Raw genomic sequence first — 57,671 nt, 5'->3', positions numbered from 1 at the left:
GCCTTGTCCACGGTATCTGCATTGGGTGCCGACTCGAGGGCAAACTCGGTAGCCTGCTGGTATTGCTGTGCCTGGAGCATCAAGCGGGCAATTTTCAGCTGGGTACTGGCGGTTGGTGCTTGCTCGTAGACGCCACGGTATGCCGTAATGGCCTGGTCGAGCTCTTTGGCCTGCTGCCAGAAGCTTGCCAGTTTCTCCAAATGCTTGACGCTAGCGCTTACATTGCCGTTTTCGATTTCCTGCTCAAGGGTTTTGGCTGCCCGGTAAGGGATCCCGCGATAGGCTTGGAAATTGGCAAGCCGCAAGAACTCTTTCTCCTCGTCAAACAACCCTAGCTTATAGGCACTCTCCAGTGCTGCCAGCGAGTTGCGCTCCTGGTTCCTTTCCATGTAGATGCCTGATAACTGCATCCAGTACTGCTTTTTCTGCGGGTACTTAGTGGTCAGGATCTTCAGGACGCCGGCGACACTCTTGAGCTGTTTCAGCTCATAGTGCGAAGCCATCAGCAGCAAATACCACGACTCGCTTGGATCCTTACTCATGGCTATCGCCTGCTTGACCGGCGGGATAGCACTCTTGTAGTCCTCCATTTGGACATAGCCGCTGGCCAGGGTGATATAAGCATGGGCCGTCGGTTTTTCCTCGGTAGTCTTGGCGATGTCAAACCATTGCTTCATGGTCTGGACCGACTCCTGGTATTTTTCCTCGGCCAAGTAAAGCTGGGCCAGGCTATAGCGAACCTGCTGGGCGACAGGGACCGGCAGGGCATCTTCAGCCAGTGACTTGGCAAAAAACTGCGAGGCTTTGCTGTAGTCATCCTGGATGGAATACAAAAAACCCATTTGCTGCAATAACACGGCGCGGTCGTACTTTTTCGACTTGGTACGGTCGAGGGCGTTGTCTAGCCTGTCGATTGCCTGGTTGTACTTCTCGGTCGCGATCAACTCTTGGACTTTGTTGACAACCCTAAAGGTCCGGTCGCTGAGCTCCGGGGCTTCCTTGGCCATAGCCGGTGCCGAGACGGCACCGGTTAGGATAAATAGAGAAGCCAGCAAATGTTTGTGAAATTTCTGCATGGGTTACTCCCTTAGTTGACTGAAAACTCAATTTCCTGCGATAGGCGGGAACTGACTGGCTGGCCATCAACCTGTTTTGGCTTGAAGGTCCACTTAGACACGGTTTTCTTGGCTGCCTTGCCTAACCCCATTTTCCTTGGCGTTTCCTTGAGTACCTTGACATCCTCGACAGCGCCGCGGGCATTGACGGTGAACTCGAGCAGGACAATCCCTTGCTCAAGCCCGGCTCGCGCAGCCTTTCGTGGCATTTGAGGCTGGAAGGTTGCCAGCGGTACGGGACCGCCATTGCCGGTCATCTGCGCCCCGCCGCCTTGGGCATAATGCCCCAAGACCGAGCCCCCAGTGACATTGACGGGCAGGTCAAGCTTGGGCATATCCATCGGGATCTGCTCCATCACGGGCTTGACCGTTGACGTCACCTTAAGCTCTGGTGGCGGTGGCGGCCGCTTCGGCGGTGGCGGTTTTGGGAGTTCGCGTTTTTTCTCCTGTACTTTTTCTTCCGATTTGACGCGGATGAAGTCGACCATACGAAGGTCGTCATCCGACACCAGTTCGTGGCGCTCTTTGTTTACCAGCTTGTCCATCCCCCAGAACAGGCCTAGGGAGACAACGAGCGCCAGTGCTAATGAGGCCAGATACCGCATAGGCTTAATCCTTATTGGTTGCGGCAATGGAGATGCTCTGGACACCTGCCATTCTTATCTGATCCATCACTTTGACGACGACACCTGACTTGGCTTCTTCGTCAGCCTGGATCACCACGGCACCATCAGGGCTTTCTGCCCGCAGGCGCTCGATGTTGGCGCGGACAGCGTCCACTTCGACACGGCGCTTATCGACCCAGACATCCCCGGCAGCACCCACTGCAACCATGATGTTGCCTTTCTTGACGGTCTGCGCCGTGTTGGCGCTCGGGCGATTGACGTCGATACCGGCTTCCTTGACAAAGGAAGTGGTAACGATAAAGAAGATCAACATGATAAATACGATGTCGAGCATCGGGGTCATATCGATAGCGGCTTCGTCGCCGCTCTCGCTGCTATAACGTCTTTTCATGACCTATACCTCTAAATTCCTTTTACTCAGGCAATGTGCTTCAACTTGTCTTCCAGTTTCTGGGTAGACACTTTGGCCAGGTGGTCGAGCCGGGAACTGAAAAATAGCCCGGATAATGAGGCGACCATGCCTGCCAAGGTTGGGATTGTTGCCTTAGAGATCCCCGACGCCATGGCGCGGGGGCTTCCTGTTCCGATCACAGCCAGGATATCGAAGACCTGGATCATTCCCACTACGGTACCTAGCAGGCCGAGCAGGGGACACAGGGCGATCAGCACCTTGACGATAGGCAGGCCGCGCTTGTTCTCGATATCTTGTTTGGAGATGATCTCTTGGCGGATCATCTTGGCATTCCAGCTTTGGTGCTCTGGCCGTGCAGACCATTGGGCCTCGGCTTTTTTCATCGCCCGTGGCAGGACAGCTGCAAAGTAGAACCAGCGTTCGAGCAGGACCGTCCATAACATCAGGCTGAGGACGAAGATGGCCATCAGGACATCCCCCCCCATGCCGAGGAAGCGCCGGATGGACTCCAGCTCTTCAATTAACCACCACATAGTGCCTCCTTACTTCTCGGCAGCGTGCAGTTTTTCCTGGTAGCGGGCAATGTAACCTGCACTTTGCTCTTCGAGGGTTTGCACCAGTCGGCGGCTCTTGCTGTGGACCAGGGTATAGAAGAACAGCAGCGGAATCGCGACAACCAGACCCAGCATCGTTGTGACGAGGGCTTCGGAAATACCGCCAGCCATCAGCTTCGGATCGCCAGTGCCGAACAGGGTGATTGCCTGGAAGGTGCCGATCATACCCATTACCGTACCCAGCAGGCCAAGCAGCGGCGCAACCGAGGCAAACAGTTTGATGGATCCGACAAAGCGCTCGATGCTAGGGGCATTGCGCAAGATGACTTCATCCAGCTTGGCTTCCAGGTCTTCTAGATTGCTGCCTTTGTGGCCAAGGTAGGCTTCGATGATTTCACCCAGAGGGTTGCCTTTGATAACGTCTTCGGTCTTGGCCTGGCGGCGCATCTTGCTGCCGATAACGGTCAGTCGCAGGTAGCAGAATAGGGCGATCAGCGCACCGATGGCACCCATCCCCAAAATGACATAGCCAACGATACCGCCTTGGTCAACACGCTCCTGAACGGTTGGGCTCTGGACCAATAGCGACAGGATCACACCGCGTGACGGGTCAATGAACAGTGGCTCGTAGCTGCCGTCGGCCGCTTCGAAGCCCGGGACATTGCGCATGATGTTTTTGCCTGGCTGGCGTGACAGCTCTTCGAACTTGCCGGTTTGCGGTACGTAAGTGACGTACTTGCCATCGGCAATGGCGTTGAACTCACCCACCAGGGTGACGTCGCGGACCGCTTCCTTGCCCTCGCCGTATACCACAGTGGCTGGCGCAGTAGTGGTTTCGCCAGAGACGATGATCTGTTGCAGTACGGTATGCCAGAAAGCTTCCAGCTCCTGGCTCGAAGGCAGCTCTTTGCTTTCGGCCAGCTTGGTGAGTACGGCATCGCGCTCAGGGAACTGGACTGCATTCTGTGAAGCGGCAAACAAGCCTTTGAACTCGCCAGCATATTGGCGGACTACGCCAAACATCTCACCGAGGGTACCGGTACGCTGGCGCAGGGTTTCGGTCAGGACGGTTAGCTCTTTGTCGTTGCTGTCAAAAGTGGCCTTTAGCTGGTCGCCACGGGCATTTTCTGCTTTGAGTTCGGCGCGCGCTTGCTTGAGCAGTGCTGCCTGCTGGTCGCGGTTGGCCTTGAACTCTGCTTCTCGTTGCTTGTTTTCTTTAGACTCGGCAATGCTGTCAGATTTGACTGACTGAAGCAGCTGCGCCAGTGAAGCGGGTGTTTCGGCTTGGGCAGGTGCTGCCAGCATCAGGCCGGTCAGCAGGGCCGCTGCCAGTGTTTTGAATCCTTTCATTATCCTTCCTCCCCGGCGTATACAGGTAACTTGATAAGGGCGGGTGGCGCTTGCTTCTTGGCAATACGCAGCCCTTGCTGGACAGCTATACGGTAGCTTTGCGGCAGCGTTTCCCACTGTCGGGTTTGCTGGTTCCACATACCGGTTTCGCCGCCGTCAGGAGATTGGTACAGCAAGGCGGTGCGGCCGATGCGCAGGAAGTCGTAGGTGACGGTTTCGCCATTACGCTCCAGGCTGGCCTTGTAGGATTCGATTGAACGCGAGAAGCCTTCTTCTATCTGGTAGGCTTCTATCACCTTGCGGAATTTTTCCGAGGTGGTGACGTCAGCACGGTCCATCAGTTCACGCAGCTCGGCAATACGAAGGTTACGTTCATCGGACTGGAACGGCAGGTCAAGGGCTACGAACTCATCGAGCGCGTCGATCATCTTGAGTGTCAGCGGCACCACTTCCATTGCCGTCTGGTCTATTTGCGTGATCTGGCGGTTGAGGGAGTCAAGCTCCCCCTGCTGGGAATCGACCATGCGGTTGATCTGGGCGTTGTAGATTTTCATGCTGTCAATCTGGCGCAGAAGGCCTTTGTACTCAGCCAGCATTGATTCTGTGCTGTCGGCGTACTTGTCGACTTTGACCTGCGAGGAGGCGGCAGATTTGTCGGCCTTGGCCTGCGAGGCCACGACCGAGCCGGAGTCGGCTGCATACGCCGCGGTGCTCAGGGTCAGTATGGCGGCAGTGATTGCACTAACGCCAAAGTCCTTGATAGTCATAGGTGCATCCTTGTCTTAGTGTTTGTCAGTCTGGAAAGAGGGCGCGAGCTGTACTCGCGCCAAATCTTATTAGAATTTGACGTTGATATTGGCGTAGTAGAAACGCCCTGCTACGTCATAGGTGGTTGAGTCGGTATTGGCAGAAATAGTATCTAGCAATAGCGGCGGCTCTTTATCGAATAGGTTGTTGATACCAGCAGATAACTTGATATTGTCGTTGATTAGGTATGAGCCACTGAGGTCGTGGTATACCACTGTTGGAACATTGAACTCGTACTTATCTTGATCATCCCCTGGTAGCTCGTAACTGACGCTGTCGATCAGGCGCGCAGTCCAATTGGCAGACCATACTTCTTGGGACAGGCCCAGGTTCAGCGTTGAACGATACTGGGCAAAATTACCGATCTGATCGCTGATAAACTTGCCGGCGTAATCAATCACCGTTCCGTCAGGCTGCTCGACTTCATACTTCAGCAGGTAGGTGTTCTCCCAGTTTGCCGATAGAGTTATGGCGTCGAAGTCATAGCGGTAGCGAACATTGAAGTCAATTCCGTCAGTTTTCAGCCCGCCTAGGTTGGTGTAACGGGCATCAATTGATTGAATATCACCGTTACTGAAGCGGGTAATGCTGTCACAATATTTGCCGTTGGCTTCACATTCATTGAGCATGAACTGCGGATCGACATTATCAATGAGATCCTCTAGCTCAACCTGCCAGTAGTCGACCGTCATGGATAGGTTGTCGACAAAAGATGGAGAGTAAACAAAACCTACCGAGGCAGTATGGCCCTGCTCGGGTTTTAGGTCTTCGTTTGAGCCGTACATAACAGGGAACTGCTCACGGCCAGATGTATCTTGGCCTGATGGGTCGGTAAGGCGATCGGCACTCTCTGTCTGGCCACCATATAGATCGCCAATTGAAGGGGCTCTGAATACTTCAGAATAAGTACCGCGTAACATCAGGTCATCAACAGGCTGGTACAGCATGCTGTAACCCATTGAAGTATTGCTGCCAAATGACGAGTAGTCATCGTATCGGGCGGAAATTTTGGCTTCCAGGTATTCAGCAAATTTCACGTCAGACAGCAGTGGGATAAGGAGTTCGGTGTACAGCGAATCCACAGAATACGAGCCGGATGTTGCGGTAATGGCGTTACCACTAGCATTACCCGATGCGACTAGAGCGTCAGGCGTCTCTTCACCTTTTTCAGTGCGTTGCTGGTAACCTGCTGCGAAGGCAATCGTGCCCATTTCGTAGTCAAAGATGTCACCGGTGATGTTGAAGTCAATGACTTGCTGCTGGTTGAAGCCTGTATCCTGGCGGGTGAAGGTGGCGTAATCCATTGCCTCTTGGCTAACGGTGCCGAACATGTCCATTGGTACACAGCCTGGAATGACATTACCCGATGCATCGAGACATTGTCCGTTTGATGATGCACCGATAGCATTGTTAACGCGATCCTTCATGAATACGTTGTTTTCTTGCTGGGTGGTTTTGGTTTTACCCCAGTTGAAACTGGTATCCCAAATCCAGCCATTGGAAAACTCACCATCCAAGGCTAAGACGATACGTGCTGTGTCTGATTCGAAGAAACGGTTTCGACCGCCGGTTTCGACCATTCTTCGGCGCCAGTCGACCACATCCGCTCCTGTCGGGTTATATTCATTGTCAGCAGAAATAGGAGAGTAGCCTGGTGTGAATGCACCAAAAATAGGTTCAGCTGCTAATAGGTAGTCTGACTTGGAGTTAGCGTATAACGCTTCGAACGAGGCTGTTACTGGGCCTAAATAGTCATTCTCAGCCACGAGGTAGTTACCATTGGCACTGAGGTAAAAACGCTCAGCTGGCCGTTTAAGGTAGTTATCCGGTGCAAAATTGTATAAATCTTTCTCTGGATCGAACGGGCGTAGGCTGCTGCTGCCTTCAGGCCCATACGTTAGACCGTCATAGTAACCCCAAGGTGTTGCCGAGCTTCCGCTAACAGTGCTATTGCCTAAACCGTCATGGCTCAGAGAATTTTTGGCAAAACCTCGGTCACCACCTTGGATCTTCTTCTCTTCGGTATAACCGGCAGAGAAAAGCAGGTTACCGCGATCGTTTGACACACCAGTTAACATCGAGACTTCAGTTACCTCCCCGTCCCCTTTGCTGGTTTGGCCAGATTTTACATTAACTTCGAAGCCTTCGTAATTCTGCTTGGTGATGATATTGACTACACCGGCGACTGCATCTGAGCCATAAACGGATGATGCCCCATCTTTTAATATTTCAATCCTCTCGACCATTGCGGTTGGGATCATATTGAGGTCAACCCGTGCATTAGCCCCCGTGCCGCCATTGACCATTCTGCGGCCATTGACTAGGACAAGGGTTCTTTCTGGACCCAGGCCACGTAGGTTTACGGTTGCGGCGCCATCACTGCCGTTATTAACCGATGAGCTTTGTACGGTACCCGCCATGGCAGGGATCTGGTTGAGAATGTCGCCGATAGAGACAAGCCCGGTGTTTTCAATATATTCAGATGATAGGACTTGAACAGGTTCGGCTCCTTCCATTTCCACGCGTGAAATACGCGATCCGGTAACTTTCATCTTTTGCAGTTTTTCAACCTGCTGCTCTTCAGCCTGGGCGGCTGTGCTGACAACGCCGGTTCCCAGTGCGAGGCTGATAGCAATAGATAAGGCTGTTGTTTTTTTATTCATCCTTGCTGCTCCGTTATTATTCTTCCTGCGATTTGGCCGGGATAGGGCCAATTAGCCATTAACTTTTTGTTAACGCCGCGGAGCAAGGTATACATGAAGCAAAAAGTTGAAGTCAAACCAGTCGCTTTTGTCCTTACTAAACAATAAAACAGGGTGATATACCATCATTGCTTGCAGTTTGGCTTTTTATTTTTATTTTTGTTGTTATGGTGAAGCTAAATTTTGTGTTGTGTGGGCTGTTGGCCATAATATCTATCGCGATGGATAATATCGGCTTAGGGAGCGAAGATGGTGGCTTTCTTTATATTTTTGTTAAATGGTGGCTGATTGTTTTGCTTTGGTTGAATTTGAATAGAAATTCATAAATCCCTGTTGGGAATGGATGTTTTGGGGGGGGATTTACCTCTGGTGTATAACTATTGCTAGGGGGAATTTCTTTTCGGTTTTTTCATTCAAATGGAGTAGGTAGAAATCCGAAATGGTTGCGAGTAATGTTTTGTTATCAATTCTAAATTTCACAAAATACACAGGATTTTATCTTTTTTTTGATGTTTTTATTACCCTTCGGTGAAATGTGACAAATTCGATTCAAAATCATCGGGCTTGGTTGAGGGGAAGTGTAATTAACTGTATTTATGGATAAATCAAAGAATAAATGATGCCGTCAAAACCCTTCCCTGTAGCAACTTTACTGAGGAAGAACTTATTTACGGGTAGATAACTGAAAGGTTTGCCTGTTTGACATGGAGTAGTTAAAGCATGCTGTCATATTTCTTGCGTCGATTGGCATTAGTTGTCCCGACGTTTTTGGGGATCACTATCCTTATCTTTGCCATTACCCGGTTTGTTCCTGGCGGGCCGGTGGAGCGGATGCTGGCCAATATGCAGGCCCAGGGAGATGGCGCTGCAGCCATGACCTCTGCCGGGGGCAACTCGGCGCTGTCCGAAGACCAAATCGCCGAGCTGAATGCTTTCTATGGGTTGGATAAACCTGTACTGGAGGCATATACCGAATGGCTGGGTAAACTGATGGTACTGGATTTTGGTGAGTCCACCCGCTACTACGAACCTGTCTCCGACATGATTGCCGAGCGGCTGCCGGTATCGCTGTTCTATGGCGGCATGACGTTCTTCATCAGTTATTTTATCTCTATCCCCCTTGGCTATTACAAGGCCCTCAAGCATGGTTCAGTGTTTGATTCCGGCTCTTCGATCCTGATTTTTGTCGGTTATGCCTTACCCGGGTACGTGGTCGGTGTCCTGCTTATTACCCTGTTTAGTTATCACTTGGAATGGTTCCCGATGGGGGGCTTCGTCGGTGATGACTTCGATGACTATGAAACCTTTTTCGAGCGGGCCAAAGACGTGATGTGGCATGCAGTGCTGCCGCTGATCTGTTACCTAATCGGTGACTTTGCCACCCTGACCATGACCATGAAAAACAACTTGATGGAGAACTTGTCTTCCGACTATATCCGCACGGCTATTGCCAAGGGGTTGCCGTTTAAGAAAGCGGTTCGCAAGCACGCCCTGCGCAACAGTTTGATCCCGATTGCCAGCCATTTTGGTAACTCGCTGCTGTTCTTCATGACCGGTTCGTTCCTGATCGAGGTTATTTTCAATATTGACGGCATAGGCCTGCTTGGCTATGAGTCGATAATCGAGCGTGATTATCCGGTAGTGATGGGCATTGTTGCCATCAATGCCGGCATGCTGTTGATGGGTAATATCATTTCCGATATCTGCGTTGCCCTGGTTGACCCTCGAGTGAAGTTTGGAGCCTGATCATGTTGAACTTAACCCCCCTGACACTGAAAAAGATCAAGCGCTTTAAGGAAATCAAGCGAGGGTACTGGTCTTTCCTGGTGCTTTCTTGCCTGCTGGTGCTGTCCCTGTTTGCCGAGCTGTTGATCAACAGCAAGGCGCTGGTTGTCAAATACAACGGGGAGTACAGCTTCCCGGTGCTGTCTGAAGTCCGCCTCGGCAGTGAGTTTGGTCAGCCGTCGTCGAGTGAGGCGAATTACCGTAAGCTACAGCACCTCTTTGCCGAGCAGGGCGAAGGCAATTTTGTCGTGATGCCATTGGTACCGTGGAACCCGTATGAGCAGGATTTTTCCGGCGATTACCCTCCGACAGCACCGAGTGCCGCCAATAAACATTACCTCGGTACCGATGTGATTGGGCGCGATATCCTTGCCCGCTTGGTCTATGGCTTCCGGACCGCTATGGGGTTTGCCTTGATCACGATGGCAGTCTCGTACGCCATTGGTACGGCAGTCGGCTGCGCCATGGGTTTTTTCGGTGGCAAATTTGACTTGTTTGTCCAGCGCTTGATCGAGGTATGGTCAATGGTGCCTTTCCTCTATGTCATTATGATTTTGGTGTCGATCACCCAGCCGACTTTTGCGTTGTTCGTCGGGATAAACGTGCTGTTCGGTTGGATGGGGATGACCTGGTACATGCGTACCATGACCTACAAGGAGTCGGCCCGGGAGTATGTCATGGCAGCCAAGGCTCTGGGGGCATCAACCCAGCGTATTATCTTCCGCCATATCTTGCCGAACACCATGGTGATGATTGTGACCTTGGCGCCTTTTACTATCGCGGCCAACATCACAGCCTTGACTGCGCTGGACTATTTGGGCCTCGGCCTGATGCCTCCGACCCCGAGCTGGGGGGAGCTGTTGCAGCAAGGTAAGTCCAACCTCGACTCGCCGTGGATTGTGACGTCGGTCGTCAGTGCTATTGTTTTGGTGCTGGTGATGGTGACCTTCATCGGCGAAGCGATACGGGCCGCCTTCGACCCTAAGAAATTTACCCGCTATGTTTAATCTTGGTTTGCAGCTGTTGTAATAAGGATATTAATAATGAAAAACATGCTCACATTTTCAGCTGTCGCGATTATGGCTGCACTTGGTAGTGCGGTACAAGCGGCAGAGTTACCCGTAGGTTTAACGTGGGAATCAAACATGGAGGAGCCTCTCTTTGCCTCTCCTGATGCCAAGTTTGGTGGTACCTTGCGTACCCATATGGCCAGCTTTCCACAGACTTTGCGCAGTGTGGGGCCGGATTCGAATTCGGGGCTTCGCCATCACTTCATGGACGGGGTGCCCAAACTCGCAGCCCGCCATCCTAATACCGATAAATGGATCCCTCAGCTGGCAAAGGAATGGGCCTTTGGTGATGACAACCAAACCGTATACTTCAAGTTGGATCCGAAAGCCCGTTGGTCGGATGGAGAGAAGGTGACGGCCGACGATTACCTCTTTATGCTCAAGTATTACCGCTCCAAAGATATTATCTCGCCGTGGTACAACGATTTCTTTACTAACAAGATTGAGGATGTCGTTAAGTTTGATGACTACACCATTGCAGTGAAGTCAGCTGTCAAGATGACTGATGATGAGCTGATGGTTCAAATCAATCTACCAAGTAATGGCTTGCAGCCGAGGCCAGAACATTTCTTCAAACCGAAGAAGGATGAAAACAACGATGGCATTGATGATAACTTTGTCCGTCGTTTCAATTTCAAGAGCGAGCCAACCACCGGACCTTATTACATGGATAAGGTCAAAAAAGGTAAGAGTGTTACATTCAAGCATGTAGGCGAAGACTGGTGGGGCTACAGCAACCGCTATTACCAAAACCGCTATAACGTAGAGAAAGTACGCTACACGGTGATTCGCGATAGCGACATTGCCCGCAAGCATTTTGAAAAAGGCAGCCTAGACACCTTTGGCTTGATTCTACCAAGCCTGTGGCATGAGAAAGCAAATACTAAGCCTTACCAAAATGGTTATATCCATAAATTCTGGGGCTTTAACCAGGCAGTCCAAGGGGCGGGGGGGCTTTGGATGAATACGGCCCAACCATTGCTTGATGATCGTAACATCCGGGCAGGGATCACTTATTCGACAGACTTTGATGGCATGATCGCAAACGTGCTGCGTGGCGATTACAGCCGTAAGCCCCATGGTATGGGCTTCGGCCATGGTGGCTATGACCGCAGTGATAATACCCCACCGGCTTTTGCACCAGAAATGGCGGCAGAGTATTTTGTCAAAGCCGGCTTCGACAAGATTGGACCGGATGGGATCAGGCTCAATGATAAAGGGCAGCGTTTGAGCTTTGCCATTACTTATGGTTATCAGCCGCACACACCACGCATTGCTTATCTCAAAGAGCAAGCAAAGCAAGCGGGTCTAGAATTTACCCTCAACCTTGTTGATGGGTCATCGGCCTTTAAGTACGTACTGGAAAAGAAACATGATCTGGCGTTTATCAATATGGGGGGAGGGGAGATCCCGGCCTATTGGGAGTACCTCCACTCGGTTAATGCCAAGCCCCAAACCAACAACCATACTAATTTCCGTTCAGCAGAGATGGACAAGTTGATTGACAGCTATACCAAAGAATTTGAACTGCAAAAGAAGCAAGCTATTTCCCACCAAATCCAAAAAATCGTCTCAGATGAGTACCTGATCATACCTGGCTACATGGTGCCGTATACCCGCGAGGGGTACTGGCGCTGGATGAAGTATCCGACCCCTGCGATGACGAAAAAAACCGAAGCTATGTTCTCTGTGGTTGATTTGGCTACCTTCTGGATTGATGAAGATGAAAAGAAAGCTACACAATCAGCGATGAAGAAAGGCGTAACCTTTGAGCCGGTCACAGTGATCGACGATACCTATAAGCTGTAAGGCCAGTCTATTATGCAAGATGATGTGATTTTAAGTGTTCGCGATCTGGAAACGGAATTTACTACTGATGATGGCGTAGTAAAGATCCTCCACGGGGTGAATTTCGATGTGCGTAAAGGCAGAACCCTCGGGCTGGTGGGCGAATCAGGTTGCGGCAAGAGCGTGACCTCTATGTCCATTATGGGGCTGTTGCCCAAACCTTATGGGCAAATTACCAAAGGGCAGATCCTCTACCGCGGGACAGACTTGGTGAGTCTGCCTCCGGAAGAAATGTATGCGATGCGCGGTAACAAGATCTCGGTGATCTTCCAGGATCCGATGACTGCATTGAATCCCGTTCACAGTATTGGCCGCCAGCTCAATGAGGTACTGGAGCTTCACCGTCCTGACCTGGATAAGGCGCAGCGTACCTCGTATTCGCTGGAGATGCTGAAGAAAGTCAAAATCCCGATGCCGGAAAAGCGACTCAATGAATACCCCCATAACCTTTCTGGCGGGATGCGCCAGCGGGTGATGATCGCCATGGCACTGGCTTGTAAACCTGACATACTTATTTGTGACGAGCCGACAACCGCGCTGGACGTAACGGTACAGGCGTCAATCCTTGAGTTGATGAACGAACTGCAGGAAGAGACGGGCATGGCAATGATCTTCATCACCCATGACTTGGGAGTGGTGGCAGAGGTCTGTGATGATGTGGCCGTGATGTATGCCGGAAAAGTTGTTGAATATGCAGATATCTTTGATTTATTTGATAACCCCCAGCACCCTTATACCGAGCGATTGATGGGGCTGATGCCAAGTCTGGATAATGAGCCGAAGCAGCCGATTGAAATCAAACCGATTGATGTCACCCAGTTTCCTGAGTTTAAAGGTTAGGACCACCGGGCGCGGTGATGTAAAAGAGGACGTTATGACAGAAGTATTACGGATAGAAAACCTCAAGCAGCATTTTGTCTCAGGAAAAGGGATTTTCAAAAAAGGTTATACCGTTAAAGCGGTAGACGGCGTTTCTTTTTCTGTTGCCCGTGGGGAAACCCTGGGCTTGGTAGGGGAGTCAGGGTGCGGAAAAAGTACCTTGGGCCGTACCATTTTGAAACTCTATGAGCCAACTGAAGGCAAAATTTTCTTCGAAGGTGAAGATATCACCGACTTGTCGGCCAAAGCTATGCGGCCGCTGCGCAAAGACATGCAGATTGTCTTTCAAGATCCGATCGAATCTTTGAATCAGCGCCATACCATCGGCATGATCCTGGAAGAGCCCTTCATCATCCACAACATTGGCACACCACAAGAGCGCAAGGTCTGGGTAAAAGAGCTGTTGGTCAAAGTGGGGTTGCCTGAAAGCGCTGCAAACCGCTACCCCCATGAATTCTCGGGAGGCCAGCGGCAGCGTATCGGTATTGCCCTAGCCATTGCATTAAAACCTAAATTATTGATTTGTGACGAGTCAGTATCGGCCCTGGATGTCTCGGTACAGGCACAGATCCTCAATTTGTTATTGCAGTTACAAAAAGAGATGAACTTGGCAATCATTTTCATTTCCCACGATTTGTCGGTCGTCAAACATGTTTCTGACAATGTGGTGGTGATGTATTTCGGTAAAGTCGTCGAGATGGGCCCTGCCACCGAGATTTATGCTAACCCCCAGGCGGATTACACCAAGAAGTTGTTATCGGCAATTCCGATCACCCATCCAAAAGACAGGAAGCGTAAGAGGCGGGCGGACAAAAGTCACCATGTCGCCTGATCACGACCAACCATAATGGCAATTGCCGGAAGAACTAAGCGGCAAAAAGGAAGAAACAGAATGAAAAGGACGCTACTCGCCACAGCTATGCTATTCCCTGCGATGTCATGGGCCGCGATGCCCGGCAACCTTGAGTGGATCACTAACAATAATGAGCCGCTGTTTGCCTCGCCCGAGGCTAAATTTGGCGGCACATTGCGTACATCTATGCCTAGCTTTCCACAAACGTTCCGTACCGTTGGCCCGGATGGCAATGGTGCTTTCAGGGTGTGGTTGCTTGATAAGCAGCCGCAGTTGCTGCAGCGTCATCCAGATACGCTGAAATATATTCCGGATATCGCCACCCACTGGGCTTTTGGTGATGATAACAAGACCATTTACCTCAAGTTGAACCCTGAAGCGAAATGGTCGGACGGTGAGCCCCTCAAGGCGTCGGACTTTAGCTATATGCTCCAGTTCTACCGTTCCAAGGATATTATCGACCCTTGGTACAACACGTATTACAGTACCCAAATCGACCGTATTGATGCACTGGATGAGCACACGCTCGAAGTAGTGTTCGCCAAGGAGCTGGACAATGATGCTCTGCTGTATTTTACCCACCGCCTGAAGCCGCGTGCAGAACACTTCCTGAAACCGAAAACAGACAAGAATAATGATGGCGTCGATGATAATTTCGTACGCCGCTTTAACTTCAAGCCTGAGCCTACACTGGGAGCGTACCATGTCGGGAAGGTTCGCAAAGGCAAATCCATCACCATGCAGCATGTCGGTGAGGATTGGTGGGGTTATACTAATCGCTATTACCAGAACCGATATAACGTAGAGAAAGTGCGGATCAAGATAATCCGTGATAATGATATTGCGTTTAAGCACTTTGAAAAGGGCGATCTGGATGTCTATGCCCTAGGGCGGCCTGAGCTCTGGTACGATAAAAGCCAGTCAAAGCCATTTAAAAATGGTTATATCCACCGTTTTTGGGGCTATAACCAAATGGAAATTGGAGCCGGGGGATTTTGGCTCAATACTGACAAACCGATGCTAGATGACATCAATGTCCGTAAAGGGGTAGCCCATGCATTGAACGTCGAAGGTTTGAACGAAAAAATCTTCCGGGGTGACTTTAGCCGTAAACCTAACGGGCTTGGTGTGGGGCTGGGAGCCTTTACCAATGATGAGTTATCACCGCTACCTTACGAGCCGGATGCTGCTATCAAGTATTTCGAACTAGCAGGGTTTGACCGCATTGCTGCTGACGGTATCCGTGTCAATAAGGATAACCAGCGTCTCAGCTTCGCAGTGACCTACAGCCACCAGGTGGTTACGAAGCAACTGGCTTACCTCAAAGAGCAAGCGAAAGCCGCCGGGTTAGAATTGACTATGAACCTGGTAGATGGTTCGTCAGCCTTTAAATTTGCACTCGAGAAAAAGCATGAAATCTCCTACCACTCGATGGGGACGGCACCTCGACCACAGTACTGGGAGTATTTCCACAGTGCTAATGCTGGCAAACCTCAGAACAACAACTTTACCAATTACAGTACGCCAGAGTTGGACGAGCTGATTATGCAATTCCGATCGGTGTTCTCAAGTAAGGAAAAGGAAAGGTTATCGCGTGAGATCCAGCGACAGGTCCATGATGCGACAGTAATTGTACCGGGGGTAATGTCGCCTTACATCCGTGCTGGCTACTGGCGCTGGATGAAATACCCTGCCAACCCGATGCAAAAGAAAACCGAGGCTTTGTTCACTATCGGCCGTATGGATGATTTTGGTACCTACTGGATTGACCAAGACGTGAAGAAAGCGACACAAAAGGCAGTGAAACAAGGGCAGAGCTTTGAGCCTGTCACGGTTACGGATACCAAGTACAAACCATAGCTATAAGCCTGAGCCGGCAAAGCGTATTGGATATATCGAGGCACCCGCGAGGGTGCCTTGTTTCTTTTGCGAACTGAATCGCATGTCATTGTGCAAAAAATGCACGGTTGGCTTATTTTGGCAATCTTTTCTGAATTTAGGGCTTGTCAGCTTCGCTCAACTCTCTATAATGCCGCCTCACTGACACGGAATACAGCAACTTAAGCTGTTGAACAATCAGTATTGTTCTTTAACAATTTGACCATGCAATCTGTGTGGGCACTCGTGAAATGATAGTCAACAAAAGAATTATCAATGAAACTGAGTGACCAATACAAATTTTAAGTTTACTTATGATTTGGCACAGTCAATTCAATCATTACTTCGGTAATGGTTTAACAGTATTTCATTGAGCCGCTATTTATTTAGTAGCAATCAAATTTTAATTGAAGAGTTTGATCATGGCTCAGATTGAACGCTGGCGGCAGGCCTAACACATGCAAGTCGAGCGGCAGCGACAACATTGAACCTTCGGGGGATTTGTTGGGCGGCGAGCGGCGGACGGGTGAGTAATGCCTGGGAATATGCCCTGATGTGGGGGATAACCATTGGAAACGATGGCTAATACCGCATAATCTCTTCGGAGCAAAGAGGGGGACCTTCGGGCCTCTCGCGTCAGGATTAGCCCAGGTGAGATTAGCTAGTTGGTGAGGTAAGAGCTCACCAAGGCGACGATCTCTAGCTGGTCTGAGAGGATGATCAGCCACACTGGAACTGAGACACGGTCCAGACTCCTACGGGAGGCAGCAGTGGGGAATATTGCACAATGGGGGAAACCCTGATGCAGCCATGCCGCGTGTGTGAAGAAGGCCTTCGGGTTGTAAAGCACTTTCAGTCGTGAGGAAGGCATATGCGTTAATAGCGTATGTGTTTGACGTTAGCGACAGAAGAAGCACCGGCTAACTCCGTGCCAGCAGCCGCGGTAATACGGAGGGTGCGAGCGTTAATCGGAATTACTGGGCGTAAAGCGCATGCAGGCGGCTTGTTAAGCCAGATGTGAAAGCCCGGGGCTCAACCTCGGAATAGCATTTGGAACTGGCAGGCTAGAGTCTTGTAGAGGGGGGTAGAATTTCAGGTGTAGCGGTGAAATGCGTAGAGATCTGAAGGAATACCGGTGGCGAAGGCGGCCCCCTGGACAAAGACTGACGCTCAGATGCGAAAGCGTGGGGAGCAAACAGGATTAGATACCCTGGTAGTCCACGCCGTAAACGATGTCTACTTGGAGGTTGGTGTCTTGAACACTGGCTTTCGGAGCTAACGCGTTAAGTAGACCGCCTGGGGAGTACGGTCGCAAGATTAAAACTCAAATGAATTGACGGGGGCCCGCACAAGCGGTGGAGCATGTGGTTTAATTCGATGCAACGCGAAGAACCTTACCTACTCTTGACATCCAGAGAACTTTCCAGAGATGGATTGGTGCCTTCGGGAACTCTGAGACAGGTGCTGCATGGCTGTCGTCAGCTCGTGTTGTGAAATGTTGGGTTAAGTCCCGCAACGAGCGCAACCCCTATCCTTGTTTGCCAGCGCGTAATGGCGGGAACTCCAGGGAGACTGCCGGTGATAAACCGGAGGAAGGTGGGGACGACGTCAAGTCATCATGGCCCTTACGAGTAGGGCTACACACGTGCTACAATGGCGTATACAGAGGGCGGCCAACTTGCGAGAGTGAGCGAATCCCAGAAAGTACGTCGTAGTCCGGATTGGAGTCTGCAACTCGACTCCATGAAGTCGGAATCGCTAGTAATCGTGGATCAGAATGCCACGGTGAATACGTTCCCGGGCCTTGTACACACCGCCCGTCACACCATGGGAGTGGGCTGCACCAGAAGTAGATAGCTTAACCTTCGGGAGGGCGTTTACCACGGTGTGGTTCATGACTGGGGTGAAGTCGTAACAAGGTAGCCCTAGGGGAACCTGGGGCTGGATCACCTCCTTAACGATATGACTGCGTTTTATGCAGTGTCCACACAGATTGCTTGGTGAAATGGTTTTAGAAATAGCAAAAGTGCTAATGAATAACGTCAGTTATTGATTAACGCTTTTGCGTTATGCTCTTTAACAATCTGGAAAGCTGACTAGTAAATTGAATTTTCGAATTCAATAACTAATAGTTTCTACTTGAATAAAGTAGGAACGAGTTCTCAAGCAACACACATTCAAGTGTCTTGTAACTTTTGTCTTCACTTTTTCGAAAAGTGAAAATAAGAGATGAGTCCGGCGAAACACAGTTCATCACATACTCAGATGAACAACCTTGGTTGTTGAGCCATACGAACAGACCCCTTGGGGTTGTATGGTTAAGTGACTAAGCGTACACGGTGGATGCCTGGGCAGTCAGAGGCGATGAAGGACGTGCTAACCTGCGATAAGCCAAGAGAAGATGGTAAGAATCACTATACTCTTGGATTTCCGAATGGGGAAACCCAGCTGCATAAGCAGTTATCAATGCGTGAATACATAGCGCATTGAGGCGAACCGGGGGAACTGAAACATCTAAGTACCCCGAGGAAGAGAAATCAACCGAGATTCCGGCAGTAGCGGCGAGCGAACCCGGATTAGCCCTTAAGCTAGTTTTGCGACAGGTGAATGAGCTGGAAAGCTCAGCGATACAGGGTGATAGCCCCGTAACCGGTAGCGCATTTCGAGTGAAATCGAGTAGGACGGGACACGTGATATCCTGTCTGAACATGGGGGGACCATCCTCCAAGGCTAAATACTCCTGACTGACCGATAGTGAACCAGTACCGTGAGGGAAAGGCGAAAAGAACCCCTGTGAGGGGAGTGAAATAGAACCTGAAACCGTGTACGTACAAGCAGTAGGAGCCCTTCGGGGTGACTGCGTACCTTTTGTATAATGGGTCAGCGACTTAATTTTAGTAGCAAGGTTAACCGTTTAGGGGAGCCGTAGGGAAACCGAGTCTTAACTGGGCGTTCAGTTGCTAGGATTAGACCCGAAACCAGGTGATCTAGCCATGGGCAGGTTGAAGGTGAGGTAACACTTACTGGAGGACCGAACCGACTAATGTTGAAAAATTAGCGGATGACTTGTGGCTAGGGGTGAAAGGCCAATCAAACCTGGAGATAGCTGGTTCTCCCCGAAAGCTATTTAGGTAGCGCCTCGGACGAATACTACTGGGGGTAGAGCACTGTTAAGGCTAGGGGGTCATCCCGACTTACCAACCCTTTGCAAACTCCGAATACCAGTAAGTACTATCCGGGAGACACACGGCGGGTGCTAACGTCCGTCGTGGAGAGGGAAACAACCCAGACCGCCAGCTAAGGTCCCAAAGTTATAGCTAAGTGGGAAACGATGTGGGAAGGCTCAGACAGCCAGGATGTTGGCTTAGAAGCAGCCATCATTTAAAGAAAGCGTAATAGCTCACTGGTCGAGTCGGCCTGCGCGGAAGATTTAACGGGGCTAAGCTATACACCGAAGCTGCGGCAATGCCTTTTAGGTATTGGGTAGGGGAGCGTTCTGTAAGCGGTTGAAGGTGCATCGTAAGGTGTGCTGGACGTATCAGAAGTGCGAATGCTGACATGAGTAACGATAAAGGGAGTGAAAAACTCCCTCGCCGGAAGACCAAGGGTTCCTGTCCAACGTTAATCGGGGCAGGGTGAGTCGACCCCTAAGGCGAGGCCGAAAGGCGTAGTCGATGGGAAACGGGTTAATATTCCCGTACTTCTTACTATTGCGATGGGGGGACGGAGAAGGCTAGGTGGGCCTGGCGACGGTTGTCCAGGTTCAAGGGTGTAGGCTGTAATCTTAGGCAAATCCGGGATTACACTAGGCTGAGACCCGATGTCGAGGTGCTACGGCACTGAAGTCATTGATGCCATGCTTCCGGGAAAAGCCTCTAAGCTTCAGATAGTAAGGAATCGTACCCCAAACCGACACAGGTGGTCGGGTAGAGAATACCAAGGCGCTTGAGAGAACTCGGGTGAAGGAACTAGGCAAAATGGTACCGTAACTTCGGGAGAAGGTACGCTGCCGGCGGTGACGAGACTTGCTCTTTAAGCTGCTGGCAGTCGCAGATACCAGGTGGCTGCAACTGTTTATTAAAAACACAGCACTGTGCAAAATCGAAAGATGACGTATACGGTGTGACGCCTGCCCGGTGCCGGAAGGTTAATTGATGGGGTTAGACTTCGGTCGAAGCTCTTGATCGAAGCCCCGGTAAACGGCGGCCGTAACTATAACGGTCCTAAGGTAGCGAAATTCCTTGTCGGGTAAGTTCCGACCTGCACGAATGGCGTAATGATGGCCACGCTGTCTCCACCCGAGACTCAGTGAAATTGAAATCGCAGTGAAGATGCTGCGTACCCGCGGCTAGACGGAAAGACCCCGTGAACCTTTACTACAGCTTGGCACTGAACATTGACCCTACATGTGTAGGATAGGTGGGAGGCTTTGAAACCGAGTCGCTAGATTCGGTGGAGCCGTCCTTGAAATACCACCCTTGTAGTGTTGATGTTCTAACGTCGCCCCGTTATCCGGGGTGCGGACAGTGCCTGGTGGGTAGTTTGACTGGGGCGGTCTCCTCCCAAAGCGTAACGGAGGAGCACGAAGGTGGGCTAATCACGGTCGGACATCGTGAGGTTAGTGCAATGGCATAAGCCCGCTTGACTGCGAGACTGACAAGTCGAGCAGGTGCGAAAGCAGGTCATAGTGATCCGGTGGTTCTGTATGGAAGGGCCATCGCTCAACGGATAAAAGGTACTCCGGGGATAACAGGCTGATACCGCCCAAGAGTTCATATCGACGGCGGTGTTTGGCACCTCGATGTCGGCTCATCACATCCTGGGGCTGAAGTCGGTCCCAAGGGTATGGCTGTTCGCCATTTAAAGTGGTACGCGAGCTGGGTTTAGAACGTCGTGAGACAGTTCGGTCCCTATCTGCCGTGGGCGTTGGATGATTGAGAGGGGCTGCTCCTAGTACGAGAGGACCGGAGTGGACGAACCTCTGGTGTTCGGGTTGTGTCGCCAGACGCATTGCCCGGTAGCTAAGTTCGGAATCGATAACCGCTGAAAGCATCTAAGCGGGAAGCGAGCCTCAAGATGAGTCATCCCTGAACCTATAAGGTTCCTGAAGGGTTGTTGGAGACTACGACGTAGATAGGCAGGGTGTGTAAGCGTTGTGAGGCGTTGAGCTAACCTGTACTAATTGCCCGTGAGGCTTAACCATACAACACCCAAGGGGTTTTACGGACTCCACAAACACTTGAATGAGTGTCGAGAACATCAGCTTTTTAGATTGTAAGAATTTTGCTTGGCGACCATAGCATTATGGACCCACCTGATCCCATGCCGAACTCAGTAGTGAAACGTAATAGCGCCGATGGTAGTGTGGGGCCTCCCCATGTGAGAGTAGGACATCGCCAGGCTTTAAATTTGTCTACTTGTTATCGTATCTTTCGATACCTGTGTTGCTCATGTACTAGCGTACACTCCGCTACTCGGTTCGAAACCTACTTCAACAAGCGACAACTTCACCAAGGCGCAAAATTGGTGAATAATAGATACCGTGTGGAGCGGTAGTTCAGTTGGTTAGAATACCGGCCTGTCACGCCGGGGGTCGCGGGTTCGAGTCCCGTCCGCTCCGCCACTTATTCAGACAAAGTTAAGTCTTTAAAACAACTACAGGGGTGTAGCTCCAATTGGCAGAGCAGCGGATTCCAAATCCGCGTGTTGGGAGTTCGAATCTCTCCACCCCTGCCACATTACAAGGCCTAGTCGAAAGACTAGGCCTTTTTCGTATATGCCAAATTTAAGTTTGTGTTACTGCGTAATAGCCTCAGACTAGGCGTCCCAGTCTAAAGACTGGGGCTTTTTACGTCTGTTGTATATTCAAAAAAACACCCTCAGTTGAGGGCGTTTTTTATCAGTAACTGTTGCAGCGTACCGCTTCTGGGCGGCAGAACATCTCATCATGATCGCTGGTGCACTGATTGACCACCTTGGTGATCGCTTTACCTCGGCTTGCTGAGCGACCTTTATATGTTTCGCCAAAGATATTCATTTGGCATTGGTACATTTGGTCGTGGCGATCGTAATCGTGTTTTCTATCCAGCTCCCTTTCCAGGCTATCCACTCTTTGGGTCAGTAAACGGATCTGGTATTCCAGCTCTTTGATCCGCTGGTCATTATTGCTGCTTGCCGCATGGGCTTGTGTAGTAAGAGTAAGGCCAAGCACCAGCAGGGGAAGTATTTTCTTGAACATAGTTTTACTGTCTGTAAATAATTGAACGCTGTTTTATACGTGCAGTATGGTAGCAAATTATTTCTCGCAATGAAATGTGAAACACTTTGAATGGGGAGGGCTGGGGGTAGGGTTTGACCCTAAATTGACAAAAATAGGTGCGAAAAAGATGTGTTAGGTGGTATCTTGTGGCTTTTTCAGGTTAAGCAAAATTGGAGCTACTATGCCGCACCTGCGTTTCAGAGCCGTTGAATTTGATCATGTGAAGGCGTTGTCGACCAAGCTGGTTGACGATCTGCAGCCGCTAATGGCTTGTCCTCGTGAGGATTTTACCCTTGAGCATATCTCAACCACTTTCATTTTCGATGGCGAGGTATCCGATGCCTACCCATTTGTGGAAGTGCTGTGGTTTGATCGTGGCCAGGAGGTTCAGGATCAGGTTGCCGAGCTGATCACCGAGGCTGTGCGTGCTGAACTTGAAGAGCCGGAGCAGGATGTTGCGGTGATATTCTCTGCGCTGACACCGTCAGCGTATTATGACAACGGTAGTCATTACTAATGCTCAAAGCGGCCAACAGGCCGCTTTCCCTTTCTATGGTCGCTTGTTAAGTTAGTTGTTGGTTGGGTAGGTGAGATGTCGCGTTATACCAAGGTTGTAGCAGGATTGGGGGTAGTCGCAGGAGCGTTGGGGATCAGCACGGGCTTGTCGTTTGATGTGTCCGAAGTGCCTGAGGTCAGTGCCAATGTGTTGGCACCGCAGTTCTCGTTCAACTGTATAAAAAGCGATGTAGCCATGCCGTTGGATAATGATGGTTCATTCTCGGTATCGGTGTGGAATATCTACAAGCAGCAGAAGGATAATTGGCGCAGCGAACTGGAAAGGTTCAGCCAAAATAGCGGCTTGGTATTGCTCCAAGAGGCGAGCTTGACGACCGAGCTGAAAGACTATCTCGACGATACCCAGTGGAAAGTCAGGATGGCCAATGCCTTCAAGTTTCTCAATACCCCGGCAGGGGTGATGAACTTGTCCTCGGTCAATGCCAAGACGACCTGTGCTTACCTAGCCATGGAGCCTTGGTTGCGATTGCCGAAATCTGCCTTGCTGTCCGAGTTTGTGCTTTCAAATGGCCAGACTCTGGCGGTGGTTAACCTGCATGGCGTTAACTTTGCTTTGGGCTTGGAAGAGTATAAGGAGCAATTTAGAACGCTAAAGCGGGTACTGGACAAGCATATTGGCCCGGTGATCTTAGCCGGTGATTTCAATACCTGGCGGCAGGCTAGATTGGATGTGGTTGATGAGTTTGCCCGTAGCTTGGGCTTGGAAGATGTGGTGTTGCGTCGTGACCAAAGAGTGAAGGTGTTTGGTAAACCGCTCGATCACCTGTATTACCGTGGGTTAGATTTGGTAAGTGCAGAGGCACCGTCAACCGATGCCTCCGATCATAACCCGATCATTGCTAACTTTAGGCTGCAATAATCATTATCGGCCAGACGATCAGTGTCAGCAGCCATGGTAGGGCCGCGACAATGATACATTTGGCGCGGTCATAGTCTGTCCACGCCGCAACCGCAGCATAGCTCAGGGCAATATACCAAGGTGCCAGCAGAGGTGCCGTAGTCGCAAATGCCGACCACGGGTGGTTGAGCGGGAGCTTCAAGAAGCCGTTGAGGCTGTTGAGATCCGCCGCGTTAGGCAAAAAGTTGGTGGTATTGAACACCGCATTCAGGTAGCTGGCGAAATCCCCGATGATTGCCGGTAGCATGATGAAGCATGCCGCAGCCAGCCATTTGCCAAAGCTGTGCTTGTAGCTATTGCTCTTGGTTGCCAGGTTCAGCCACAGCGCCAAGACAAAAATCGCGGCCGTCCGGCCAAAGAAATCACTGAATACCTCACCAGCTAACAGCACTTCCTTGGTCAGCCAGGCTTCTTGTACCTGTTGTTCGACGTTCGGCAGCTGCATCATCAGGGTTTGTTGCAACCAGTCCATATCGACATGGTTGAAGTAGCCACCCCAGAAAAAGAAAGGACCGACAATGATCAGCAGGTACGGAAGGAACGCCCATTTAGGGCGTTCGTGGACGGCAGCAAAGCAGTCAATCGGTGAGCGGAAGGTATCGAGAACCGCAACAAACGGGTTTTTGGAAGGCGTCATACACTTACCTTGGTAACATCAACATAAAGCTTCAATTGCTGTCCCGGCTTGAGGTACTTCTGGCCACTGATCTGGTTCCATTTCACGACATCGGCAACTTTTACCTTGTAGCGCTGGGCAATGGTGCTCAGGTTGTCGCCAGAGCGAACCTTGTAGTAAACCGTACGGATCACGCCACCGGTCTCACTCGACTTCCACAGGGTCAGCTTCTGGCCGACACGAAGCGGCGAGTTTTTGCTGATCCCATTCCATCGGGTGATTTGGTCAATAGAGACTTTTTGCTGGCGGGCAATGGTCCACAGGCTATCGCCGGATTTGATAGTATAGGTTGTACGGTAGCCGCTGCCGTGGCTTTGCTGGGTGTTGTTCGCCATACGGGCGGCAACAGTTTCGCCATCTTGCATTGCTACCGGGATAAGGATGTGGCGGCCAACGCGGATATTAGTGCCGCTCATGTTATTGGCACGCTGGATCTGCTTGGTCGTCGTCTTGTGTTTGCGGGCCAGTACACTCAGGGTATCGCCCGGCTTGACCTCGTAGCGGATCACTTTCATGCCACGGTGGCCATTTTCAGCAAAGGCTGTATTGAACTTGTCGACTTTGCTGACTGGCAACAGCAGGTGGCTCGGACCTTCAGGTGCGGTTGCCCAGCGGTTGTAGCCAGGGTTAAGGCGTTGGATCTCATCCAGGGAAACATTGGCAAACTTTGCTGCCATCGCCAGATCCATCTGGGTTTTAGGCTTAACCAGTTTCACTGCTGGCTCATTGTCGATTGCAGGAATACTGATACCGTATTTGTCGCGGTTCTGGATCACGTCAGAAACAGCAAGCAGCTTCGGCACATAGTCGCTGGTTTCTCGTGGTAGGTCGAGCGACCAGAAGTCAGTCGGTTTACCAGCTGCTCTGTTATTGCGGATCGCACGGAACACACGGCCTTCACCGGTGTTGTAGGCGGCAAGGGCGTGAAGCCAGTTACCGTCAAACTTGCGGTTGAGGTACTCGAGTAGATCCAGTGCTGCACGGGTCGATTCTACCACGTCACGACGACCGTCATACCACCAGTTCTGCTCAAGGCCAAAGCTGCGGCCTGTTGGTGCAGTGATTTGCCACAAACCGGCTGCTCGGCCGTGGGAGTAGGCAAACTGGTCGAAAGAACTTTCTACAATCGGTAGCAGGGCAAGCTCTAGCGGGAGGTCGCGCTTCTCGATTTCCTCGGTGATCATATAGAGGAAAGGTTCGGCACGCTGGGCAACGGTATTGAGGTGGCTTGGGTGACGGAGATACCAGTCACGGTAGTGGATGACGCGTTGGTCGTTGGGGATATCCGCCCTCAGCTGCATGCTGATGCGTTCCCACACATCTTGCTGCTCTTGAGGGGTTGGAATTTTCTTCGGTACAACCACCTGCGGCTTAGGTGTTGGAGTAGGTGTTGTTGCCGTTGGGGCAACCTGGGCCGCAGGATCGTTATTTGTTGTGTTTGTTTCTTCTTCTACTGTATTTGTCGTATTTGTAATTTGGCAACCAGCCAGAAGTAGCGCACTCGCCAAAAAAAATCGGGTTTTCATGTGTCCAGCCTATAGCCAAAATAGTTGGAGATAATACTTGTCCAACCACCTTAGTTACAAGTGACACAGGTCAAAATTCGTCTTTCCAACGGCGCAGGGCAGCAAAGGTCTCTACATCACTATCGTTAACTGCTTTATTTGCAACTGATTTTTTGATGCTTAGCTGGTCACAGCGCAGGAATGGGTTGATCAATTTTTCTTGTTTCAAAGTGCTAGGGATGGTGCTTATCCCTTGCGCCCGCATTCTGCTTACGTCTTCGCGGTAGCGCTGCAGGTGCGGGTTGTCTTGTTCGGCGACAAGGGCAAAAGCCAGGTTGCTGCTGGTGTATTCATGGGCGCAGTACACCTCGGTTTCATCCGGCAGGGCACTCAGCTTCTGTAGCGAGTAGTACATTTGTTCGGGGGTGCCTTCGAACAATCGGCCGCAACCCGCAGAAAACAGGGTATCGCCGCAGAATAGCTTGCCGTCACCGACGTAGGCCACGTGGCCAGCAGTATGACCCGGCACACCAAGTACCATGAAGCGCTCGCCGAAGATTTCAACCTGGTCGCCATCATCGACTGATTGGGATACACCCGGGATAGGCTCGGCAGAAGGTGCGACAATGTTGATATTCGGGTAGCGGCGTTTGAGTTCGCTGATCCCACCGATATGGTCATGGTGGTGGTGGGTGATCAGGATGGCATCAAGTTCCATCTCTTCTTGTTCAAGAAATGCCAGCACCGGGGAAGCATCACCGGGATCGACCACCACACAGCGGTTATCCGGACTGTGAATCAGCCAGATGTAATTGTCATTGAATGCAGGTATGCTTTTAATGGTCAGCATCTTTGTTTCTCCGGCTTTTTTTGCTATTGAGCATCGACTTAGTTTGGAATTGCTATGAAGCCAGCCCGCATATTAAAACATATCGAACCACCGCACACCTGGTCACAAGTGGTCAATGGTGAATGGGCAGCAGAGCTACTGCAGGCCCAGCTTGATGAATGGTGGCCCAAACTGTTTGGCTACCATATGCTTAAGCTGGGTGGGCTAAGCTGCGAATTGGCCAGTGGCCATTGTAACATCCAGCATCAGATTTGCATTGATAAGTTCAACCCTCTGCATAATGTGGTGGCTGATCCCTTTGCCTTGCCGTTTGTCGAGAAAGCCTTCGATGCCTGTGTGGTTGCCCATCAATTAGATTATTGCAGCGATCCGCACCGCCTGCTGCGCGAGGTGGATCGGGTGATTGTTGATGACGGCTATATTCTGATCAGCGGCAATAACCCGGTCAGCGCCTTGGGAATGCGGGGGCTGTTGCCTTGGAACCGCAAGCGCTTTCCATGGAAAGGCCGGATGTTCATGCCGATGCGGGTAAAAGACTGGCTCGGCGTGCTTAACTACGAAGTGGTCTTCCATGAGAACTTCGCTATTCTGCCCGCAACCCGCCACCAAGCGTGTTCTGCCTGGGTAGAAGGGATGGTGTCGGACAGTTTTTCGTCGGTCGGCAGTATGTACCTGATTGTGGCGAGGAAGCGCACCGTGCCCCTTAAGCCAATCAAGCCAACGTGGAAGTTAAGACGGCAGTTAGCCCCGCTAGGGATGAACTGCCGCACTAAGGTGTCCCGCAAGCAAAAGTGCTGAAGCTCGACAGGGCTAGCTAGCCTGGTAGCCAGTATCCTCTTTGACGGGTGATTCGGCTGCGGTACGGGCCAATTCGTCACAGCGCTCGTTCTCTGGATGGCCGGCATGGCCTTTGACCCAGTGCCAGCTGACTTGGTGGCGTTGGGTTTCGTTATCGAGGCGCTGCCAAAGATCTGCGTTTTTCACCGGTTTTTTATCGGCCGTTTTCCAGCCGCGCTTTTTCCAATTGTGGATCCACTGGGTGATCCCCTGGCGGACGTACTGGCTATCGGTGGTGAGGTCTACGTGACAAGGTTCTTTCAGGCTCGCCAAACCGACAATCGCAGCCAAAAGCTCCATACGATTGTTGGTAGTCATGAAAAAGCCTTCGCTGAGTTCTTTTTCATGCTGTTTATAGCGTAACACGGTACCATAGCCACCCGGCCCCGGGTTGCCGAGGCAAGAACCGTCCGTGAATATTTCTACCTGCTTCGTCATATTTGGTAGTATTCGTCTTAGTTAAAAATTTAGTCTGACACAATCGTTACTATGAAAGCCACTAATGAACGCATAATCGTATTCGATACTGAGACAACCGGTATGAATATGACCGGTCCTCACTATGAAGGGCACTGCATTGTCGAGATCGGTGCCGTGGAAATCATCAACCGTAAGCTAACGGGCAATACGTTCCACGTCTATATCAAGCCGGATCGTGAAATCGATGCCGAGGCCATTGATGTCCACGGTATTACCGACGAGTTCTTGGTGGACAAGCCGACCTACGGCGAAGTGCACCAGGAGTTTCTGGACTTCATCCAGGGGGCCGAGCTGGTCGCCCACAACGCGCCCTTCGATATCGGCTTTATGGACTACGAGTTCGGTAAGCTGGATCCGTCAATAGGCAAGACGGAAGACTTTTGCAAGGTGACCGATACCCTGGAAATGGCTAAGCGCCTGTTCCCGGGCAAGCGTAATAACCTTGATGTGCTCTGTTCCCGATATGGTATCGATAACTCGCACCGTACCCTCCACGGCGCTTTGCTCGATGCCGAGATCCTAGCCGATGTATACCTGATGATGACAGGTGGCCAGACATCCTTGGCCCTTAGCAGCGGCAGTGAAGAAAGTGATGCTGGTGCAGAAAATGCAATCCGGCGCCTGGCATCTGGTCGAAAAGCGCTAAAGGTTATCCGGGCTTCTGCCGATGAAATACAAGCGCATGAAGCGCGTTTGGATATTATCGACAAGAAGGGCGACGTGATGTGGCGTCAGTAAGGGTATGATGAAGCGATTATGGTTGCTATTGCTGGTATGGCCGCAGCTGTTGTTATGGCCTCTGCTTTCGTGGGCTAACGACGGTACGGTCATGTCTTGGCTTGATAATCGCTTCCGGGTTGACCCGACGGTTCAGCAGGTCTCTTTTATGGTCAAGCGCGACCAGAAGAGTAACTCTGTGGTTTTGGTTCGCCCCGATGGCCACAAATATTATGCCTGGCGCCATCCTGACAATGTGTCATGGTACGAAGAGCCGGGGATGGATATCATTTCCATCGAAAATCCAATGCCCGGGCCCTGGCAGGCGGTGGGTAAGGTGAGCCCGAAAAACCAAATTACCGTACTGTCTGATTTGAAACTGGATGTCGATAATTTGCCTGCCAGGCTGTACCAGTCGGAAACCATCAAATTTACCGCCCGGTTGACCCAAAACGGCCAGCCGCTACAGATGCGCGATTTTCTCGATCGCATCAGTTTATCCGTGGTGTTCTATGAATATATCGAGAACCCCGATAACCTCCCCAAAGAAGCCTTGCCAATGCCTATTCCTATGGGAACCTTTGCCGATGATGGCCAGGGGTTTGACGAGGTCGCTGGCGATGGTGAGTTTACGGTGGCGCTTCCTGTCGAATTGCAGCCCGGGAAGTACACGGTCAAGGTCAGCTCCAGCAATGGTATTTTTCTTCGTACTGTCGAGCAGGAAGTGCTGGTCTACCCATCCCCTATTAACGCCAGCTTTATCCAAGGCCGAGGCCAAGAAGAAGCTCACCAAGTGGTGATCACTGGCGAGGAAGGTGCCATGAAAACTGGCTCGCTCGCTGCCCATATTGAGCAGGTCAGTTTTGAAGGTGAAACCACCATCAGCCAGCAAGCGGCTTTGCCTGATGAGGAGAGGCTAACAGTATGGTTGCCAAATGGTGAATTGCCTGGGCGCTATACGTGGTCTGGGTGGCTCTATGCTACCGATAATTTCAGTGGCCGCGAGCTGATTTTCCAACTGCCAGAAAGCCATTTTGCGATTCAGGCTGAATTGCAGTTAGACCGCAACCTCAACGCCTTCCGCGAGCAGCAAGAAGCGAAAGAGCGTCAGGCTGAATTTGCCAGGCTCGAAGCCGAGCGGCAGGCTGCCCGCTCCAAGGCGTTGAAAATTATTGCCCTGGCCAATGTCTTGGTGATTGTGCTGGTGGTTGTGGGGGCCGTGTTATGGCGCAAGCGCAAAGTGAAGAAAGCGATGGAAAGCGCTGAGCTCAGTGTCCCCTGAACCTAATTCGTACCTCGCGGGATGAGGCAAATAAAAAGGGAAGCCGGCATGGCTTCCCTTTTTGTTTTATTAGCATGGTGCGGGTTAAGCGGCTATTTCCTTGGGTGTCGGCTGGTAAGGTTTGGCTGCTAGCTCTTGCGGGTCAAAGTCATCGACGTTGATAGTACGCAGTCGGCCTTCCTCGGCACGGCAGAGCAGCTCGGCCTCCTCAGGGTTGATGACGTTGAGCTCGAGCCCTTTCTCGGCCACTTTGTCGAGTTGCATGAACGGCATTTTCTTCCCGGCAGCCTTGCAGACTCGGTCGTAGACCGGCTCGGCAGCAAGGATATCGCTCAGCGTTGCTTCGATCATACCCACTGCATTGTTGGCGGTTGCCTCGAGGTACTGGTGGCGGCCAATTTTGCTTCGGGTCTCACTCGGGGTCTGGATGATCCTTGCCACTTTGTGATCCAATTTATCTGATGGGCGAACACGGCCCAGACCTAGTGGGAACACCATAGTGCGAAGAAGTGCCGCAACCGGGCGGTTCGGGAAGTTACGCAGGAACTCATCCAGTGCTTCCTGGGTCTGGTAGAGTGCATCTTGCAGCCCCCAGTGTACCAGTGGCAGATCTTCAGCTTTTGCGCCTTCATCGGTATAGCGCTTGAGGGTTGCCGAGGCCAAGTACAGTTGGCTCAAGACATCACCTAGACGGGCCGACAAACGTTCTTTGCGTTTGAGCGAGCCGCCCAGTACCGCCATTGAGATGTCAGCCAGTAAGGCCAAGTTGGCGCTATAGCGGTTGAGCTGTTGGTAGTAGCGGGTGGTTGGGTCTTTTCTCGGTGCTGCGGAGCCGCGGCCGTCCGTGAGGCCGAACCAGAACGAGCGAACCATATTGCTGATCACAAAGCCGACATGGCCGAACAGTGATTTATCAAATTCCTGCAGGGCTTTTTCAGCGTCTTCGTCGTAGGCTGCGTTGATCTCGTTAAGGACATATGGATGGCAGCGGATCGCACCTTGACCGAAGATGATCATTGAGCGGGTTAGGATGTTAGCCCCTTCTACGGTGACCGCAATCGGCGCACCTTGGTAACCCCGAGCCAAGAAGTTACTCGGCCCCATACAGATCCCTTTACCACCAACAATATCCATAGCATCGATTACGCTGCGCTGGCCGCGGTGGGTACAGTGGTATTTAACAATCGCCGAAATCACCGATGGCTTTTCGCCAAGGTCGATACCGGCAACCGTTAGGTTACTGGCGGCATCCATGACATAGGCATTACCGGTAATTCGGGCCAATGGCTCTTCGATACCTTCCATCTTGCCGATAGGCAGTTTGAACTGGCGGCGGATACGGGCGTAGGCACCGGTTGCCATCGCAGCGGTTTTCAAACCGCCGGTTGAGTTGGAAGGCAGGGTGATACCCCGGCCGACGGATAAACATTCAACCAGCATACGCCAGCCTTGGCCTGCCATTTCCTGGCCACCAATGATGAACTCGATAGGGACAAAGACCTTGTCGCCTTGGGTCGGGCCATTCTGGAACGGGATGTTGAGCGGGAAGTGGCGGCGGCCAATATCGACGCCATCAATATCGGTTGGGATCAGGGCACAGGTGATCCCTAGCTCTTCCTCGTCACCAAGGAGATGGTCCGGGTCGAACAATTTGAACGCTAGACCCAAGACAGTAGCAACTGGCGCGAGGGTGATATAGCGCTTGTTCCAGGTCAGCTCCATACCTAGCACTTCTTTTCCTTGCCAGGTCCCTTTCTTGACGATACCAAAATCAGGGATCGAGCCGGCATCAGAACCCGCTTCAGGGCTGGTCAGGGCAAAACAAGGGATTTCTTTACCTTCGGCAAGGCGAGGTAGGTAATGGTCTTTTTGATCTTTGGTGCCGTAGTGCTGCAGTAACTCGCCCGGGCCCAATGAGTTGGGGACACCGACCGTTGAGGATAATACGGCAGAAACACCGGTCAGCTTTTGCAGCACCAGTGATTGGGCATAGGCTGAAAACTCGAGACCACCATATTCTTTTTTGATGATCATCGCGAAGAACTTGTGGTCTTTCAGGTACTGCCAGACTTCCGGTGGCAGGTCAGCCAGTTCATGGGTTACCTGGAAGTCATTGACCATACGGCACACTTCGTTGACCGGGCCGTCAAGGAAGGCTTTTTCCTCAGGGCTCAGGCGCGGGGCTGGGATATCGTGCAGCTTGTTCCAGTCTGGCGCGCCACGGAACAAGTCCGCTTCCCACCATACCGTACCGGCATCGATCGCTTCTTTTTCGGTGCGTGACATTTCAGGCATGACTTTCTTGAATGCCTCGAGCGCACGGCGGCTCAGTAGCGAGCGGCGTAGGGAAGTAATGTTTAGCGGTATCGCAATAGCAAGGAAAGCCAGCCAGCTGAACTGACCGGTAACATCAAGTAAGGTGCCCGCAGCCAGTGCCGCAGCAATAGCCAGGGTGAAGGTGCGCAGGTTTGCCCGGTGGTAAGCCAGCACACCGGTTATACCAATCAGCCCCAGTAGGTACACGAGTGTAACCATTTTCAATCTCCTTATTTGGGCGTTGCTTTATTATATTTTGGGTACATTTTATGCAAGGTAAGAGGTCTAACCACTTGTGATAAGTGTAATGTTGTTTTTAATGAAATGTAAAATAATTTTCCGTTCTGAAAGTGTGCAGTTACGTAAAGATGTCTTGTCACTGCTTGTAAAATAAGGGTTTGATCGAGATCAGCGGGAAGGAAAAAAGTACTTGCGTTAATTCCTCATACAATTAAGATCCCGTGACATAGTTCACGTATTACTAGGATCACGGCATCGAAGCCGCATTTTCGTGAATTTTCAGGGAGTGAACGAGGCGACGCAAAGTGGCCTTTCTCATTGTTGCCTTTCCCGAACTCCGACTGACAGTTGCCCGCCGGATCCCTCTCTCGGGATGACAGCTACATTTCTTTTCTATTTAACCAAACGGTAACAAGCCGCGTGGGCTTTTGTCGTTTCCGTTTGGAAGGGGTTTTCCGTGTTGTTATTTGATGCGTTTAGACAGGCTTGGCGTGAAGGTTTCTCCCTTTCGTCATTGCGGTCCGATATAGTTTCTGGTGTCACCGTCGGTGTGGTGGCAATTCCTTTGGGGATGGCATTGGCGATAGCGGTTGGCGTACCACCTCAACATGGCTTGTATACCGTTATAGTGGCTGGCCTATTGGCTGCATTGCTAGGTGGCTCCCGTTTTAATATCACCGGCCCGACAGCGGCGTTTGTGGTGATCCTGTTGCCTATCACCCAGCAATACGGGCTTTCTGGCTTGATGCTGGCGACCATGATGTCCGGGGTGATTTTGCTGCTCATGGGCGTCTTGCGTCTCGGCCAGCTGGTGGCTTATGTTCCGTATCCAGTGACAACGGGCTTCACCGCAGGTATCGGCTTGACGATTGCCTTCCTGCAGCTAAAAGATTTGCTTGGCCTCAGCGTGGCAACCAACCCTATCCATTTCCCGGAAAAAGTAGTGGCTTATGCCAGTGCGATGCCGACGCTGAACCTGGCTGACGCGCTGGTGGGCTTGGTGACCATTGCTGTCTTTATTCTGTGGGCCAAGCTGAAAACTAAAATACCGGCCCACGTTGTTGCCCTGTTGGCGGGTACGCTAGTGGCCTTGTTTGTCAACCAAATGGGTGGAAGCCATGTTGGCCTGCTAGGCGAGAAATTCCACTATCAAATTGGTGACTTGGTTGGTCAGGGGATCCCGCAGGTGTTACCACAGCTGGTGATGCCATGGCAGGGTGGCCATTTTTCATGGGAGCTGGTGATTGAGCTGCTGCCAGCGGCATTTACCATAGCCATGCTCGGTTGTATCGAATCCTTGCTGTGTGCGGTGGTGGCTGATGGCATGACCGGGACTAAGCACAACCCCAATGCCGAGTTGGTCGGCCAAGGCCTTGCTAATATTGTCGTCCCGTTCTTTGGCGGGATCCCGGCAACTGCCGCTATTGCACGTACCGCAACTAACATTAGGGCTGGTGCATTCTCGCCACTTTCTGCCATAGTCCATGCCTTGTTTGTGCTGGCTGCGATGATCGCTTTGGCTCCGATGCTCTCTTATGTCCCTATGAGTGCGCTGGCAGGCCTGCTGATCATGGTGGCGTGGAATATGTCCGAGGCGCCGCACTTTGTGCACACCCTGAAAGTAGCGCCGCGCAGGGATGTGGCTGTATTGCTGACCTGCTTTACCTTGACCGTTGTATTCGACATGGTGGTGGCCGTTGTCGTTGGGCTGCTTCTGGCTGGGGTTTTGTTTATCCAGCGCATTGCTTCACTGACCACGGTCGACAAAGTGACAGGCGGACACCCACACCAGAATTTCGGTGACGATGTGGTGGTTTATGACATCAATGGCCCACTGTTTTTTGCCGCCAGCGAAAAAGCCTTGTCGGTGATTGACTACACGGCACCGGAGACCCAGGCCGTGGTATTGGATTTCACTGATGTCACCACCATTGATATTACCGCAATTAATGCACTGGAAAACGCCATTGATCGGATCCGTGACTACCCGGTTTACCTGCTTGGGGTAGCTGCGCATATCGAGAAAAAGCTGGCAGCAGCCGGCCTTCTGACAGTGGATAACGTCGCTTGTTGTGGCTCTGCCGAGTCATTACGTGAACATTTGGCGATAAAGACTCACAATGTTCAATCTAAGGAGTCGACACTTCCAAGCGTTTCTTTGTACACTGCTAGTTGATAATAATTTTTGATAAGACAGAGAAGGTCCTATGTATCAAGACACCATCCACGCCGAGTTGACGGAAGCGGCAGAAGTCCTCAACCGCTTTTTAAGCGATGACAAGAATATTGCTGATATCGAAGCAGCTGCCAAACTTCTGGCCGAGTCGTTTAAGCAAGGTGGCAAGGTGTTGTCTTGTGGTAACGGTGGATCTCACTGTGATGCGATGCATTTTGCTGAAGAGCTAACAGGACGTTACCGCGAAAACCGTCCGGGTTACCCTGGGATCGCGATTTCTGATCCGAGCCACTTGTCATGTGTGAGCAATGACTTCGGCTACGAGTCGGTATTTTCCCGCTATCTAGAAGCGGTCGGTGCGAAGGGAGATGTCCTGTTCGGCCTATCGACATCGGGGAATTCCGGTAATATCCTGAAAGCTATCGATGCCGCCAAGGCCAAGGGGATGAAAGTGATCGCCTTAACTGGTAAAGACGGCGGCAAGATGGCAGGCTTGGCCGATGTGGAAATTCGCGTGCCGCATTTCGGCTATGCGGACCGTATCCAGGAAGTACATATCAAGATCATCCATATCTTGATTATGCTTATCGAAAAAGAAATGGCGGAATAATCCAGTCTCGATGACTGGTGCAACAGAGGAAGGGCATAAAGGACTATGTGTGAATTACTTGGCATGAGCGCCAATGTGCCAACAGATATATGCTTTAGTTTCACTGGCTTGATGCAACGCGGCGGTAATACTGGCCCGCACCGTGACGGCTGGGGGATCACCTTTTACGAAGGCAAAGGGTTTAGGACCTTCAAGGATCCGAACCCGAGCTGTAAATCACGTATTGCAGAGTTGGTACAGGAATACCCGATCAAGAGCTGTGCGGTGGTCAGCCATATCAGGCAGGCAAACCGTGGTGGGGTGAGCTTGGAAAACACCCATCCGTTTACCCGTGAGCTGTGGGGGCAATACTGGACCTTTGCCCACAATGGCCAGCTGACGGGCTACGATGAGCTCGATACCGGGCGGTTCAAGGCGGTGGGTGATACCGACAGCGAGATCGCTTTTTGCTGGCTGCTCAAGCAGCTGGATGACAGGTTCCCGGATACACCGGATGACTGGGAGGCGGTATATCGCTTGCTGGCGGAAAGTTGTGACACGCTTCGTGAGCTGGGTGTCTACAACATGCTGCTTAGCAATGGTGAGTACGTACTAACCTACTGTACTAATAACCTCCATTGGATCACCCGTCGGGCACCGTTTGGCAAGGCGTCTTTGATTGATGAAGATGTGACGATTGATTTCCATGAAGAAACGACACCGAACGATGTCGTGACGGTTATTGCCACCCAGCCGCTGACCAATGACGAAAGCTGGCACAAGATGGAAGTCGGGGAGTTCAATGTTTTCCATTTCGGCGAGCAGGTCTTCAATCGGACTGTGTAATATCTATGATGTAGCATCTAAGGTGTTGCATCGAAATAGACAAATAAAAAACGCGACGTTATGTCGCGTTTTTTTATGCCTGTAAGCAAGCCTAGTAAAGTAAATTACTCGTCGGTCGCATAGCCGGACAGGGGTAATGGCGAACCATCAAGTACCGCTTTTCCGCCGGTCATCACAACACGGCCTTGCAGGCACCAATTGGCAACCATCGGGTAGATTCGGTGCTCTTGCTCCTGCACGCGGGCCATGACTTCATCGGCGATGTCATCGGCAAAGATAGGTACCTTGGCCTGGAGGATCACCGGGCCGCCGTCAAGCTCTTCAGTGACGAAATGGACACTGGTGCCATGCTCGTCGTCACCGGCGTCGATAGCCCGCTGGTGGGTATTGAGCCCGGTGTACTTCGGCAGCAGGGACGGGTGGACATTGAGCATCCGCCCTTGGTAGTGGCGGACAAAGTCACCGCTGAGGATGCGCATGAAGCCAGCCAGGATCACCAGATCCGGTTGGTAGCTGTCAATACGCTCGGCCATGGCCTGGTCGAATGCTGCGCGGTCAGCATAGTCTGCCGCACAAAGGTGCAGGGCATCAATGCCAGCTTGGCGGGCACGCTCTAATCCGTAAGCGTCAGCCTTGTTGGACAGTACCGCACTGATGCGGGCGTCCTTGATGATGCCTGACTCGCAGGCATCAATCATCGCTTGAAGGTTAGAGCCGTTGCCTGAAATAAGAACAACGATATTCTTCATCGCTTACAGGATCTCCACCTGCTCTTCGCCTTCGTTGGCGTTGGCAATGTGGCCAAGTAGCCAAGCCTGCTCGCCTTCGGCATTGAGGATGTTGATCGCTTGCTCTGCCTGTGCTTTCGGCAGGGCAATCACCAGGCCAACACCACAGTTGAAGGTACGGTACATCTCGTAGGTATCAACGTTACCGGCTTCTTGTAGCCAGTTGAACACAGCAGGCCACTGCCAGCTGTTGCCATCAACCACCGCTTTGCTACCAGCTGGCAGAACGCGTGGAATGTTTTCCCAGAAGCCGCCGCCAGTGATGTGGGAAATCGCGTGGACATCACAGCTTTCCATCATCTTCAGGGTCGACTTAACGTAGATTTTAGTTGGCTCTAGCAGGTGCTCAGACAGGGCTTTGCCTTCTAGTTCCTGGTTAAGGTCGGCATTTGATACCTCAAGGATTTTGCGGATCAGCGAGAAGCCGTTCGAGTGCGGGCCGCTTGATGCAACAGCGATAAGTGCGTCGCCTTCGGCTACCTTGCTGCCATCAATGATGTCAGCTTTCTCAACCACACCAACACAGAAACCGGCTACATCGTAGTCTTCGCCGTGGTACATACCCGGCATTTCTGCAGTCTCACCACCGATTAGCGCACAGCCAGACTGGATACAGCCTTCGCCGATACCGGCAACTACGTCAGCAGCCGTGTCTACGTCCAGCTTGCCTGTTGCGTAGTAATCAAGGAAGAACAGTGGCTCGGCACCTTGTACGATCAAATCGTTGACACACATAGCAACCAGATCGATACCGATAGTGTCGTGCTTGTTCAGATCCATAGCCAGGCGCAGTTTTGTTCCAACACCGTCTGTACCAGATACCAAAACTGGCTCTTTGTACTTGGTCGGTAGGCTGCACAATGCGCCGAAACCGCCAATACCGCCCATCACTTCAGGACGGTGGGTGCGTTTTACCACCCCTTTAATACGATCAACTAATGCATTACCTGCATCGATATCAACACCAGCATCTTTGTAGCTAAGAGAAGAGTTATTGCCGCTCACAGGAGTTTCCTCAACGTATTAAAGTAAAAAAGCGGGGGTATGATAACAGCAGTCAGGGCGGAAAGGAAAACGTTTGCGTCAATATTTGTCACTGGGTGTTTCCTGAGCAAATAACAGCTGCACCCCTACCAGAGCGTAAATGGTCTAGTGTATAATAGTGCGATTTTTTGAAATTTATTTGCCAGGAGTCAGAGATGAAAGTCGTTGAGGTTAAACACCCACTAGTAAAACATAAGATTGGTCTTATGCGCGAAGGTGACATCAGCACTAAGCGTTTCCGTGAGCTAGCAACGGAAGTAGGCAGCTTGCTGACTTATGAAGCGACTTCAGACTTCGAAACAGAAAAAGTTACCATTGAAGGCTGGAACGGTCCAGTTGAAATTGACCAGATCAAAGGTAAAAAAGTAACAGTTGTGCCAATTCTTCGTGCTGGTCTTGGCATGATGGACGGCGTACTTGAGCACATGCCAAGCGCACGTATCAGTGTTGTTGGTATCTACCGTGACGAAGAAACCCTAGAGCCGGTTCCTTACTTCAATAAGCTGGCATCAAACATCGATGAGCGTATCGCGCTGGTTGTTGACCCAATGCTGGCAACAGGTGGCTCTATGATTGCGACTCTTGACCTGTTGAAAGAGCAAGGCTGTAAGCAGTTTAAGGTATTGGTATTGGTTGCGGCACCTGAAGGTATTGCGGCACTTGAGAAAGCACACCCAGATGTCGAGCTATACACAGCGGCTATCGATGAGAAGCTGAACGACAAAGGCTACATCGTACCAGGCCTAGGTGATGCGGGTGATAAGATCTTCGGTACTAAGTAACGACTGAAGCTTCACCTGAATGTGAAAAAGCCGGATTGTTATCCGGCTTTTTTTATTGTCCAAGATGACAAGGTTCCAAGATGAAAAACCGGGGAAATGAACCCCGGCTAACCTTAAAGATTATTTGTCTGACGCTTCTTCTATTTGTGCGTTATCAACCACGTGGCTCTCACCTAGGTCATCCGGCAAGATGAGGTTCAGCAAAATAGCGACGATACCGCATAGGCTCACACCCTGAAGGCTGAATTCACCGATACCGAAAGCCATACCACCGATACCAAACACCAGTGTTACCGCAACAATCACCAGGTTACGTGCCTTGTGCAAGTCCACTTGGTTCTTGATCAAGGTATTGAGGCCAACCGTAGCAATTGAGCCAAACAGCAGGATCATAATGCCACCCATCACCGGTACAGGGATAGTCTGCAGCATCGCCCCCAGTTTGCCGACAAATGCCAGTACCAGAGCAGTGATGGCTGCATAGGTCATGATCACCGGGTTGAACGCTTTGGTCAGCATCACGGCACCAGTCACCTCTGAATAGGTGGTGTTTGGCGGTGCGCCGAACATAGATGCAGCCATGGTTGCGACTCCGTCACCAGCCATGGTGCGGTGTAGGCCAGGTTTTTTCAGGTAGTCCTTGCCGGTCACATTCGAAATCGCCAGCATATCGCCCACGTGCTCAACCGCTGGGGCAATGGCCACCGGGATCATGAACAGCACGGCATTGATATTGAACTCAGGGAAAGTGAAGTTCGGCAGTGCGAGCCAAGCCGCCTGTTGGACCGGGGTGAAGTCGACAACGCCGAAGCCCAGGCTGACCAGGTAACCTGTAACGATACCTGCCATAATCGGGATCAGCTTGAAAAAACCCTTGGCAAAGACACTGAAAGCTATGGTGACCAACAGCGATATGGCTGAAATCCAAATGGCGGCGTCGCCATTGACTAGCTGCACCGCACCGTCGCCGGTTTTACCCAGCGCCATATTCACTGCCGCTGGCGCCAGGCCAAGGCCGATCACCATGATCACCGGGCCAACAACGACCGGTGGCAGCAGTTTATGAATAATCGCCACACCGCGTACTTTGATGATGGCACCCATGCACACGTAGATCACACCGGCCATCATCAGGCCACCCATAGTCGCAGGGATCCCCCAGGTTTGGACGCCATACATAATAGGGGCAATAAAAGCAAAAGAGGAGGCGAGGAAGATAGGGACGGAACGTTTGGTGATGACTTGGAAGAGGAGAGTACCGATACCGGCACCGAAGAGGGCAACGTTGGGATCCAGTCCGGTAAGAAGCGGTACCAGAACCAATGCACCAAATGCGACGAAAAGCATTTGGGCACCCTGTAATATCTGCATCATGGTTGTTTTCCACCCTGTCTGTAAAAAAAATCGCGGAATGTTAGCATAGAGGCAACCGTTTACCTATGGGTATTCGGCAAAATTTGCCAAAAAGGGACGTCAGCATAATTTTGTGATGTACATAATGAAATCTTACAGAACATTGACGGTGATTATTGTCATATAGCAAAGACTTATAAAAAGTAGAGAACAGAAAAATACAATTGAATGACTTTTTTGTGTTGGAAGCAGTTGCCCCGCAAGATATGTTCAATTTATGATCGGGCATTAACTTTAGTGATAACGAGTACTTTATGTTGCGTATTGCATTACTTTTCTTGGCGCTGCTGGCCCTGCCGTTGAAGGCTGCCACGGTGACCAACCTCTATCAGGCGCAGGTTGCCTTGCCTGATACGGATCGCCAATCCGAGCAAGCAGCCAGGAAGCAGGCTCTGGAGCAGGTACTGATCAAGGTCTCGGGACAGAGCAACATCGTTGAAAACGAAGTCGTTGCCAAGGCGCTGGGAAGCAGTAACCAATACGTCAGCCAGTTTAGTTATGCCAACCGGGATGGCCAGCGTACCCTGCTGCTGACGTTTGACCGCAGCCGTATCCGTACCCTGTTGACCCAGGCGAATTCGACTTTCTGGAGTGAGCAGCGCCCGAGTGTGCTGGTGTGGCTGGTGGAAGATGCCAACCGCAGCCGCAATATCATCTGGGATCAGTCCAATAACGATTTGGCAAAGCTTATCCAGGCCGAAGGCGAACGCCGAGGTGTGCCGGTGATGATGCCAATTGGTGATTTTGAAGATGTCACAGCTATCAGTACCCCGGATATCTGGGGTGGTTTTGCCCAGCCTATCGCGACAGCCAGCCAGCGCTACCAGCCCCAGGCTGTACTTGTGGTCCGCGCCCGCAAACAAGATGGCGAACAAGTTGCCCTGAATTGGCAGTTATACAGTGGCAGCATTGATCAGCTTGCCCGCAACCAGGTTGCACCATCAGAAGGCCGCAACAGCGGTGAGATCGCCACTTCTGTAACCCAGATGGTCGATAGCATGGCAGATACCCTAGGGGCGAAATATGCGGTGCCACTTGGTGGTGATACCAGCGGCCAACTGGCGGTAGTGGTTGAAAATATCCAGTCATCGAAAGACTTCTTTACCCTCGAGCGCCTGATTACCAACCTGACCTCGGTGGCAGCGGTGAATGCCTACCGCATTCAGGGCGACCGCGTGGAATTTACGGTTCAGCTGCTGAGTACCGAGGACGTGTTCCAGCGCGAGCTGAGCCAGGATAGCCGCCTGTCAGCCGTGACAGCGCCACTGGGTGAGAGGCTAGAATCAGCCCCTCAGCAGGAAGGCATGATCCGTGCGACGGATGCTTCCCAGCCTGCTAGCCCAGAAGCAGAAGCCAGCAGCCCGGCTGATGTTGATGTGTCGGGGACCGAGCAGCTTGGCAGCGATGTCGAGACCAAGCCTGCCAAGCAGGCGGCTGTGTTTAGTTGGTCTGCGACGGGGTCCAGCGCGGTTGCGTTGTAAGTCGACATATAATGAAAAAAACGGTGGCCGAGGCCACCATTTTTGTTTGGGCTGTTAACCTTTAGAAAAGGCTACTGGCTTTCATGGCGCGCCTTTTCTTCCTTCTCGACCTGGGAGAGTTTTTTCAGCTTGAGCCCCAGCTCCCTGCCACGGTGGCGGGCAAACAGGATATTGGCCATAAAGGCGCCTGTTGTCAGTGCCAGCTCGATCAGTGCCAGCCAACGCTCACCGCCATCGACCCAGAGGATTGTCAGGGCATGGAGGAAGTAAAACATCAGGATGAAGTTGGCCCAGGCATGGGTATAGGGTTTGCCGGCCAGGATCCCCTTGAGCGGAAGGAGAAGCGGGGCAATCCAAACCGCGGCCATCACCATGTTATTGAGGTGCGGGTGCGGTGACAGGCTAGCCTGCCAAAGGGCAACCCAAACCAATAGTCCAAGGTTGGCGGACACAGCGCTGTAGCGCAGCATACGTGTTTTTTTCTGCATGACGGTCATGGCACTATCCTTGTAGTTTGCAGGCGATTTCAGCCAGCCGTTTGCCACAAGCCTGTGCCAGTTCGCACTCTTCAGTGCTCAGCTGGCGGGATTGCTCGTGGTTGAGGTGCGAAGGGCCATACGGGGTTCCTCCTGAACTGGTCGTATGCAGTGCGGGCTCCGAATAGGGCAGGCCGACTATCAGCATACCGTGGTGCAGCAGCGGCAGCATCATTGATTGTAGGGTGGTCTCCTGGCCCCCGTGCATGGACGAAGAGGCGGTGAACACGCAAGCGGGCTTGCCTATCAGGGTGCCGCTTAGCCATTCGGCACTGGTCGAGTCGATAAAGTGCTTGAGCGGCGCAGCCATATTGCCAAACCGAACCGGGCTGCCAAGCGCCAGCCCAGCACACTGCTGCAGGTCTGCCTTGGTGACGAGCGGATCACCGGAGACGTCCGGCTCTAGCTGGCCGTCGGTGCCGAGTTCGGCAACGGTACGCAATACCGCCTCGCAGCCGGAAACTTGCTCGATGCCGCGGGCAATGTGGCGGGCAAGCTGTCGGGTCGAGCCGTGGCGGCTGTAATAGAGAACAAGGATGCTATGCATAAGTCGCCTGCCGGGTTATAGAATGTCCAGAACCTGCTCTGGTGGGCGGCCCATGGCGGCACGCTCACCATTGACGACGATAGGGCGCTCGATCAGTTTCGGGTTGGCAGCCATGGCATCGATCAGCTGTTGTTCGGTAACTTCGGCACCGCCAAGCTCCAGCTCTTTGTACAGGGCTTCTTTGGTACGCATCATGTCACGGGCAGAAGCGTAGCCTAGTTGGCCCAGTAGGGTTTGGATCTGCTCGGCTGACGGGGTGTCGTCAAGGTACTTGACGACGTTAGGGCTGATCCCTTTCTCTTCCAGCAGGGCAAGGGTCTGGCGGCTTTTTGAGCAACGAGGGTTGTGGTAAATGGTGACTGACATGGTACTTCCTTCTGAAAATGGTAACCGGCGCGGTGTCCGCGCCGGTTACAAATTGTTTTGATGATGTTGCCCCATTGTAGAACAGCTGTCACCAAGAAGGAATGCTATGCCAGCGCTTCTTTGAGAGCGCGATCAGAGATTGGCGAAGCGCTGCCTGGCAAGCCGGAGCTGGTCGATGCGGGCATCATAGCGGGCTTGATCCAGCGAGTTGACCTCGACCATTTGGCTGGCCTGGATATACATCTGGATAGCCTTTTCCCATGCCCCGCGCAGCGCAAGCAGCTCGGCCCGGGCCGCGAGCTCTGCATCACGACGGCCGTTGGCGGCCTGCGCCTGTGCCAGTAGGTGCCAGCCGTTAGGATCTTCTGGGTTGTCATAGGTATAGCGGGTCAGGATCGGGATACTTTCGTTGTTACGGTCTGCTTCCTGCAGCGCATTGGCCAAGTTCAGGCGCAATACCTTGTTGTTTGGGTTGGCTCTCTGGGCAGTCTCTAGGCGTGCTATAGCCCGGTCGTACTTTTTCTGGTGCAGATCGAGATCGGTAGCTGAATCGATATAGAAACGATTATTGGGCTCTTTAGCCAATAGAGGATCAAGCAGAGCATGAGCCTTTTCGTATTGCTCAGAATCGATATACACCAATGCCTTGCCGTAGTTGATGGCATCTTTGGTCACCGCATTGCTTCTTTTTTCCTGACGCTCGAACCAGTCCAGTGCTGCATTGCTGTCGATACCGGCATAGCGGGCAACGATACGTGCCCGGGCTAGCTGGTAGCGCTGGGAGGTGTCCACCCGGCGGGCTGGGAACTGGTTGGCACGGCTGCGGCTATCGGTGATCCGTGATTCCGGCAATGGGTGAGTCAGCAGCATAGGTGGCGGCGTGCTGACATAGCGGTACTGGTCGGCGAGACGGCCGAAGAAGCGAGGCATGGCCTGTACATCAAAACCGGCTTTGGACAGAGTGGCTATACCAATACGGTCGGCTTCTTTTTCGTTGCTGCGGGTGTAGTTGATCTGGCCCTGTGCCGATGCTGCCGTGGTGGCATGGATGGCGGCGATCCCCGCTTCCGGCGAGGCAATAGCCAGCATCATGGAGCCGATCAGGGCTGCCAGTGTTGCCGGTGACTTCCTGGCCTGATCTTCCATACTCCGGGCGAGGTGGCGCTGGGTGACGTGGGCAATTTCGTGCGCCACCACCGAGGCGAGCTCACTCTCGGTTTTGGCATGGAGAAACAGCCCTGAGTGGATAGCTACATGGCCGCCGAAGAAAGCGAAGGCATTGATATCCCGGTTCTGGATCATGAAAAAGTTGAACGGGGTGCGGACATCATTGGCATTGGCGACCAGGCGGTGGCCGAGATCACTAATATATTCAGACAGCAGCGGATCGCTGATCACAGGCATGCTGGCCCGTATCATCCGCATATAGGCATCGCCGTATTCTATTTCTTTTTCAATGCTGAGCGTTGCCGCCGCCGCCGTACCGATATCCGGTAGGCTGCTCAGGTCATTGGCCGGAGCCGCAATGCTAGTGCCGAGTAATGCACTGATAAGAAGATAGGCTGGCGCCTTAGCAAATCGAAACATAGTAATAATTGATACCGCCTTCTGTTGCGTATTCCTGCATTCGCACTACTGCGAGGCTAAATCTGTCCTGAATAATGCTGCTTTTCACCAAGGTCAGACACCGAAACCTTTGACTGGTTTCTTTTTTGTCGCCCGAATGTCCTTTACAATAACCCGATGGATGATAATTGTCAGTATACCGGAATGGAACGTGCATTGCTTAATTTGACGACGGAACGCTGCCCGATGGCACTGCTTTTGGCTAAAAGGGCGGTAAAGTCGCTTGCGATTGGCGATACGCTGGAAATTCATATCTCTGACACAGGGGCAAGGCAGGATATCCCCCGCTACCTCTCGAACCATGGCTTTTTTATTGATGTACGGTTGGACAGCCAACAGGTACTTGAAATTATTGTGACCAAAAGGCAGTAAACATTTTATGCTGGATATGCTGACTCGCTGGTATAAGCGACGATTTTCCGACCCCCATGCCGTGAGCTTGGTAGCGATTTTGCTCGGCGGCTTCTTGACCATTTACTTCTTTGGCAACCTGATAGCGCCGCTGCTGGTGGCGATTGTACTGGCATACCTGCTGGAGTGGCCGGTGATGCAACTGACCCGGCTGGGACTGCCGAGGACGCTGTCGGTGATGGGCGTATTGCTGATCTTTGCCAGCTTGATGGTGATGGCTATTTTTGGTTTGGTACCAACCATCTGGCATCAGGTCGGTAACTTGATTGCCGACGTGCCGAATATGTTTAATGGCTTGCAGAATTATGTGTCCAGCTTGCCTGAGCGCTACCCTGACTTTGTCCAGCCGCACCAAGTGTCGACCTTCATGGTGACCCTGCGCGAAAAAGTACTGGGCATGGGCGAGAGCGTGGTCAAGGGGTCGCTGGCATCTTTGGTCAGCCTTGCGACCTTGGCGGTTTATCTCATCCTGGTGCCGTTGCTGGTGTTTTTCCTGCTCAAGGATAAAGAGGAAATGCTGGAGATGCTCAGCGGCCTGCTGCCGAAGAACCGCCGCCTGACCAGCAAGGTCGGCGCAGAGATGAACCAGCAGATCTCCAACTACATCCGCGGCAAGGTCACGGAAATTTTTATTGTCGGTATTGTCAGCTATGTCACCTTTGAGGTCATGGATCTGCGCTATGCGGTACTGCTCGGCGTACTGGTCGGTTTCTCGGTGCTGATCCCTTACATCGGGGCTGCAGCGGTCACCCTGCCGGTGGCAATGGTGGGTTTGTTCCAGTGGGGGATCAGCCCTGAATTCTGGTGGCTGCTGGTGGCCTACGGCATTATCCAGGCCCTGGATGGCAACGTGCTGGTGCCAATCTTGTTCTCGGAAGCTGTGAACCTCCACCCGGTGGCAATCATTGTCGCGGTCTTGGTGTTCGGAGGCATGTGGGGCTTCTGGGGCGTGTTCTTTGCTATCCCGCTGGCCACCTTGGTCAAGGCGGTGTGGAATGCCCTGCCGGCGACAGAGCCTCCGCTCGAAGAGCATCTCGAGGAGTGAAGCTTCGTAAGTTCTCGTAATATGAGCTAAAGAAAAGGCCGCGAAAGCGGCCTTTTTGATGTTTGGATACTCAGGGCAACCCTGCGAAAAGGGTGGTTAGCCGTTTTCTTTCAGGTAAGCCAGCACCACTTCGTGGTGATCCTTGGTTTTGAACTTGTTGAAAACATGCTCAATTACACCGTTTTCATCAATCAGGAAGCTGATGCGGTGCAGGCCGTCATAGATCTTGCCCATAACTGGCCACCCTTGGAAAAAAACATGACGAAAATCTTGACTGTTTTCAGAAAAGTCTTTCTTTAATAGTGGTTTAGATTAATATTTTCTCTTATTCAACTTCAAATATAGCAGTTGTCATAATTTTTTGTCAATTTGGCTACTTTTAACAGTTTTTGACTGAATAATCTGTCATAAAAATGCAGCAACCCTGTTAATGAATAATTTAGCGTGAAGTAACGAAAGTGAGTAAGCCTTTAGGCACGAGTGGCTTAGGAGGAGAGGTTGTAGTAATGGAGTTCTCATGTGTCTCATTGCAGCTAATGCTACTGGAGAAGACTTTTCACTCATCATCATGATGAGCGAATGGAGTTAACTACCTCAGGTGGAGGATGTTCGCTCACTTTGGCTAAGACAAATAGGCTAGATGTGATTAGGAGTAAAACCTATACCTGAAAGATCCTCTTGCAAACTAGTGATATTTCAGTTTTTAGTAACACAACTTATTGAATTATTAGATACTAGCCCCCATCTTAATGAACAAGTATTTTTATTAAGGACAACTTCATGAATGAAGAAGATATGATGTACATGCTTGTTGGAAAAACCCTCGCTTCCTGTCAGGCACTTGAGATGAATGCAAGGAACTATTTTGCCATCTCGAAAACTGTTGAGAAAAAGCTAAAGGAAGACATGCTTTTACCGGAAAATGCATTTGCAGCTTACGATCTCTCCGAATTTGAATTGCGAATGACGAACAAAGACAGTTTAAAAAACTTCATCAGTCACTGCAGCCGAACCATGGAAGGTAGTACGCCCGAGCGCGACGAACTTTTTGCGGAAATAGCTGATTGCAGAAATGAGTTCGTACACAAGTTTCTGACTAACAGCATTGAACAAATCATGGAGAAAGATGAGCTGCACAGAGCCATTGAAGATCTGATTACGATCAAGTCTAAGGTTGAGCGTGTGAATGGCATAATAGTAGAAGCACTAGAAGCCAAGCACTCTAAAGGTCTAGCTAATACCAATTAAACCGGTAGCTTGATTTGCTAGAGAGCTATTAAATATAAAGAAAAGGTAGAGTCAACTGACTCTACCTATAATATTTTTCTTGTGGTTAATTTAAAATTTCCTAGCAGCTGTAACTTAAATATTAGCATATATGTACTAATTCAGACCCGATCTGACAGTTACCCACTTTCGACTTGGTGCCTGTCAGATTATATCTGGGCTAGATTCTTTTCGGCCCAGATTGATTTCCCATCCTCTAATGTTTCTATGGGCGTTCTGCCACAGCACATTTTTCCTTGATGGGTACGATGATTGTTGTAGTAGTCCACCCATTCGTCCAGATCTTTCTGCAACTCATCCATTGAGCCATACAGTTTCTTTCTGAACGTCACTTGGTAGAACTCATTCAATATGGTCTTGTGGAAGCGCTCGCAGATCCCGTTTGTCTGTGGCGACATGGCTTTAGTTTTAGTGTGATCGATATCATTGATGGCTAAGTAAAGTTGGTAGTCATGTTGCTCAACTCGACCGCAGTATTCAGTACCCCGGTCAGTCAAGATTCGCAGCATTGGCAACTCGTGAGTCTCGAAGAACGGTAGAACCTTGTCATTCAACATATCTGCTGCGGTGATAGGTGTTTTTGTCGTATAGAGCTTAGCGAAAGCAACTTTGCTATAGGTATCAACGAACGTCTGCTGATAGATGCGTCCAACACCTTTCAGATTGCCAACATAGAACGTGTCTTGAGAGCCGAGATAACCTGGGTGTGCAGTTTCTATCTCACCACAGGCCTCATCATCATGCTTCTTGCGCTCAAGGGCAGCGACTTGCTCGTCCGTTAGGATTATACCGTCCTCTGCGACCTGTTTTTCCAGTGCGATAAGACGTTTCTTGAAGTTTTCTAGGTCATTGCGGAGCCAGATTGAGCGTACGCCACTTGGAGAGATAAACACGCCTAGTTTACGCAGTTCATTGCTTGTTCTGACTTGTCCATGCGCAGGGAAGTTGATGGCGTATTTGAGCACAGCCTGCTCAGTCTCACTATCGACACGATTCTTTAAGTTTGGTGTTCTGCGGCTTTGATTAATCAGAGCATCGATACCACCTGTTTCTACCAACTCTTGATAACGATAGAAAGTGTCTCTTGAGACACCCATGACTTTACAAGCTTTTGATACATTACCGAGTTCTTCTGCAAGATTGAGAAGCCCAGCTTTGTGTTTGATGATTGGATTGCTAGTATGAAGCATGAGAGTTACCTCTTATTGTCTTTGATTACGGATTCAGCACCTTTAATCAAAGTGGGTAACTCTCTTCATTTCAATTGAAGTGTCAGATCTAGTCGGAACTAATACAGCATATAACATATCTAGTAAAAATACTGATGACATTCTCAACTCTTTAAGTGGATTAATAATAACGAATAAGCTCAGTTGAGTGCGATTTTAGTTGTTGGTTGTTAAATCTATAACATTCCAACCACTTGCAATAGCTGCCTCTCTCTTAGCTTCAGGAATTCTCGATTTATCTATAGTAATACCAATTATATGCTTTGCCCTCGTCATTGCGACATACAGTTGCTTCATGAATTTAGGCTTTCGAACCCCCGTAGGCTTTGTAGTTTTTACACCGATAATATAATCTAACATCTGATGAACATCATACTCATGAAATTTTGTTTCTAGTAATAAGGTTGCTGAGTGCGTTTCACCTTTAACAGAGTGGATAGTGTCAACTTCAATACTTATATTACGACCATTTACGTTTTCAATATACATATTAGCTGACACGGATTTATCATCAGTTATTGTGTTTGGTACTACATATGAAATATACTCATTAAGTGCAGCAGACTTCTCCAATAAGCCAAGAACTGTTAATAGTTCCGTAATATTACTTTCCCAACGTTGCTTATCATTAAGGTCAGAAGTTTGAATTTCAATTATCTTTTGATTAATTTCATTACACTTTGGGCTTTCCTTGATTATAGCTTTTAATTGGTATATCGGCATATACTCATACCCTGCAATTTGTAATAACTTACGAATTCCTTCCAATGCTATTTTGTAGTTATTTTCATTACACGTAGTAACTTTCTGAGTCTCCCTGAAGTATTCAATTATTTTTTCAGGTTTGAAATTTTTACTGGAGTTGTTTTTTTCAAAAGTTGAAAAGTAGTGTTTAATCGTAAGGCTTTCTGGTTTCGTCTTTCCTATTCCCCCAACGGCCTTAATAGGGTGTTTCTCATCTAATGGAAGGAAGCCCGCACACAACTGTGCAAATGCTGACAGTACTTTCGATCTGCTGTGTTCATCAACGATGTAGATCGTATGCGGTTGAGCAATATTTACTAACTGAGTAGAACTTAGTGAAACCTTATTAGTGCTCAATCTACTAGCAAGGGCTGCTATGCTTGGGTTAAATCTATGGCTAGTATTTATGATTTGTAACTTTAATTTATTATAACTATTGCTACTTTCCTCCTCGTTACCTGAAAATATAGCCTGATCAGCATCACCTAATCGTTGAAGTGTACTACCTTCATAGGAGAATATTTTGTTAATAATTTCATCTTGTACAAGAGATGTATCTTGCATCTCATCTACGATTACTAACGGAAACCTTGATCGAATAGCGTCTATTACATTTGGGTTTATATCCAAATACGCCTTAGCATACTCAAACATCTCCCGATAAAAGAATAAACCCTCACTCAGCATCGCTTGCTTTATTGAGTGCAGGTTTTTAAAGCTATCCGATGTGGAGACCTTTTTGAAGCCAGGAATAATATTTTCAAATTTACCGTTAACATATCTAATTTGTAAGTTAGATATACTAGCTTTTGGCTTTCCATCCAAGTATGTTCTTGCCTTCCAAGAAAGCTTACTGTCAATATATTTTAAGCAAAAGTCATCATCAATACGTTTGATTTCAATACCCTTTGACCTACAAAAAGGTAAGGCTAGGAATCGATTAACAAATTCTTGAATAGTACCTATGAAGTGAGGATAAGATAACAGTTTACGCCCATACTTATCACGTTCCAATCGACTAATGATTTCATTTTTAGCTACATTTGTATGGCTAAGTACACATATACCACTTGTACATTTATTCCAACTCTTCGCAAGTAATGCTAACTTTGCAGCAATAAGTGTTGTTTTACCACTACCGGGACAAGCTTGAATATCGATATATTCCTTTATGGCCTGTCGACGCTCTTGATCAAAAACGAGTCCCGTCTTATCTTGAAGCTCATCGATATGGTTATCGGTTATTGAAGGTATCATTCTGCACCTTCTACTTCTAGTTGCTGATCCTCTTGATTATCTAAAACCTCAATGATAACCGGTTCTGTAACATATTCAATGGCGCTAACAATATACGCAGGTAACTTATTCTTAAGTCTAGCCGGTTCTCCTTGATATACATTACTTAGTATCTCTGCCAACTTATATGTTGCTGCTGTTTTGCCAGACGACATTTTTTCAATCATTCCATATATTTGAATAGCTTTTTCTTCAGGATCATCACAAAGGTCTTCAAAACCGACCTCACTACCCTTTACAGAGCAATAAAGCTCTTTGGCCAACCCCGATTTAGCTAAACAATATTCAAAAGTCCACTCTTCAGAAATAAATGTTTTTACATTTTCGCCATCTTGCTCACACTTTGTTTCTTTGCGTGCTATTAGTTCGTCCTGTTTATCATTATAGTAGCTAACCCATCGATTTAAATTCCCTTTTTTCCCCTCGCCGGTGTTAGGTTGTTTTTTAACCTTAAAGCCGATTGTATTACCTGGCTTCTTTTCTGCTTTATCTGGCCAAATATCAAGATCTGTTACACAGGCAATTTTCATGGGGAATGGCTTAACACCGGTTTCTTTCTTACGATAGATTTTTGCATATCGTTTATAAGCTAGATTGCCAACATTCACTATCGATACCCCATAACTTTCAAGAGGGCGACCTAATAACTGAGCAATAGTTGGTAGCAATATATTTTCACCGTCACCTTCAACCAGTATAACGCTTTTGGCGAAAAACATATTTGCTTTGCTAACATCAAGAAATTTTTCTAAAAACGGGTAGTCATCATCATTCAATAAAGTAGCTCCTCGTCTTAAAGGGAATGATTGACCTTTATTCATTAGAATTATATTTTCAAGAGAAACTTTCGAAGCTAAGTTCGGACTATGCGTAGATAGGATGCACTGTAAATCCCCTTGCTTTTCTACAAGGTACTGGATGAACTTCATTTGTAACTGCGGATGAAGATGAGCCTCAGGCTCTTCTATTAACAAAAGTGGAAAGCCTTTACCTGATTGGGTTAACAACATCAACTCGGCAGCCATAAATAGTAAGTTGCTATACCCAAGCCCATGGGACAAACCTGTATCATTTAACCCTAGAGTAAGCCGTTCAACAATTGCTTTAAAAGCTGAATTCTTTTCTGCTGAACTCATGTCTGCAACATTCTTGCTGCCAAGCATGTCAATTACAGGCGCGAAAGGCGTGTCTTTGAACGTGATTTGTTCTAATATTTTTTCGACACTGCTTTGCGCAGTAGAAATTGAAGTATCAGATTTTATTGATTGGTTAGCCTGCACAATCAGCGTAATCAGACGCTCTATATCCAGCTCGTTACCGCCAATACTGCTCTTGCTACCTAGTAGTTGTGATAACCGAGACATTCTTCCTGCAGAGAGCTCATTCTCTGCATCTCTTAATGGTTTAAGGTAAGTAGTAGAAAGATATAGCCTTGTATCACGATCTAAATGTGGCCCTTCTTCACTAGACCCAGCACGAATTTCAGTACGTATACTTTGCGAATTACTAGTCAGGGTGTCATTTATGGAAGCAGTTAATGTTATATATAATACTGTTTGAATGTCACCATTTTCATTTTGTTCAAACGTCAGGTACTCAGCAAATGCACCGCCATCGCGTTCATCAAGTCCACAAAACTTTAGACTGATTTTTAGCTTTGTCGAACCCGACCTGAAATCGGAGTACTTAATCCTTACCCACTCAGCTGAATTAGTATCTAATACCAATCTAATAGCGTCGATTAAGCTCGTTTTACCAGCATCATTCTCGCCCACTAAAAGGTTCAATCCTTTGTTTAAAGTGACGTGGGTTGACTCAAAGCCTCTAAAGTTTTCAGCCGTTACACTCGATAAGTACATACACTGCCTTTGGTAAATTTAATCTATTAATTCAGTAAAAGTGAGGTTAGATAAATTGAATATCACCTCCTTCTTGAGTGGCTTTTTCTTCTCATATGTCGAGAATGATATTTATCTGAGCTAGCCAGGCTTTGTCCTTAAGCTCTTATATTTAAATCTATTTTGTTGGATTTTTTCAATAAGCAGTGTCACATTTACTACTAAATTTCGTCATTAAAAATAGCTATTTATATAAAAACAACATCACTTATAGGAAAGTTATCTTTTGGTCAAATTGAAGAGGTACACTGGCTCAGTGTAATATATGAGAAGCTGGAGTAAGAACCAGTGAAAGTGCACTGGTTCTATCGGTTTTTAAACAACTACTTGTTATTTAGGTAGTCGAGTACTACTTCATGATGGTCTTTGGTTTTGAACTTGTTGAATACATGCTCTAGGTTACCTGACTCGTCAATCAAGAAGCTTGTTCTTACAACACCCATGTTTTCACGGCCCATGAACTTCTTGAGCTGCCAAACACCGTACTTCTCACAAACTGCGTGCTCTTCATCGGCTAGCAAAGTGAAGTTAAGCTCTTGTTTGTTGATAAAGTTAGTCAGCTTCTTAGGTGTGTCTGGGCTTACACCGAGAACAACGACATTATGGGCATCTAGTTCTGCTTTAGTATCACGTAGCCCTTGAGCCTGAACAGTGCAGCCTGGCGTTGAAGCGCGTGGGTAGAAATAGAGCAATACTTTCTTGCCTTGCAGTTCAGATAGCGTAATAGGGTTGCTGTCTTGGTCATTTAGAGTAAAGTCTGGTGCAGTTTGTCCAGCTTCGATTGCCATATTTTTTCCTTACTTTCTAAATTTAAGCTACTTCGGAGTAGTGTGACTACGTCCTGCTTAAAGTATTTTTATATCGTTAGAATGTACATTTTTATAGATAACTAACTGTCTTGTCTAGTGGTTACACTAAACAGGATGCTCTTATTTGAAATCACCTTTGATCACGTTATCAACCCCAGCTTGAACCACCTTGTCCATCGCCTTCTCTCGCTGGCTTTCATGCAGCATCTCCATGAGTTCCTGAACCATTTTTATATGGCTTGCTGCCTGTATGGCTAGTGCTTTTTCATGACTTTTAGAGAGGTCGAAGTACTCTTTTTTCTTCTTGTTGGCTTTGGTTTTATCGCGTTTTAGCTGTTCTACTTCCGCTTGTAAAACATCAATTGGTGACTGGCTTAAATCATCTTGTTCGACCCGCAACTCCAGTGCCTTATTCTTCACCATATCCTGAACATCTTTATGCCTGCGCAATGCCCCAACAGAAAGCCCCGCTTCTTTCTCGACGCTAATGTTATTGATTTTTAGCTTACCTTCTCGGGCTTTCTTCCTTAGCTCACGGTTTTCTGGTTTACCCTCTAACAGACGCTCTAGGGCATTTATCAGCTTATTCTTAGTTGCTTGTGTCATTACGCAGTCACTCCGCAGGGTATCAGCAGGTCTTGAACTTTTTGAGGTATTGCAACGGGTTCATAGCTAATATCTAAGTCTTTCATAATGCGTTCAGCAGCCGTGATTTTGATATACACTTCTGATGCTGTTTGAGGCGTTAACTCATCATGCTCAATGTCCCATAGCATATGTATTTCAGCTTCCTTGCGTTTCGCTTCGGCAAAAACGGCATCGACAATATAGTCGTTCTTACAGTCCACACACTCTAATAGGTTGACTTGTGTACGTAGGCTACAACCTGTTGAAGTGCAGTAAATTCCGGGGGCGATGGCGTGAATGTGGCGCTTTTGATCTCGGATTTGCTTTTTCCAGTAGTTGAGCGAAAGCATGTCGTCATCGACCTTATCTTTAAACAAGTTACGCTCAGCCTTCATCATGTTTTTGGCAAACTCTTTGCCTTTGCCGCCAGCGACACGCTCTTTATTCGCAAGTTTCCTGTAGATGTTCAGGTACACCTGCGCTTGTTGGTCAACCCTTTCTGCATCAATGGCATGGGCCAAGTTTTGTTTTTGTTTTCTGACTTTCTGGAATTTACTGGCATTCTTGGCGTAATGGCGCGTCATCGCCATGGACACATGGCTGAACTGCTGCTTGAGTTGGGGGAATGCGCACAGCTCATACCCGATAAGGTAATAAGCGAACGAGCGGCGGAGCTGATGCCCTGTAAACTCATAGTCATCACCGACATTAAAAGAAAGGTTGGGGTCGGAGACCTTCAAATCAATCACGTCATCATTGGTTAGCACAAGCTTTTCCCCTAGTGCGTTTTTATACCAATCACCTACGTGTTTAATAATGCTTTTTTTGTCGATAGCCCCACAGCCTTCTTTTATCTTGTAGAAGAAGGCTTGGCTATCAGAGTGACGTTTTCTAAGTGGCGAATTTAGCGCTTGCAGTATTTCGTAAGCCTTTTTCCCAATCTCGGTTGTGACAAACTCATCCTGCCTTGACTGAAAGCCTCTGGCCGTTTTTGAGAGGTCAGCATGAATAACATGAATGGCTTGCCCAGATATGATTTCTGTTGTGCACCCTTTCGTGGTGTGAAGATGGAAAGCTTCATCCCCCCGCATACCAGTTCGGGCCATTAACGCCCAAAGACAGCCACCGCTGAGTTCTTTAAACAACGATTGCGCCTTCTTAAGTCCGGTCACCACCCTGTTGCCAATCGTCAATGTTTGCTCAGGGTGGAATTTGTCGATGTATTCAGACTTGAGCGCAGGTTTGTGCTTGTTGAGCAGTTCAAGGGTCGATTTTTGTGACGGATTACTTAGCGCGAGAAAAGCGGCTTGAAAAGTTACTCGCCTTTCCTTATCGCCTTTATTTGATAGGCTTAAATACCACTTAAGTCCGCCATTTTTGAATCTAGCCTCATCGCTAACAAGGTATTTAGCATACCCTTGGTAGGATTTCTCATGATAGTCAGCAATGTGATCTGAAAGCTTGCCAAGCTCATCACGAATGGGGTATAGCTCGTTCACTAATGCTTCTGATTGTTGAAGTCCCAGATAGTACAGCCGCTGCGGGATAACCGTGTGCTGCTTAGGCTCTTTAATGACTAAACCAAAATCCGAGGCGTTTAACGCTTTGGTCAGACTGACATTAAACGGTAGTCGTGTTGCCTCTATGAACAGTTTATTGAGTGAGGTGTAGGGTGTTTCTCGTTCGAAGTCCAAATCGGTAACATCACCTAATCCCCAAGTCTCTAACAGCTCAAAACTTAATAACTCAAAGCTATTGTGGCCTTCATTTAGTAGCGCAGAGGCGACTTTCTTTAACCCATTAATAGCCTGTACAATGCTCCCAAAAGAATAATCTTTAGGCGAGAGCCACATCATACTCAATGCGAGTGATCTCAATTGGTTTGTCAGGTTGCGCTCCATCACCTTTCCGTCAAGAAAGAAGTCCAGGGTATTCGGTTGGGTAGCATCAGGCTCAAAGAAGGGTTGTAGCTGACGCCAAGCGTTGTTGTCCCCAATTTTACCCAGTGATTCACCAGTGACGCTAAAGCCTATATCTAGCGCCTCAAACTCATCCCACTCCCCCGAGGCAATAGCTGGTTCTAATACGTCGTTCAGGTAGTTTGTATAGCTTCCAACATGCTTTTGCGCGTCTATGAGGGCATCTTGTTGGTCAAGCATGTACTTAGGTAGCTTTATCATGACTGGCTCCCAATTAACGGTATAGGGCTAAAATGGCGTGATCCATAGATACCCGAGGGTGACGCCCGTTTTTGTTAAATAATGCCATTGCACCGTCGTACACATCCTTGCTGGCACCATCGAGGGTAAACTCAAAAGCGGCGATTCTTTCATGGACTTCCTCTTGCGCGTTAGGGTGCAGGTTTACGGCCTCCTTCAGTACATCAATGAAAGAGATAAGTTTATAGATGTGTTGAGTCTCATTGACGGCTTTGGCTGATTGGCATTTATGGCACATGTCGTATTCAGTACAAGGTAGCTGTAGCTTCATGGCGTTATTGGTTTCACGCTGGGTGTTTTTTCCATCTGCAATGTTTTGTTGCCCATTGCAATAAATGCCATTGGGGTTGGTTTTTGCCCTTTCTTCCTCTTGCTTCTTTTTCCATTCATCATGCGTCAGCATTGGGATGCCAAGTTTGGCCGCAACTATCTCTTTTGCTTGCTCTACCCCCGTCTCTTCATCCAATAGCTCCATCACTTGTAGCGCTTGTGAGATGATGATTTTGTTGAGTCTTGGGTCACCATTGACATAGTGTTTATCAATGGTTTGAAGAAGGTTTTGCAGGAGGCTCTGGACGCCGCTAGTGCCACTCACGGAGTACACTTGGTTACTGGTCATTTCTCGCCAGCGGCTTGATTGAAGCGATATGAAGTATTCGTTGGGTTCAATTGACCATGTCTTCATTAGACTAGAGCTGATAGGGCTTATTCCGTCCCAGTCTTTAGGGGGCGCTTTTGCACTACCACGCTTGATCAACAACCGCTCATAGTTTTTAGAGCCTTGCTTATCGGCTAACTCTGTGGCGAATTGTTCAATATCTTTGATTAACGCCTTGTCAGCAGCAGGAATAGAGAAGTGGTGGCTCTCGCCATTGCGGTATTTGAACGATACACTGATGTTGCCCTCAGCGTCTTTGTCCGAATAGGACAATGGTAGCAGGATACCTTTGAGTGGTAAGTTTGTGTAACACGATAAAATGCAGTAGGCAGCATTCGTTGCACCTTGAGTAGCTGTTTTTTTTGCGCACGGGAGAGAGATTTTACTTACGATAGTTCGGCCAAGTGTATTTTTTTCTTTTCTTAGATCAATAACATGCTGGTTTCGATAGCTGTAAAATAACTCCTTAAACCATGGCAGGCAGGATGCACGAGTGGGTGAGAGTAGGTTTAGCTCTACCATCAGGTGCTTATTTATTTCTTGCAAATTGAATGAACTACTTTTCTCCCCTTGGCTATTCAGCGTGAACAGCAACTCCGTGCCTTTTTCGCCACCGCCATATAATGCTGAGAGGGTTTCAAGGGTTTTAATAAACTTCACCCCGTCCCGTTTATCAACATCGAAGCTCTGGTTAGTAAGAAGCGCATCTACCTCTTTGTTAGCGCGTGTCTTATAGCTC

46 protein-coding genes, 2 tRNA genes, 3 rRNA genes and 1 pseudogene (2 of these 52 running past the window's edge) are annotated in these 57,671 nt (G+C 49.7%); 24 read left to right on the top strand and 28 right to left on the bottom strand.

All coding sequences use genetic code 11. The features are described from left to right. The 7 genes from ACXAGQ_RS04080 to ACXAGQ_RS04050 form a co-directional block, all read right to left on the bottom strand. Positions 1-1,076 carry the 5' portion of a tetratricopeptide repeat protein gene (locus ACXAGQ_RS04080; RefSeq protein ID WP_475252016.1) on the bottom strand. Its footprint begins 145 nt before the window's first position, so 1,076 of the gene's 1,221 nt are visible here — the first part of the coding sequence; its start codon is at positions 1,074-1,076; its stop codon lies off the left edge, out of view. An 11-nt stretch (positions 1,077-1,087) separates the two neighbouring features. Next, positions 1,088-1,720, bottom strand: coding sequence for an energy transducer TonB (locus ACXAGQ_RS04075; protein ID WP_475252014.1), 633 nt, complete (start codon positions 1,718-1,720; stop codon positions 1,088-1,090). A gap of 4 nt (positions 1,721-1,724) precedes the next feature. Then, positions 1,725-2,132: an ExbD/TolR family protein gene (locus ACXAGQ_RS04070; RefSeq protein WP_475252012.1), complete on the bottom strand. Its 408-nt coding sequence runs from the start codon at positions 2,130-2,132 to the stop codon at positions 1,725-1,727. 26 nt (positions 2,133-2,158) lie between these two features. Beyond that, positions 2,159-2,686: a MotA/TolQ/ExbB proton channel family protein gene (locus ACXAGQ_RS04065; protein WP_475252010.1), complete on the bottom strand. Its 528-nt coding sequence runs from the start codon at positions 2,684-2,686 to the stop codon at positions 2,159-2,161. 9 nt (positions 2,687-2,695) lie between these two features. Then, complete coding sequence (locus tag ACXAGQ_RS04060) at positions 2,696-4,057, bottom strand: MotA/TolQ/ExbB proton channel family protein (protein ID WP_475252008.1); 1,362 nt, start codon at positions 4,055-4,057, stop codon at positions 2,696-2,698. Then, the gene (locus ACXAGQ_RS04055; RefSeq protein WP_475252006.1) at positions 4,057-4,824 is read right to left on the bottom strand and encodes a DUF3450 domain-containing protein; all 768 of its coding nucleotides are present in this window, start codon (positions 4,822-4,824) and stop codon (positions 4,057-4,059) included. The genes ACXAGQ_RS04060 and ACXAGQ_RS04055 overlap by 1 nt, the downstream gene beginning before the upstream one ends. 69 nt (positions 4,825-4,893) lie before the next feature. Beyond that, the gene (locus ACXAGQ_RS04050; RefSeq protein ID WP_475252004.1) at positions 4,894-7,527 is read right to left on the bottom strand and encodes a TonB-dependent receptor plug domain-containing protein; all 2,634 of its coding nucleotides are present in this window, start codon (positions 7,525-7,527) and stop codon (positions 4,894-4,896) included. A 759-nt stretch (positions 7,528-8,286) separates the two neighbouring features. On the opposite strand from ACXAGQ_RS04050, the gene ACXAGQ_RS04045 reads away from it, so the two are divergent. The 11 genes from ACXAGQ_RS04045 (at position 8,287) to ACXAGQ_RS03995 (ending at position 21,615) form a co-directional block, all read left to right on the top strand. After that, complete coding sequence (locus tag ACXAGQ_RS04045; protein ID WP_475252002.1) at positions 8,287-9,312, top strand: ABC transporter permease subunit; 1,026 nt, start codon at positions 8,287-8,289, stop codon at positions 9,310-9,312. 2 nt (positions 9,313-9,314) lie between these two features. Next, on the top strand, positions 9,315-10,358 hold the full coding sequence (locus ACXAGQ_RS04040) for an ABC transporter permease (protein ID WP_475252000.1): 1,044 nt from the start codon (positions 9,315-9,317) through the stop codon (positions 10,356-10,358). A gap of 36 nt (positions 10,359-10,394) precedes the next feature. Continuing rightward, positions 10,395-12,230, top strand: coding sequence for an extracellular solute-binding protein (locus tag ACXAGQ_RS04035; RefSeq protein ID WP_475251998.1), 1,836 nt, complete (start codon positions 10,395-10,397; stop codon positions 12,228-12,230). 12 nt (positions 12,231-12,242) lie between these two features. Then, on the top strand, positions 12,243-13,109 hold the full coding sequence (locus tag ACXAGQ_RS04030; RefSeq protein WP_475251996.1) for an ABC transporter ATP-binding protein: 867 nt from the start codon (positions 12,243-12,245) through the stop codon (positions 13,107-13,109). A 34-nt stretch (positions 13,110-13,143) separates the two neighbouring features. Continuing rightward, entirely contained in the window at positions 13,144-13,980 is an 837-nt protein-coding gene (locus ACXAGQ_RS04025; RefSeq protein WP_475251994.1) for an ABC transporter ATP-binding protein, read from the top strand. 60 nt (positions 13,981-14,040) lie between these two features. Continuing rightward, the gene (locus ACXAGQ_RS04020; protein ID WP_475251992.1) at positions 14,041-15,861 is read left to right on the top strand and encodes an extracellular solute-binding protein; all 1,821 of its coding nucleotides are present in this window, start codon (positions 14,041-14,043) and stop codon (positions 15,859-15,861) included. 422 nt (positions 15,862-16,283) lie between these two features. Beyond that, positions 16,284-17,836 (top strand): 16S ribosomal RNA (locus ACXAGQ_RS04015). A 359-nt stretch (positions 17,837-18,195) separates the two neighbouring features. Then, positions 18,196-21,082, top strand: a 23S ribosomal RNA gene (locus ACXAGQ_RS04010). A gap of 83 nt (positions 21,083-21,165) precedes the next feature. Further along, a 5S ribosomal RNA gene (rrf, locus tag ACXAGQ_RS04005) occupies positions 21,166-21,281 on the top strand. The 16S, 23S and 5S rRNA genes sit together here with 2 tRNA genes alongside, the layout of an rRNA operon. Positions 21,282-21,425: 144 nt before the next feature. Then, a tRNA-Asp gene (locus ACXAGQ_RS04000) sits at positions 21,426-21,502 on the top strand. Positions 21,503-21,538: 36 nt separating this feature from the next. Further along, positions 21,539-21,615 (top strand) — tRNA-Trp (locus ACXAGQ_RS03995). Between the two features lie 163 nt (positions 21,616-21,778). On the opposite strand, the gene ACXAGQ_RS03990 is transcribed toward ACXAGQ_RS03995, so the two are convergent. After that, on the bottom strand, positions 21,779-22,117 hold the full coding sequence (locus ACXAGQ_RS03990; protein ID WP_475251990.1) for a hypothetical protein: 339 nt from the start codon (positions 22,115-22,117) through the stop codon (positions 21,779-21,781). Positions 22,118-22,319: 202 nt separating this feature from the next. Between ACXAGQ_RS03990 and ACXAGQ_RS03985 the strand changes: the two genes are divergently transcribed. Continuing rightward, positions 22,320-22,655 (top strand): DUF1904 domain-containing protein, encoded by a 336-nt coding sequence (locus ACXAGQ_RS03985; protein ID WP_475251988.1) that lies wholly within the window; start codon positions 22,320-22,322, stop codon positions 22,653-22,655. Positions 22,656-22,730: 75 nt separating this feature from the next. After that, positions 22,731-23,573: an endonuclease/exonuclease/phosphatase family protein gene (locus ACXAGQ_RS03980; RefSeq protein ID WP_475251986.1), complete on the top strand. Its 843-nt coding sequence runs from the start codon at positions 22,731-22,733 to the stop codon at positions 23,571-23,573. On the opposite strand, the gene ACXAGQ_RS03975 is transcribed toward ACXAGQ_RS03980, so the two are convergent. The 3 genes from ACXAGQ_RS03975 to gloB form a co-directional block, all read right to left on the bottom strand. After that, entirely contained in the window at positions 23,560-24,249 is a 690-nt protein-coding gene (locus tag ACXAGQ_RS03975) for a Yip1 family protein (protein WP_475251984.1), read from the bottom strand. The two genes, ACXAGQ_RS03980 and ACXAGQ_RS03975, sit on opposite strands and share 14 nt — an antisense overlap. Next, positions 24,246-25,814, bottom strand: coding sequence for a lytic transglycosylase (locus ACXAGQ_RS03970; protein WP_475251982.1), 1,569 nt, complete (start codon positions 25,812-25,814; stop codon positions 24,246-24,248). The genes ACXAGQ_RS03975 and ACXAGQ_RS03970 overlap by 4 nt, the downstream gene beginning before the upstream one ends. Before the next feature lie 70 nt (positions 25,815-25,884). After that, entirely contained in the window at positions 25,885-26,643 is a 759-nt protein-coding gene (gene gloB, locus ACXAGQ_RS03965) for a hydroxyacylglutathione hydrolase (RefSeq protein ID WP_475251980.1), read from the bottom strand. 54 nt (positions 26,644-26,697) lie between these two features. Between gloB and ACXAGQ_RS03960 the strand changes: the two genes are divergently transcribed. Then, positions 26,698-27,441 carry a methyltransferase domain-containing protein gene (locus tag ACXAGQ_RS03960; RefSeq protein WP_475251978.1) on the top strand — a complete coding sequence of 248 codons (744 nt, stop codon included), beginning with the start codon at positions 26,698-26,700 and terminating at the stop codon, positions 27,439-27,441. A 12-nt stretch (positions 27,442-27,453) separates the two neighbouring features. Here ACXAGQ_RS03960 and rnhA read toward each other — a convergent pair whose 3' ends face one another. Beyond that, positions 27,454-27,918, bottom strand: a complete 465-nt coding sequence (gene rnhA / locus ACXAGQ_RS03955; protein ID WP_475251976.1) for a ribonuclease HI — start codon at positions 27,916-27,918, stop codon at positions 27,454-27,456. A 51-nt stretch (positions 27,919-27,969) separates the two neighbouring features. Here rnhA and dnaQ point away from each other — a divergent pair, with 51 nt between their 5' ends. Both dnaQ and ACXAGQ_RS03945 read left to right on the top strand, forming a co-directional pair. Beyond that, positions 27,970-28,698, top strand: a complete 729-nt coding sequence (gene dnaQ, locus ACXAGQ_RS03950; RefSeq protein WP_475251974.1) for a DNA polymerase III subunit epsilon — start codon at positions 27,970-27,972, stop codon at positions 28,696-28,698. A 4-nt stretch (positions 28,699-28,702) separates the two neighbouring features. After that, complete coding sequence (locus ACXAGQ_RS03945; protein WP_475251972.1) at positions 28,703-29,959, top strand: TIGR03503 family protein; 1,257 nt, start codon at positions 28,703-28,705, stop codon at positions 29,957-29,959. An 84-nt stretch (positions 29,960-30,043) separates the two neighbouring features. On the opposite strand, the gene fadE is transcribed toward ACXAGQ_RS03945, so the two are convergent. Next, positions 30,044-32,494, bottom strand: coding sequence for an acyl-CoA dehydrogenase FadE (fadE, locus tag ACXAGQ_RS03940; RefSeq protein WP_475251970.1), 2,451 nt, complete (start codon positions 32,492-32,494; stop codon positions 30,044-30,046). Positions 32,495-32,972: 478 nt separating this feature from the next. Between fadE and dauA the strand changes: the two genes are divergently transcribed. Genes dauA through ACXAGQ_RS03925 form a run of 3 tightly spaced genes read left to right on the top strand, consistent with a single transcriptional unit; the run spans position 32,973 to position 36,126 of the window. Next, positions 32,973-34,691: a C4-dicarboxylic acid transporter DauA gene (gene dauA, locus ACXAGQ_RS03935; RefSeq protein WP_475251968.1), complete on the top strand. Its 1,719-nt coding sequence runs from the start codon at positions 32,973-32,975 to the stop codon at positions 34,689-34,691. 31 nt (positions 34,692-34,722) lie between these two features. Continuing rightward, positions 34,723-35,301 carry a D-sedoheptulose 7-phosphate isomerase gene (gene lpcA / locus ACXAGQ_RS03930; protein WP_475251966.1) on the top strand — a complete coding sequence of 193 codons (579 nt, stop codon included), beginning with the start codon at positions 34,723-34,725 and terminating at the stop codon, positions 35,299-35,301. Positions 35,302-35,346: 45 nt separating this feature from the next. Continuing rightward, complete coding sequence (locus ACXAGQ_RS03925) at positions 35,347-36,126, top strand: class II glutamine amidotransferase (RefSeq protein WP_475251964.1); 780 nt, start codon at positions 35,347-35,349, stop codon at positions 36,124-36,126. A gap of 104 nt (positions 36,127-36,230) precedes the next feature. Here the strand turns inward: ACXAGQ_RS03925 and purN are convergent, their stop codons facing one another. Both purN and purM read right to left on the bottom strand, forming a co-directional pair. Then, the gene (purN, locus tag ACXAGQ_RS03920) at positions 36,231-36,875 is read right to left on the bottom strand and encodes a phosphoribosylglycinamide formyltransferase (RefSeq protein ID WP_475251962.1); all 645 of its coding nucleotides are present in this window, start codon (positions 36,873-36,875) and stop codon (positions 36,231-36,233) included. A 3-nt stretch (positions 36,876-36,878) separates the two neighbouring features. Then, entirely contained in the window at positions 36,879-37,919 is a 1,041-nt protein-coding gene (gene purM, locus ACXAGQ_RS03915; protein WP_475251960.1) for a phosphoribosylformylglycinamidine cyclo-ligase, read from the bottom strand. Between the two features lie 194 nt (positions 37,920-38,113). Between purM and upp the strand changes: the two genes are divergently transcribed. Beyond that, positions 38,114-38,740: a uracil phosphoribosyltransferase gene (gene upp, locus ACXAGQ_RS03910; RefSeq protein WP_044622620.1), complete on the top strand. Its 627-nt coding sequence runs from the start codon at positions 38,114-38,116 to the stop codon at positions 38,738-38,740. 120 nt (positions 38,741-38,860) lie between these two features. Here the strand turns inward: upp and ACXAGQ_RS03905 are convergent, their stop codons facing one another. Then, positions 38,861-40,114, bottom strand: a complete 1,254-nt coding sequence (locus ACXAGQ_RS03905; protein ID WP_475251958.1) for a uracil-xanthine permease family protein — start codon at positions 40,112-40,114, stop codon at positions 38,861-38,863. A gap of 293 nt (positions 40,115-40,407) precedes the next feature. Here ACXAGQ_RS03905 and ACXAGQ_RS03900 point away from each other — a divergent pair, with 293 nt between their 5' ends. Beyond that, a complete protein-coding gene (locus tag ACXAGQ_RS03900; protein ID WP_475251956.1) occupies positions 40,408-41,634 on the top strand; it encodes a DUF2066 domain-containing protein in 1,227 nt (408 codons plus the stop codon). A gap of 71 nt (positions 41,635-41,705) precedes the next feature. Here ACXAGQ_RS03900 and ACXAGQ_RS03895 read toward each other — a convergent pair whose 3' ends face one another. The 4 genes from ACXAGQ_RS03895 to bepA form a co-directional block, all read right to left on the bottom strand. After that, on the bottom strand, positions 41,706-42,131 hold the full coding sequence (locus tag ACXAGQ_RS03895) for a DUF2069 domain-containing protein (RefSeq protein ID WP_475251954.1): 426 nt from the start codon (positions 42,129-42,131) through the stop codon (positions 41,706-41,708). Positions 42,132-42,135: 4 nt separating this feature from the next. Next, positions 42,136-42,717: an NAD(P)H:quinone oxidoreductase gene (gene wrbA, locus ACXAGQ_RS03890; RefSeq protein WP_475251952.1), complete on the bottom strand. Its 582-nt coding sequence runs from the start codon at positions 42,715-42,717 to the stop codon at positions 42,136-42,138. Positions 42,718-42,732: 15 nt separating this feature from the next. Then, positions 42,733-43,083, bottom strand: coding sequence for an arsenate reductase (glutaredoxin) (gene arsC / locus ACXAGQ_RS03885; protein WP_475251950.1), 351 nt, complete (start codon positions 43,081-43,083; stop codon positions 42,733-42,735). Positions 43,084-43,215: 132 nt separating this feature from the next. Next, entirely contained in the window at positions 43,216-44,670 is a 1,455-nt protein-coding gene (bepA, locus tag ACXAGQ_RS03880; protein WP_475251948.1) for a beta-barrel assembly-enhancing protease, read from the bottom strand. A gap of 183 nt (positions 44,671-44,853) precedes the next feature. Here bepA and ACXAGQ_RS03875 point away from each other — a divergent pair, with 183 nt between their 5' ends. After that, complete coding sequence (locus ACXAGQ_RS03875; RefSeq protein ID WP_475251946.1) at positions 44,854-45,081, top strand: sulfurtransferase TusA family protein; 228 nt, start codon at positions 44,854-44,856, stop codon at positions 45,079-45,081. Positions 45,082-45,088: 7 nt separating this feature from the next. After that, a complete protein-coding gene (locus ACXAGQ_RS03870; RefSeq protein ID WP_475251944.1) occupies positions 45,089-46,165 on the top strand; it encodes an AI-2E family transporter in 1,077 nt (358 codons plus the stop codon). A 96-nt stretch (positions 46,166-46,261) separates the two neighbouring features. On the opposite strand, the pseudogene ACXAGQ_RS03865 reads toward ACXAGQ_RS03870, so the two are convergent. Further along, positions 46,262-46,399: pseudogene (locus ACXAGQ_RS03865) on the bottom strand (hypothetical protein); the annotation flags it as partial. Positions 46,400-46,945: 546 nt separating this feature from the next. On the opposite strand from ACXAGQ_RS03865, the gene ACXAGQ_RS03860 reads away from it, so the two are divergent. After that, positions 46,946-47,413 (top strand): HEPN domain-containing protein, encoded by a 468-nt coding sequence (locus ACXAGQ_RS03860; RefSeq protein ID WP_475251942.1) that lies wholly within the window; start codon positions 46,946-46,948, stop codon positions 47,411-47,413. Between the two features lie 188 nt (positions 47,414-47,601). Here ACXAGQ_RS03860 and ACXAGQ_RS03855 read toward each other — a convergent pair whose 3' ends face one another. The 7 genes from ACXAGQ_RS03855 to ACXAGQ_RS03825 form a co-directional block, all read right to left on the bottom strand. Further along, positions 47,602-48,642, bottom strand: a complete 1,041-nt coding sequence (locus ACXAGQ_RS03855) for an IS481 family transposase (RefSeq protein ID WP_475251940.1) — start codon at positions 48,640-48,642, stop codon at positions 47,602-47,604. Between the two features lie 195 nt (positions 48,643-48,837). Then, the gene (locus ACXAGQ_RS03850) at positions 48,838-50,682 is read right to left on the bottom strand and encodes a UvrD-helicase domain-containing protein (protein WP_475251938.1); all 1,845 of its coding nucleotides are present in this window, start codon (positions 50,680-50,682) and stop codon (positions 48,838-48,840) included. Continuing rightward, positions 50,679-52,580 carry an ATP-dependent nuclease gene (locus ACXAGQ_RS03845; RefSeq protein ID WP_475251936.1) on the bottom strand — a complete coding sequence of 634 codons (1,902 nt, stop codon included), beginning with the start codon at positions 52,578-52,580 and terminating at the stop codon, positions 50,679-50,681. The genes ACXAGQ_RS03850 and ACXAGQ_RS03845 overlap by 4 nt, the downstream gene beginning before the upstream one ends. Before the next feature lie 362 nt (positions 52,581-52,942). Next, a complete protein-coding gene (gene bcp / locus ACXAGQ_RS03840) occupies positions 52,943-53,407 on the bottom strand; it encodes a thioredoxin-dependent thiol peroxidase (RefSeq protein WP_475251934.1) in 465 nt (154 codons plus the stop codon). A gap of 141 nt (positions 53,408-53,548) precedes the next feature. After that, entirely contained in the window at positions 53,549-54,034 is a 486-nt protein-coding gene (locus tag ACXAGQ_RS03835) for a bacterioferritin comigratory protein (protein ID WP_475251932.1), read from the bottom strand. Beyond that, positions 54,034-56,235, bottom strand: coding sequence for a site-specific integrase (locus tag ACXAGQ_RS03830; protein WP_475251930.1), 2,202 nt, complete (start codon positions 56,233-56,235; stop codon positions 54,034-54,036). The genes ACXAGQ_RS03835 and ACXAGQ_RS03830 overlap by 1 nt, the downstream gene beginning before the upstream one ends. A gap of 13 nt (positions 56,236-56,248) precedes the next feature. Beyond that, positions 56,249-57,671, bottom strand: partial view of a hypothetical protein gene (locus ACXAGQ_RS03825; protein ID WP_475254658.1) — the 3' portion only. The gene runs 935 nt beyond the window's last position; the window shows 1,423 of its 2,358 coding nt (coding positions 936-2,358); its start codon lies off the right edge, out of view; its stop codon occupies positions 56,249-56,251.

The sequence above is a fragment of the Photobacterium sp. ABD4_091 genome, from assembly GCF_056160145.1.
Note: the sequence above shows the minus strand (reverse complement) of the source record. Positions and strands in the feature narration are given on the sequence as shown.

What these genes read in the sequence shown, in the direction of transcription:
- ACXAGQ_RS03960 (WP_475251978.1), top strand. Translation starts at nt 26,698, where the DNA reads ATGAAGCCAGCCCGCATATTAAAACATATCGAACCACCGCACACCTGG.
- ACXAGQ_RS03860 (WP_475251942.1), top strand. Translation starts at nt 46,946, where the DNA reads ATGAATGAAGAAGATATGATGTACATGCTTGTTGGAAAAACCCTCGCT.
- ACXAGQ_RS04040 (WP_475252000.1), top strand. Translation starts at nt 9,315, where the DNA reads ATGTTGAACTTAACCCCCCTGACACTGAAAAAGATCAAGCGCTTTAAG.
- lpcA (WP_475251966.1), top strand. Translation starts at nt 34,723, where the DNA reads ATGTATCAAGACACCATCCACGCCGAGTTGACGGAAGCGGCAGAAGTC.
- ACXAGQ_RS04075 (WP_475252014.1), bottom strand. Translation starts at nt 1,720, where the DNA reads ATGCGGTATCTGGCCTCATTAGCACTGGCGCTCGTTGTCTCCCTAGGC.
- ACXAGQ_RS03970 (WP_475251982.1), bottom strand. Translation starts at nt 25,814, where the DNA reads ATGAAAACCCGATTTTTTTTGGCGAGTGCGCTACTTCTGGCTGGTTGC.
- ACXAGQ_RS03985 (WP_475251988.1), top strand. Translation starts at nt 22,320, where the DNA reads ATGCCGCACCTGCGTTTCAGAGCCGTTGAATTTGATCATGTGAAGGCG.
- bcp (WP_475251934.1), bottom strand. Translation starts at nt 53,407, where the DNA reads ATGGCAATCGAAGCTGGACAAACTGCACCAGACTTTACTCTAAATGAC.
- ACXAGQ_RS03975 (WP_475251984.1), bottom strand. Translation starts at nt 24,249, where the DNA reads ATGACGCCTTCCAAAAACCCGTTTGTTGCGGTTCTCGATACCTTCCGC.
- ACXAGQ_RS04020 (WP_475251992.1), top strand. Translation starts at nt 14,041, where the DNA reads ATGAAAAGGACGCTACTCGCCACAGCTATGCTATTCCCTGCGATGTCA.
- ACXAGQ_RS03945 (WP_475251972.1), top strand. Translation starts at nt 28,703, where the DNA reads ATGATGAAGCGATTATGGTTGCTATTGCTGGTATGGCCGCAGCTGTTG.
- ACXAGQ_RS04070 (WP_475252012.1), bottom strand. Translation starts at nt 2,132, where the DNA reads ATGAAAAGACGTTATAGCAGCGAGAGCGGCGACGAAGCCGCTATCGAT.
- arsC (WP_475251950.1), bottom strand. Translation starts at nt 43,083, where the DNA reads ATGTCAGTCACCATTTACCACAACCCTCGTTGCTCAAAAAGCCGCCAG.
- ACXAGQ_RS03990 (WP_475251990.1), bottom strand. Translation starts at nt 22,117, where the DNA reads ATGTTCAAGAAAATACTTCCCCTGCTGGTGCTTGGCCTTACTCTTACT.
- ACXAGQ_RS04050 (WP_475252004.1), bottom strand. Translation starts at nt 7,527, where the DNA reads ATGAATAAAAAAACAACAGCCTTATCTATTGCTATCAGCCTCGCACTG.
- ACXAGQ_RS03830 (WP_475251930.1), bottom strand. Translation starts at nt 56,235, where the DNA reads ATGATAAAGCTACCTAAGTACATGCTTGACCAACAAGATGCCCTCATA.
- ACXAGQ_RS03980 (WP_475251986.1), top strand. Translation starts at nt 22,731, where the DNA reads ATGTCGCGTTATACCAAGGTTGTAGCAGGATTGGGGGTAGTCGCAGGA.
- ACXAGQ_RS04025 (WP_475251994.1), top strand. Translation starts at nt 13,144, where the DNA reads ATGACAGAAGTATTACGGATAGAAAACCTCAAGCAGCATTTTGTCTCA.
- ACXAGQ_RS03905 (WP_475251958.1), bottom strand. Translation starts at nt 40,114, where the DNA reads ATGATGCAGATATTACAGGGTGCCCAAATGCTTTTCGTCGCATTTGGT.
- ACXAGQ_RS04060 (WP_475252008.1), bottom strand. Translation starts at nt 4,057, where the DNA reads ATGAAAGGATTCAAAACACTGGCAGCGGCCCTGCTGACCGGCCTGATG.
- ACXAGQ_RS04065 (WP_475252010.1), bottom strand. Translation starts at nt 2,686, where the DNA reads ATGTGGTGGTTAATTGAAGAGCTGGAGTCCATCCGGCGCTTCCTCGGC.
- ACXAGQ_RS03850 (WP_475251938.1), bottom strand. Translation starts at nt 50,682, where the DNA reads ATGATACCTTCAATAACCGATAACCATATCGATGAGCTTCAAGATAAG.
- dnaQ (WP_475251974.1), top strand. Translation starts at nt 27,970, where the DNA reads ATGAAAGCCACTAATGAACGCATAATCGTATTCGATACTGAGACAACC.
- ACXAGQ_RS03895 (WP_475251954.1), bottom strand. Translation starts at nt 42,131, where the DNA reads ATGACCGTCATGCAGAAAAAAACACGTATGCTGCGCTACAGCGCTGTG.
- fadE (WP_475251970.1), bottom strand. Translation starts at nt 32,494, where the DNA reads ATGGTTACACTCGTGTACCTACTGGGGCTGATTGGTATAACCGGTGTG.
- ACXAGQ_RS04055 (WP_475252006.1), bottom strand. Translation starts at nt 4,824, where the DNA reads ATGACTATCAAGGACTTTGGCGTTAGTGCAATCACTGCCGCCATACTG.
- ACXAGQ_RS03845 (WP_475251936.1), bottom strand. Translation starts at nt 52,580, where the DNA reads ATGTACTTATCGAGTGTAACGGCTGAAAACTTTAGAGGCTTTGAGTCA.
- ACXAGQ_RS03875 (WP_475251946.1), top strand. Translation starts at nt 44,854, where the DNA reads ATGGAACGTGCATTGCTTAATTTGACGACGGAACGCTGCCCGATGGCA.
- gloB (WP_475251980.1), bottom strand. Translation starts at nt 26,643, where the DNA reads ATGCTGACCATTAAAAGCATACCTGCATTCAATGACAATTACATCTGG.
- ACXAGQ_RS04030 (WP_475251996.1), top strand. Translation starts at nt 12,243, where the DNA reads ATGCAAGATGATGTGATTTTAAGTGTTCGCGATCTGGAAACGGAATTT.
- ACXAGQ_RS03855 (WP_475251940.1), bottom strand. Translation starts at nt 48,642, where the DNA reads ATGCTTCATACTAGCAATCCAATCATCAAACACAAAGCTGGGCTTCTC.
- upp (WP_044622620.1), top strand. Translation starts at nt 38,114, where the DNA reads ATGAAAGTCGTTGAGGTTAAACACCCACTAGTAAAACATAAGATTGGT.
- bepA (WP_475251948.1), bottom strand. Translation starts at nt 44,670, where the DNA reads ATGTTTCGATTTGCTAAGGCGCCAGCCTATCTTCTTATCAGTGCATTA.
- rnhA (WP_475251976.1), bottom strand. Translation starts at nt 27,918, where the DNA reads ATGACGAAGCAGGTAGAAATATTCACGGACGGTTCTTGCCTCGGCAAC.
- purN (WP_475251962.1), bottom strand. Translation starts at nt 36,875, where the DNA reads ATGAAGAATATCGTTGTTCTTATTTCAGGCAACGGCTCTAACCTTCAA.
- ACXAGQ_RS03925 (WP_475251964.1), top strand. Translation starts at nt 35,347, where the DNA reads ATGTGTGAATTACTTGGCATGAGCGCCAATGTGCCAACAGATATATGC.
- ACXAGQ_RS04035 (WP_475251998.1), top strand. Translation starts at nt 10,395, where the DNA reads ATGAAAAACATGCTCACATTTTCAGCTGTCGCGATTATGGCTGCACTT.
- wrbA (WP_475251952.1), bottom strand. Translation starts at nt 42,717, where the DNA reads ATGCATAGCATCCTTGTTCTCTATTACAGCCGCCACGGCTCGACCCGA.
- ACXAGQ_RS03900 (WP_475251956.1), top strand. Translation starts at nt 40,408, where the DNA reads ATGTTGCGTATTGCATTACTTTTCTTGGCGCTGCTGGCCCTGCCGTTG.
- ACXAGQ_RS03835 (WP_475251932.1), bottom strand. Translation starts at nt 54,034, where the DNA reads ATGACACAAGCAACTAAGAATAAGCTGATAAATGCCCTAGAGCGTCTG.
- ACXAGQ_RS03870 (WP_475251944.1), top strand. Translation starts at nt 45,089, where the DNA reads ATGCTGGATATGCTGACTCGCTGGTATAAGCGACGATTTTCCGACCCC.
- ACXAGQ_RS04045 (WP_475252002.1), top strand. Translation starts at nt 8,287, where the DNA reads ATGCTGTCATATTTCTTGCGTCGATTGGCATTAGTTGTCCCGACGTTT.